At 69.1% G+C, this 57,013-nt stretch carries 55 protein-coding genes (1 of these 55 cut by a window edge); 28 read left to right on the top strand and 27 right to left on the bottom strand.

All coding sequences use genetic code 11. From position 1 onward, the window contains the following. The 3 genes from PLE19_14125 to PLE19_14115 all read right to left on the bottom strand — a co-directional run. Positions 1-80: the 5' portion of a GyrI-like domain-containing protein gene (locus tag PLE19_14125; GenBank protein HPD16087.1), read on the bottom strand. The gene continues 511 nt to the left of window position 1, outside the view; 80 of the gene's 591 nt are visible here — the first part of the coding sequence; the start codon lies at positions 78-80; its stop codon lies beyond the left edge, outside the window. A gap of 66 nt (positions 81-146) precedes the next feature. Then, positions 147-2,276, bottom strand: a complete 2,130-nt coding sequence (locus tag PLE19_14120; protein HPD16086.1) for a GH32 C-terminal domain-containing protein — start codon at positions 2,274-2,276, stop codon at positions 147-149. A 134-nt stretch (positions 2,277-2,410) separates the two neighbouring features. After that, entirely contained in the window at positions 2,411-2,602 is a 192-nt protein-coding gene (locus tag PLE19_14115; GenBank protein ID HPD16085.1) for a hypothetical protein, read from the bottom strand. Between the two features lie 642 nt (positions 2,603-3,244). Between PLE19_14115 and PLE19_14110 the strand changes: the two genes are divergently transcribed. The 3 genes from PLE19_14110 to PLE19_14100 all read left to right on the top strand — a co-directional run bounded on the left by PLE19_14110 (position 3,245) and on the right by PLE19_14100 (position 8,362). Further along, complete coding sequence (locus PLE19_14110) at positions 3,245-4,531, top strand: Gfo/Idh/MocA family oxidoreductase (GenBank protein HPD16084.1); 1,287 nt, start codon at positions 3,245-3,247, stop codon at positions 4,529-4,531. Positions 4,532-4,558: 27 nt separating this feature from the next. Beyond that, positions 4,559-6,493 carry a HEAT repeat domain-containing protein gene (locus tag PLE19_14105; GenBank protein ID HPD16083.1) on the top strand — a complete coding sequence of 645 codons (1,935 nt, stop codon included), beginning with the start codon at positions 4,559-4,561 and terminating at the stop codon, positions 6,491-6,493. Between the two features lie 618 nt (positions 6,494-7,111). Next, on the top strand, positions 7,112-8,362 hold the full coding sequence (locus PLE19_14100; GenBank protein ID HPD16082.1) for an ATP-binding protein: 1,251 nt from the start codon (positions 7,112-7,114) through the stop codon (positions 8,360-8,362). 245 nt (positions 8,363-8,607) lie between these two features. On the opposite strand, the gene PLE19_14095 is transcribed toward PLE19_14100, so the two are convergent. After that, positions 8,608-10,131, bottom strand: a complete 1,524-nt coding sequence (locus PLE19_14095) for a sulfatase-like hydrolase/transferase (GenBank protein HPD16081.1) — start codon at positions 10,129-10,131, stop codon at positions 8,608-8,610. Positions 10,132-10,320: 189 nt separating this feature from the next. Here PLE19_14095 and PLE19_14090 point away from each other — a divergent pair, with 189 nt between their 5' ends. Both PLE19_14090 and PLE19_14085 read left to right on the top strand, forming a co-directional pair. Continuing rightward, positions 10,321-10,695, top strand: coding sequence for a PilZ domain-containing protein (locus tag PLE19_14090; protein HPD16080.1), 375 nt, complete (start codon positions 10,321-10,323; stop codon positions 10,693-10,695). A 57-nt stretch (positions 10,696-10,752) separates the two neighbouring features. Continuing rightward, on the top strand, positions 10,753-11,397 hold the full coding sequence (locus PLE19_14085) for a sugar transferase (GenBank protein HPD16079.1): 645 nt from the start codon (positions 10,753-10,755) through the stop codon (positions 11,395-11,397). Positions 11,398-11,415: 18 nt separating this feature from the next. Here PLE19_14085 and PLE19_14080 read toward each other — a convergent pair whose 3' ends face one another. Beyond that, positions 11,416-11,949: a hypothetical protein gene (locus PLE19_14080; protein HPD16078.1), complete on the bottom strand. Its 534-nt coding sequence runs from the start codon at positions 11,947-11,949 to the stop codon at positions 11,416-11,418. Between the two features lie 181 nt (positions 11,950-12,130). On the opposite strand from PLE19_14080, the gene PLE19_14075 reads away from it, so the two are divergent. The 5 genes from PLE19_14075 (at position 12,131) to PLE19_14055 (ending at position 17,610) form a co-directional block, all read left to right on the top strand. Continuing rightward, positions 12,131-12,949 carry a HEAT repeat domain-containing protein gene (locus PLE19_14075; protein HPD16077.1) on the top strand — a complete coding sequence of 273 codons (819 nt, stop codon included), beginning with the start codon at positions 12,131-12,133 and terminating at the stop codon, positions 12,947-12,949. Positions 12,950-12,991: 42 nt separating this feature from the next. After that, a complete protein-coding gene (gene mraY, locus PLE19_14070; protein ID HPD16076.1) occupies positions 12,992-14,116 on the top strand; it encodes a phospho-N-acetylmuramoyl-pentapeptide-transferase in 1,125 nt (374 codons plus the stop codon). Between the two features lie 100 nt (positions 14,117-14,216). Further along, the gene (locus tag PLE19_14065) at positions 14,217-15,362 is read left to right on the top strand and encodes a trypsin-like peptidase domain-containing protein (protein HPD16075.1); all 1,146 of its coding nucleotides are present in this window, start codon (positions 14,217-14,219) and stop codon (positions 15,360-15,362) included. An 82-nt stretch (positions 15,363-15,444) separates the two neighbouring features. Further along, positions 15,445-17,193 (top strand): hypothetical protein, encoded by a 1,749-nt coding sequence (locus PLE19_14060; protein HPD16074.1) that lies wholly within the window; start codon positions 15,445-15,447, stop codon positions 17,191-17,193. Positions 17,194-17,205: 12 nt separating this feature from the next. After that, a complete protein-coding gene (locus tag PLE19_14055; protein HPD16073.1) occupies positions 17,206-17,610 on the top strand; it encodes a hypothetical protein in 405 nt (134 codons plus the stop codon). Positions 17,611-17,942: 332 nt separating this feature from the next. Here the strand turns inward: PLE19_14055 and PLE19_14050 are convergent, their stop codons facing one another. The 18 genes from PLE19_14050 to PLE19_13965 all read right to left on the bottom strand — a co-directional run bounded on the left by PLE19_14050 (position 17,943) and on the right by PLE19_13965 (position 33,215). Next, positions 17,943-19,034 carry a DUF362 domain-containing protein gene (locus PLE19_14050; protein HPD16072.1) on the bottom strand — a complete coding sequence of 364 codons (1,092 nt, stop codon included), beginning with the start codon at positions 19,032-19,034 and terminating at the stop codon, positions 17,943-17,945. Positions 19,035-19,252: 218 nt separating this feature from the next. Next, positions 19,253-20,050, bottom strand: coding sequence for a sugar phosphate isomerase/epimerase family protein (locus tag PLE19_14045; protein HPD16071.1), 798 nt, complete (start codon positions 20,048-20,050; stop codon positions 19,253-19,255). 88 nt (positions 20,051-20,138) lie between these two features. Further along, on the bottom strand, positions 20,139-20,462 hold the full coding sequence (locus PLE19_14040; GenBank protein ID HPD16070.1) for a type II toxin-antitoxin system RelE/ParE family toxin: 324 nt from the start codon (positions 20,460-20,462) through the stop codon (positions 20,139-20,141). Continuing rightward, positions 20,459-20,647 (bottom strand): hypothetical protein, encoded by a 189-nt coding sequence (locus PLE19_14035; GenBank protein HPD16069.1) that lies wholly within the window; start codon positions 20,645-20,647, stop codon positions 20,459-20,461. The genes PLE19_14040 and PLE19_14035 overlap by 4 nt, the downstream gene beginning before the upstream one ends. An 84-nt stretch (positions 20,648-20,731) precedes the next feature. Then, positions 20,732-22,696, bottom strand: coding sequence for a hypothetical protein (locus PLE19_14030; GenBank protein HPD16068.1), 1,965 nt, complete (start codon positions 22,694-22,696; stop codon positions 20,732-20,734). Positions 22,697-22,768: 72 nt separating this feature from the next. After that, positions 22,769-23,173, bottom strand: a complete 405-nt coding sequence (locus PLE19_14025; protein HPD16067.1) for a putative toxin-antitoxin system toxin component, PIN family — start codon at positions 23,171-23,173, stop codon at positions 22,769-22,771. A gap of 5 nt (positions 23,174-23,178) precedes the next feature. Further along, a complete protein-coding gene (locus tag PLE19_14020) occupies positions 23,179-23,421 on the bottom strand; it encodes a hypothetical protein (protein HPD16066.1) in 243 nt (80 codons plus the stop codon). 76 nt (positions 23,422-23,497) lie between these two features. After that, positions 23,498-24,535 carry a Gfo/Idh/MocA family oxidoreductase gene (locus tag PLE19_14015; protein ID HPD16065.1) on the bottom strand — a complete coding sequence of 346 codons (1,038 nt, stop codon included), beginning with the start codon at positions 24,533-24,535 and terminating at the stop codon, positions 23,498-23,500. 53 nt (positions 24,536-24,588) lie between these two features. After that, positions 24,589-25,764, bottom strand: a complete 1,176-nt coding sequence (locus PLE19_14010; protein HPD16064.1) for a Gfo/Idh/MocA family oxidoreductase — start codon at positions 25,762-25,764, stop codon at positions 24,589-24,591. 222 nt (positions 25,765-25,986) lie between these two features. Beyond that, positions 25,987-26,859 (bottom strand): aldo/keto reductase, encoded by an 873-nt coding sequence (locus PLE19_14005; protein ID HPD16063.1) that lies wholly within the window; start codon positions 26,857-26,859, stop codon positions 25,987-25,989. Positions 26,860-26,871: 12 nt separating this feature from the next. Beyond that, positions 26,872-27,570, bottom strand: a complete 699-nt coding sequence (gene phoU, locus PLE19_14000; GenBank protein HPD16062.1) for a phosphate signaling complex protein PhoU — start codon at positions 27,568-27,570, stop codon at positions 26,872-26,874. Positions 27,571-27,703: 133 nt separating this feature from the next. Continuing rightward, positions 27,704-28,459, bottom strand: coding sequence for a phosphate ABC transporter ATP-binding protein PstB (gene pstB / locus PLE19_13995; protein ID HPD16061.1), 756 nt, complete (start codon positions 28,457-28,459; stop codon positions 27,704-27,706). A gap of 150 nt (positions 28,460-28,609) precedes the next feature. Next, positions 28,610-28,999: a four helix bundle protein gene (locus tag PLE19_13990; GenBank protein ID HPD16060.1), complete on the bottom strand. Its 390-nt coding sequence runs from the start codon at positions 28,997-28,999 to the stop codon at positions 28,610-28,612. A gap of 86 nt (positions 29,000-29,085) precedes the next feature. Then, positions 29,086-29,934, bottom strand: coding sequence for a phosphate ABC transporter ATP-binding protein (locus tag PLE19_13985; GenBank protein ID HPD16059.1), 849 nt, complete (start codon positions 29,932-29,934; stop codon positions 29,086-29,088). Positions 29,935-29,937: 3 nt separating this feature from the next. Further along, positions 29,938-30,774, bottom strand: coding sequence for a phosphate ABC transporter permease PstA (pstA, locus tag PLE19_13980; GenBank protein HPD16058.1), 837 nt, complete (start codon positions 30,772-30,774; stop codon positions 29,938-29,940). Then, positions 30,771-31,628 carry a phosphate ABC transporter permease subunit PstC gene (gene pstC, locus PLE19_13975; GenBank protein ID HPD16057.1) on the bottom strand — a complete coding sequence of 286 codons (858 nt, stop codon included), beginning with the start codon at positions 31,626-31,628 and terminating at the stop codon, positions 30,771-30,773. The genes pstA and pstC overlap by 4 nt, the downstream gene beginning before the upstream one ends. Beyond that, on the bottom strand, positions 31,625-32,338 hold the full coding sequence (locus PLE19_13970) for a phosphate ABC transporter substrate-binding protein (GenBank protein ID HPD16056.1): 714 nt from the start codon (positions 32,336-32,338) through the stop codon (positions 31,625-31,627). The genes pstC and PLE19_13970 overlap by 4 nt, the downstream gene beginning before the upstream one ends. Then, positions 32,277-33,215 carry a phosphate ABC transporter substrate-binding protein gene (locus PLE19_13965; GenBank protein ID HPD16055.1) on the bottom strand — a complete coding sequence of 313 codons (939 nt, stop codon included), beginning with the start codon at positions 33,213-33,215 and terminating at the stop codon, positions 32,277-32,279. The genes PLE19_13970 and PLE19_13965 overlap by 62 nt, the downstream gene beginning before the upstream one ends. A gap of 728 nt (positions 33,216-33,943) precedes the next feature. On the opposite strand from PLE19_13965, the gene PLE19_13960 reads away from it, so the two are divergent. The 13 genes from PLE19_13960 to PLE19_13900 all read left to right on the top strand — a co-directional run bounded on the left by PLE19_13960 (position 33,944) and on the right by PLE19_13900 (position 48,305). Beyond that, entirely contained in the window at positions 33,944-34,780 is an 837-nt protein-coding gene (locus PLE19_13960; GenBank protein ID HPD16054.1) for a TatD family hydrolase, read from the top strand. Positions 34,781-34,924: 144 nt separating this feature from the next. Next, positions 34,925-36,070 carry an ImmA/IrrE family metallo-endopeptidase gene (locus PLE19_13955; protein HPD16053.1) on the top strand — a complete coding sequence of 382 codons (1,146 nt, stop codon included), beginning with the start codon at positions 34,925-34,927 and terminating at the stop codon, positions 36,068-36,070. After that, positions 36,070-36,567 (top strand): DUF4411 family protein, encoded by a 498-nt coding sequence (locus tag PLE19_13950; protein HPD16052.1) that lies wholly within the window; start codon positions 36,070-36,072, stop codon positions 36,565-36,567. Before PLE19_13955 ends, PLE19_13950 begins: the two co-directional genes overlap by 1 nt. An 82-nt stretch (positions 36,568-36,649) precedes the next feature. Then, positions 36,650-37,975, top strand: coding sequence for a gfo/Idh/MocA family oxidoreductase (locus PLE19_13945; protein HPD16051.1), 1,326 nt, complete (start codon positions 36,650-36,652; stop codon positions 37,973-37,975). A gap of 168 nt (positions 37,976-38,143) precedes the next feature. After that, positions 38,144-39,208 carry a UbiA family prenyltransferase gene (locus PLE19_13940; protein HPD16050.1) on the top strand — a complete coding sequence of 355 codons (1,065 nt, stop codon included), beginning with the start codon at positions 38,144-38,146 and terminating at the stop codon, positions 39,206-39,208. Positions 39,209-39,302: 94 nt separating this feature from the next. Beyond that, positions 39,303-40,625: an aldo/keto reductase gene (locus PLE19_13935; GenBank protein HPD16049.1), complete on the top strand. Its 1,323-nt coding sequence runs from the start codon at positions 39,303-39,305 to the stop codon at positions 40,623-40,625. Between the two features lie 73 nt (positions 40,626-40,698). Further along, positions 40,699-42,078 carry an alkaline phosphatase family protein gene (locus tag PLE19_13930; GenBank protein ID HPD16048.1) on the top strand — a complete coding sequence of 460 codons (1,380 nt, stop codon included), beginning with the start codon at positions 40,699-40,701 and terminating at the stop codon, positions 42,076-42,078. Between the two features lie 13 nt (positions 42,079-42,091). Then, positions 42,092-43,345 carry a 3-dehydroquinate synthase gene (locus tag PLE19_13925; protein ID HPD16047.1) on the top strand — a complete coding sequence of 418 codons (1,254 nt, stop codon included), beginning with the start codon at positions 42,092-42,094 and terminating at the stop codon, positions 43,343-43,345. Continuing rightward, positions 43,342-44,535 carry a metabolite traffic protein EboE gene (eboE, locus tag PLE19_13920; GenBank protein ID HPD16046.1) on the top strand — a complete coding sequence of 398 codons (1,194 nt, stop codon included), beginning with the start codon at positions 43,342-43,344 and terminating at the stop codon, positions 44,533-44,535. The genes PLE19_13925 and eboE overlap by 4 nt, the downstream gene beginning before the upstream one ends. A 182-nt stretch (positions 44,536-44,717) precedes the next feature. After that, entirely contained in the window at positions 44,718-45,536 is an 819-nt protein-coding gene (locus tag PLE19_13915) for a prepilin-type N-terminal cleavage/methylation domain-containing protein (protein HPD16045.1), read from the top strand. Positions 45,537-45,702: 166 nt separating this feature from the next. Next, the gene (locus PLE19_13910; GenBank protein HPD16044.1) at positions 45,703-46,626 is read left to right on the top strand and encodes a sugar phosphate isomerase/epimerase; all 924 of its coding nucleotides are present in this window, start codon (positions 45,703-45,705) and stop codon (positions 46,624-46,626) included. A gap of 147 nt (positions 46,627-46,773) precedes the next feature. Next, complete coding sequence (gene deoC, locus PLE19_13905; protein ID HPD16043.1) at positions 46,774-47,442, top strand: deoxyribose-phosphate aldolase; 669 nt, start codon at positions 46,774-46,776, stop codon at positions 47,440-47,442. Between the two features lie 185 nt (positions 47,443-47,627). Then, positions 47,628-48,305 carry a DUF1080 domain-containing protein gene (locus PLE19_13900; GenBank protein ID HPD16042.1) on the top strand — a complete coding sequence of 226 codons (678 nt, stop codon included), beginning with the start codon at positions 47,628-47,630 and terminating at the stop codon, positions 48,303-48,305. A gap of 130 nt (positions 48,306-48,435) precedes the next feature. Here the strand turns inward: PLE19_13900 and PLE19_13895 are convergent, their stop codons facing one another. The 4 genes from PLE19_13895 to PLE19_13880 all read right to left on the bottom strand — a co-directional run bounded on the left by PLE19_13895 (position 48,436) and on the right by PLE19_13880 (position 50,965). Further along, the gene (locus tag PLE19_13895; protein HPD16041.1) at positions 48,436-49,293 is read right to left on the bottom strand and encodes a hypothetical protein; all 858 of its coding nucleotides are present in this window, start codon (positions 49,291-49,293) and stop codon (positions 48,436-48,438) included. A gap of 29 nt (positions 49,294-49,322) precedes the next feature. After that, complete coding sequence (locus PLE19_13890; GenBank protein ID HPD16040.1) at positions 49,323-49,730, bottom strand: HEPN domain-containing protein; 408 nt, start codon at positions 49,728-49,730, stop codon at positions 49,323-49,325. Beyond that, positions 49,727-50,047, bottom strand: coding sequence for a nucleotidyltransferase domain-containing protein (locus PLE19_13885; protein HPD16039.1), 321 nt, complete (start codon positions 50,045-50,047; stop codon positions 49,727-49,729). The genes PLE19_13890 and PLE19_13885 overlap by 4 nt, the downstream gene beginning before the upstream one ends. A gap of 105 nt (positions 50,048-50,152) precedes the next feature. Continuing rightward, positions 50,153-50,965, bottom strand: a complete 813-nt coding sequence (locus PLE19_13880; protein HPD16038.1) for a sugar phosphate isomerase/epimerase — start codon at positions 50,963-50,965, stop codon at positions 50,153-50,155. Positions 50,966-51,173: 208 nt separating this feature from the next. On the opposite strand from PLE19_13880, the gene PLE19_13875 reads away from it, so the two are divergent. The 5 genes from PLE19_13875 to PLE19_13855 all read left to right on the top strand — a co-directional run bounded on the left by PLE19_13875 (position 51,174) and on the right by PLE19_13855 (position 56,591). Further along, on the top strand, positions 51,174-51,557 hold the full coding sequence (locus PLE19_13875) for a PA2779 family protein (GenBank protein ID HPD16037.1): 384 nt from the start codon (positions 51,174-51,176) through the stop codon (positions 51,555-51,557). A 23-nt stretch (positions 51,558-51,580) separates the two neighbouring features. Further along, entirely contained in the window at positions 51,581-52,729 is a 1,149-nt protein-coding gene (locus tag PLE19_13870) for a PA2778 family cysteine peptidase (protein ID HPD16036.1), read from the top strand. 7 nt (positions 52,730-52,736) lie between these two features. Then, on the top strand, positions 52,737-54,095 hold the full coding sequence (locus PLE19_13865; GenBank protein HPD16035.1) for an ATP-binding protein: 1,359 nt from the start codon (positions 52,737-52,739) through the stop codon (positions 54,093-54,095). 88 nt (positions 54,096-54,183) lie between these two features. Then, complete coding sequence (locus PLE19_13860) at positions 54,184-55,572, top strand: sigma-54 dependent transcriptional regulator (GenBank protein HPD16034.1); 1,389 nt, start codon at positions 54,184-54,186, stop codon at positions 55,570-55,572. Positions 55,573-55,751: 179 nt separating this feature from the next. Next, positions 55,752-56,591: a hypothetical protein gene (locus PLE19_13855; protein ID HPD16033.1), complete on the top strand. Its 840-nt coding sequence runs from the start codon at positions 55,752-55,754 to the stop codon at positions 56,589-56,591. Positions 56,592-57,013 lie beyond the last annotated feature (422 nt).

The raw sequence follows: 57,013 nt of genomic DNA, 5'->3' as shown, positions 1-57,013 counted from the left end.
GGTTTCTTCGGCTCCTCGGCGGCGAGGCACGCCGCCAATGCCAGGCCGGCCCACAGGGCGCACAACAGGCTTCTCGGCATCGGCGTCTCCTTTCTTGAGCGGGCCCTCGCCGGCGGCCAGCGTGCCGCGGCGGGGCCTGCGCGGGCTCATCTTCTCGGCGCGTCCTTCCAGATGGACTCCAGCTCATACGCCTCGATGGCCGCGATCCGGACGCTTCCCCTGAGGCACTTGAGGGCGAGCGTCTCATCGGTCGGGAGGAAGCAGGCCGCCACCGACGCCTCGCCCTCGTTGGCGAAGGCTTCGATGGACGTGCGGTCCACGAGCAGTTCCAGGGTCAGCTTCGCGCCCTGAGGGGTCACGGGGGCCGTGTAACCCTGGATCGTCAGCCTGTCTGTCGCAAAGGCCAACGTCTCGCCCCGAATGCGGAAGGCGGCCTCGGCCCCTTCGGCCATCTCCAGCGTGGCGAGGATGTGGAACAGGTCGCCCTTCGCGGCGAGGTTCAACTCCGCGCCCGCTGCCAGCGCCTGGTTCTTCGTCTCGGTCTTGCCTTTGTGGAGGGTGGCGATCTCGGCGATGGGCTTCCGGAACAGGCGGGGCGTGCCGCCGCGCGTTCGCAGGGTGAGTTCGCAGGGGAACGTGTGTTGCTGGTTGAAGGGCATGTTGGGGTACCTGCCGCCCCGCATCCAGGCGATCTGGATGCGGCGCCCGTCCCTCTCGGGGACGTGGTTCCAGGTCTGGGTGGCATAGAAGTGCGGGCCGGCGGTGCGCCGCTTCTCCGTGGCCGGCTTGAACGTGGCGCCATCGAAGTCTCCGACCGCGTAGCTGCCGTCGCCGTCAATCACCACCCACAGGAGGCGGCTCCGGTCGCCGTCCAGGGGCAGCGGGAACATGTCGGGGCACTCGAAGAAGCCCTTCAGGGTGTCCAGCTTGCGCCAGCTCGTGAGGTTCGTGGACTCGAAGAGCACGTAGGTGCCGCCGGGGCCGGACAGGATCATGACCCACTTCTTGCCCGGCTCGTACCAGAACACGCGCGGGTCGCGTTCGGGGTGGACGAGGACGGGGTTCTTGTCCCACTTCGTCCAGGTGCGCCCGCGGTCGTTGCTGTAAGAGATGCACTGGTTCAGGTTATCGGTGCTGCTCCAGAAGGCGACGATGACGGGCGTGTTCTGGCCCGTGGCGAGGCCCGAGGTGTTGGCCGAGTCCACCACGGCGCTGCCCGACTGGGTGCCGCCGAACTTGCCGCCCTTGCCGAAGGCGGGCGGCAGTTCCTCCCAGTGGATCAGGTCCCTGCTGACGGCGTGCAGCCAGCAGCTCCACCACCGCTGGGCGAACAGGTGGTACTCGCCGTCGAGGTAGAAGAGGCCGTTGACGTCGTTGACCCAGCCCTCCTCGTGGGGGCCGGGGTTGAGCTTGTAGCGGGTCCATTGCCGGGCCGTGAAGTGGAACTGCGGACGCAGGCTCTCGTGGTAGAGCGTCGTGAGGTCGGGGGGCACGAGCGTCTCGGCGATCAGATAGCTCGAGGGCCCGGGCAGGTGCAGCTTGCCGTCGGAGATCGTCGCGCCGTCCACCAGCCGGCCCTCGGGGAAGCGGCCCATCGCGTCCACGGCCTTGCCGTCCCGGAAGGGCCACCAGGCGAAGGGCTTGGGGTCGGAGGGCTCCTTCGGCTTCAGCGACGCGAGCGTTTGGGCGTCGAGGGCCGTGTCGTAGATGCGGGCGTCCTCGATCGTGCCCGTGAAGAAGCAGTGTGGCCTGCCGGCGTCCACGTGGCGCAGGCCCATGAGCACGGTGCTCTGCTCGTCGAAGGCGATCGGCTCGGTGGCCATCGTGTAGCGGGCATAGGGCTGGGCGTTTCGGTAGAGCGACACCTCGCGGCCACGAAAGACGATGGCGACCTGCACCACGGTATCGGGGCCGGCAGTCTCGGCGGGCCAGGCGTCCTGGTCGCGGTGGCAGCGTCGGCCGAAGTCGCTGCCGAGCATCCACTTGGCCGGCTGGTATTCGGCGAAGCAGAGGGCGTCGAACACCCCGCCGGGGTTCTCCAGTGTGAGCACGCTGCCGCCCTTCTGCGTGAGGTTGGCGGGCGAGACCCAGGCGACGAACGTCTTGTCCTTCACGGTGGCCCTCTTTGCTGGTGCTTGGGAGGCAGGTGGAGCCTGGGCGGCGGAGGCGGCCCAGGATGTGGCAACGGCCCAGAGAAGGCCGCTGCGGAACCGCGCCACCGCCCGATTGATCAGGGAAGCCCAGGTGCCCGTGGTAGCTCCGGAGGCGCTCTGCATGATTCCTACACCCCCGCGGTCGGGCTCTGCCGCGCCCGGCGGTCGGCTCCGCGGCGGCCGTTCTTGACGCGACGGACCACTTCGACGGCAAGGTCCGGGCGCTGGCGCCTGTGGTAGATGTGCGTGATCTCCTGTCAGACTTCGGAGCTGATTGCCGCAGGGAGGTCGCCTCGCACGACGTCCGCGAGGGCCTGTGTACGCGGCGCTCTCAACTCGCTCTCGCGGCCGGCGGCATAGATGAAGACGTTCGTGATGTGCGCCGCCTCACGCAACTGGTCGGGCAGCTTCAGGCGGCCACGGGCGTCAATCTCCAGCATCTGTGCCACGGCCAATCCCCCATGCCCAGTCAGTTGCTCGCCCGTCACAAGTCGCATTGTAGCGGGCGGCGCGCGGGGTATCAAGGTGCCTGACCTCCGCGGGTGTGGGCCGGAATTGTGGGCAGGGTGGTTCTCTCTGGAGCCTGAAGGGCTCGCATGGGATAGCCCAGGGCAACGCCCTGGGTTGAGTGGGATTCACGGGTTCAGCCCTGAAGGGGCGAGATAGAAGCTCTCTATTCCGCCCTTTCAGGGCTGCCACGGGGCGGTCTTGTTCCCAGGGCGTTGCCCTGGGCTATCCCATTTCGCTCCTTCGGAGCTCCCGCAGCCACCTACAACTCCGGCCCACACCCGACCTCCGCCCTCCGCCCTCGTCGTTCGGTGAGAACGGAGGGCGTGAGGCCGCCTGGAGCGGGACCCGACGCCTCACGCCCCGCCACGGCCGGCGGGCCCATCCCACGAGCCGCCTGCACGAGCGCCGCCAGGCCCGCCTGGCCCGCCAGCCCCCCTTCGCATTCCTCGAAGCCTGAGGCCCAACACCCTCGGAGGTCCTCCGGCGAATGATCCGGGCCGCGCGCGCTTGCAATGCCGGACGCGATGGCTAGAATGCTTAGGGACAGCGAGTACCGGTGTGGAGACAGAAAGGAGTCCCTGATGTCGGACAAGTGGGTTGTGGGCCGCAGGCAGTTCCTCCGGCGCGGCCTGGCGGCCATGGGCGCGGCGCTGGCCGCTCCCCACGTGCTGCCGTCGGCCGTGCTGGGCCGCGAGGGCGCCCGGCCCCCGAGCGACCAGATTCTCCTGGGCGCGATGGGCATCGGCGGCCGCGGCAGCTACGTCTTCGGCTGCATGTTGCGCGAGCCCGATGTGCGCTGCGTGGCCATCTGCGACGTGCGCCGCGACCGCCGCGAGCGCGCGAAGAAGATGGCCGACGGCCGCAACGGCGACGACCGCTGCGCCGCCTACATTGACTACCGCGAGCTCTTCGCCCGCCCCGACATTGACGCCCTGCTCATCGCCACCGGCCCCAACTGGCACGCCACCGCCTCGATCAACGCGGCCAAGGCCGGCAAGGACGTCTACTGCGAGAAGCCGTGCACGAAGAACATCGCCCAGAGCCTCGAGCTCGCCGCCACCTACGAGCGCACCGCCCGCGTCTTCCAGGGCGGCATGCAGCGGCGCAACGTGGCGCACTTCATCTACGCCATGGACATCGTGCACAGCGGCAAGATCGGCAAGATCCACACGCTCCACGCCCACCCCGCCGGCATGGGCACCGGCATGAGCGGCTGGCGGCCCGCCGAGCCCGAGCCCTCGAAAGAAGACGTGGACTGGGACCTCTACCTCGGCCCCGCGGCCTGGCGGCCCTTCAACAAGGGCCTGCTCGACGGCTTCAACTTCGAGAAAGGCGGCGGCCTGCTCGGCGGCGGCATCCTCGAGTGGGGCTCGCACTGCGTGGACCTCTGCCAGTGGGCCAACCGCAGCGACGACACGGTGCCCGTGGAATACGACCCGCCCCAGGGCGACCAGGCCACCGCCCGCTACGCCGACGGCGTCAAGCTCGTCGTCCGCAACGGCGGCTGGCTGCCCAACGTCGGCTCCTGCCCCGTGCGCATCGAGGGCGACAAGGGCTGGGTCGAGGTCGGCGACAGCGGCGAAATCTTCGTCAGCAACCCCGAGTGGCTCGCCGCCCGCGGCAAGAAGACCGGCGGCTACCCCGCCGACAGCCACGTGCGCGACTTCTTCGACTGCGTCAAGAGCCGCGGGCTGCCGAAGGCCAACCACTTCGTCACCTGCAACAGCCACATCGCCTGCCACGCCGTCAACACCGCCGTGTTCCTGCGGCGCAAACTCACCTACGACCCCAAGAGACACGAGTTCGTCAACGACCCCGAGGCCAACCGCTTGCGCTCCGAGGCCATCCGCGAGCCCTGGCGTCTGTGATACCGAACCCCAGAGAGGAGAAAGACGATGTTCCGAACGTGGCTTTCCGCCATCGTGGCCGCCCTGCTCGCCGTGGTGGCCTGCGCCGGCGAAGCGCCCGACGAGGCGAAGCTCATCGCCATCATCCAGTCCGACGCGCCCCCGCAGGACAAGGCGATCCCCTGCAAGCAACTGGCCGTCTACGGCACCAAGGCCGCCGTGCCCGCGCTGGCCGCGCTGCTGCCGAACCCCGAGCTCTCGTCGTGGGCGCGCATCGCCCTCGAAGCGATCCCCGACCCCGCGGCCGACGAGGCCCTCCGCGCGGCGGCAGGCAAGCTCGAAGGCCGCCTGCTCATCGGCGTCCTCAACTCGATCGGCGTGCGGCGCGATGCCCAGGCGATTGACCTCCTCGCCGCGAAGCTGAAGGCGGCCGACCCCGAGGTGGCCGCCGCCGCCGCCGAGGCCCTGGGCCGCATCGGCGGCGAACCCGCCGCCAAGGCCCTCGAGCCGATGCTCGCCACCGCGCCCCCCGTGGCGCGCTCGTCCGCCGCCTACGGACTGATCCTGTGCGCCGAAAAACTCCTCGACGCCGGCAAGGCCGACGACGCGGCCAAGGTCTACGACGCCGTCCGCAAGGCCGACGTGCCCAGGCAGCGCGCCCTCGAAGGCACCCGCGGCGCCATCCTCGCCCGCAAGGCCGGCGGCGTGCCCCTCCTCGTCGAACAGCTCAAGTCGGCCGACAAGGCCAGCTTCCACCTGGCCCTGCGCGTCGCGCGCGAGCTGCCCGGCCCCGAGGCCACCGACGCCATCGCCGCCGAACTCGCCAAGGCCCCGGCCGAGCGCCAGCCCCTGCTGATCCTCGTCCTGGCCGACCGCCGCGACCCCAAGGCCATCGCCGCCGTGCTCGAGGCGGCCAAGAGCGGCTCGCCCAGCGCCCGCCTCGCCGCCGTGGCCGCCCTCGAACGGCTCGGCAACGCCACGTGCGTGCCCGTCCTCCTCGAGGCGGCCGCGGGCGATGACGAGGCTCTCGCCAGGACGGCCAAAGTCTCCCTCGCCCGCCTGCCGGGCAACGACGTGGACGCCGACATCGCGGCCCGCCTGCCGAAGGCGACGGGCAAGGTGCAGCAGGTGCTCCTCGAGCTCATCGGCCTGCGCCGCATCGAGGCCGGCCTGCCCGACCTGCTGAAATGCGCCGCTGCCCCCGACCCGGCCACCCGCGCCGCCGCGGTGGCCTCGCTGACCCTCCTGGGCGGCGAGAAGCAGGTGCCCGACCTCGTGACCCTGATCCAGAAGGCGCAGGACGGCAACGAACAGGCCGCCATCGAGAAGGCCCTCGTGGCCGTGTGCGGCCGCGCGGGCGCGGCCTGCGCACCACAACTGATGCCCCTGGCGAAAAGCGACGCCGCGCCCCTCCGCACCGTCGGCCTCCGCGCCCTGGCCGTCGCCGGCGGCCCCGAGGCCCTGGCCGCCGTCAAGGCCGCGCTCGACGACAAGGAAGCCGCCGTCCAGGACGAAGCCGTGCGCACCCTCTCCAACTGGCCCAGCAAGTGGCCCGAGGACCTCGCCGTCCTGGAGCCGCTCCTCGCCCTCGCCAAGAGCGGCAAGAAGGCCGCCCATCAGATTCTCGGCCTGCGGGGCTACCTGCAAGCCGTCCAAGGCGCCGCCAAGCTCGCGCCCGCCGACCGCCTGGCCAAGGTCAACGAGGTGCTGCCCCTCATCACCAAGGACGAGGAGAAGCGCCTCGCCATCGCCGCCCTGGGCACCATCGGCGTCGCCGGCGCCCTCGACGCCCTGAGCGCCTTTGCGGCAGACGCCGGGGTTGCCGAAGAGGCGTGCGCGGCCCTGATTGACCTCGCCGCGCGCAACGACCTCCAGGGCGTGACGAAGGAGCAGCGCCAGAAGGCCCTGCAAACCGCGGCCGAGAAAACGAAAGCCGCCCGCACGCGCAAGAAGGCCGAAGACACCCTCAAGGCCCTCAAGTAGCCGCCGGCCGAAGGCGGGGACCGTTCCCCGCGCCTCCTCTCGCCGTGCGGCGCTCCGCATCGGGGCTGGGGGCAGTGCGACCCACGCACTGCCCCCGCCTCGCGCCAGGCCGCCGCGCCTCACTCCTCCTGGGCGGCCTTGGGAGGCGGCGAGGTCGTAGAGCTCCCGCTCATCCACGTCGTGGTATTCCGTGCGATTCCGGAGGGGCCGTTTGGGGCGGCTTTTCCTCGTCCCTAGGCTCTGCCCCCCTTTCCTCGTCCCCACGCTGTGCGCCTTTCTCTCGTCCCGACGCTCTGCGTGGGGACGGGTTTCTTGGCCGCTCCGCGGCCCCTTCGTCAGGGAAAAGAACCTCCCGCGGGTTGCGAACCCGCGGGAGGTTGGGGTTGGACGCGGGAGCGTCCGGATGTCCGCCCCCACGCGGAGCGTAGGGGCGAGAAGGAGAAGGTGACGGAGCGTAGGGGCGAGAAAGAAAACCTCCCCAGCGTGCCGACCATCTCGCGGCGGGTGAGCGATCTTCCGGTCATTCCTGGTTGACTTCCGACGTCGCCTGGACTATACTGCACTATAATATCATATTGTTGTGCAGTATAATGCATATGTGTGACAAGGAGGCCAGCAATGCTCCGCGACGTGCTTCTGCTCCAGAAGCGGGAGATCGAGCAACGTCTCCAGGAGCGATACGTGGAGCGCGAGTTCGGTCCCCGCAAGCTAGCCCACGACTTGATCAAGGTCGTCATCGGCCCCAGGAGGGCGGGCAAGTCGTTCTTCGCCATGCACCTGGTTCAGGGCCTTGGGCCGTTCGGCTACGTGAACTTCGACGACGAGCGCCTGGAGGCACTGGGCGACTACGACGAGCTGGTCGCGGCCCTGGACGCTCTGTACGGCAAGCCGAAGCATCTCCTGCTGGATGAGGTCCAGAACCTGCCGAAGTGGGAGCTGTTCGTCAATCGCCTCCAGCGGCAGGGCTACCGCCTCACGATCACGGGGAGTAACGCGCACCTGTTGAGCTCCGAACTGGCCACGCACTTGACCGGGCGGCACATCCAGATTGTGCTCTTCCCCTTCTCGTTCCCTGAGTATCTCCGCTCGCAGGAGCCCGACCTCACAGGTGCGGAGACGGTGGAGGCTCTGCGCCGCTACGCGGAGCTGGGTGGCTACCCCGAGCCGCTGCTCAAAGGGATCAACCACCGAGAGTATCTGGCCACGCTGCTGCGGGCGACCCTCTACAAGGACATCGTCGTCCGCCATCGAGTACGCTCCCCGCAGGGGTTGGAGGACCTGGTGGTCTACCTGATGTCCAACATCGCCCAGGAGTACTCCTACAACACGCTGGCCCAGGTGACGCGCCTGCGGAGCGTCCACACGGCCGAGAAGTACCTCCGGCATCTGGAGGAGGCGTTCGTGTTTTTCTCGGTGCGGCGCTTCTCGTTCAAGGTTCGGGAGCAGGCGCGGACGAATCGCAAGCTCTACTGCACAGACAATGGGTTGGTTACCGCGACCTCGTTCCGCTTCAGCTCCGGCCTCGGCAGGCTCTATGAGAACCTCGTGGCCGTCGCGCTCCGCAAGCAGGAGCTCGAGGGGCGACTGGAGTTCTACTTCTGGCGGGGGCCGCAGCACGAGGAGGTGGACTTCGTGGTGAAGCAGGGCCTGCGCGTGACCCAGCTCCTCCAGGTCTGCGCGGATGTCGGGGACGTCAGGACGCGCGACCGAGAGGTCCGAGCGCTCCTGAAGGCCTCAGAGGCCATGAAGTGCAAAGAACTGCTCGTGCTGACGGAGACGGCAGAGCGTGAGGAAGACGCGTCGTGGTTTGGGCTGCGGGGCCGAATCAGGTTCGTTCCGCTGTGGAAATGGCTGGCCGGAGCCCGGTGACGCCCGCACGAGGTGGCGCGGGTGTAAGCCCGTGGAACGCGGCTGCCCGCCACGCCCTCCCCAGGAAACCGGGAAGACATGGCACTCCGCGGGGTGCGGTGTGCGCGGAATGAGCCACTACCAGTGGGGGGCATGCGAGACCTCCCCCATGAACCGGGAACTCTGGGAGACTCTGGGAGGCTTAGAACATATTGTGGTCTACGCCGAAGCCACCCACAACAGATAGTGGTGCTCGTTGCCCGCCCTCACGGCGGCGTGGGGGCGGTGCCGGTCTTGTCCACGGTGTGGCCCCACTTGGCAATGTAGTCCCAGCCCGAGAGGAACTGGTCGTTCCGCTGGGCGAGGAGCTTCTTGAGTTCGGCGGCGAGGTGGGCCCGGACCTCGGCGGCGTCGGGGCGACCGACGAGGTTGGTGAGCTGGTGGGGGTCGCGCTCGTTGTCGTAGAGGAGCCAGGGGCCTTCGCGGGTCTCGACGTAGGTGTGGCGGGCGGTGCGGACGCCGCGGTATTCGCGGCCGCCGCCTCCGCGGGTCCACTCGCCGAAGGGGGCGTAGCAGGCGATGAGGGCGCCTTCGGGGAGATCGCGGGATGCGGAGGCCCCGCCCACAGGGTTGTCACGGGACGGGGACGTTCCGCCCACAATCAGGGAGGAGAGGTCGAGGCCCTCGACGGTCTTGGGCACGTCCAGGCCGCAGAGGCGTAGGAGGGTGGGCATGAGGTCGGCCTCGGCGATGGGCTGGGCTATCTCGCGGCCCTGGTTGCCGTGCAGGGCGGGACAGCGGAGGAGGAAGGGGACGCGGACCGATTCGTCCCAGGGGCGCTGCTTGCGCTGTTGGCCCTGGGAGCCGAGCATGTCGCCGTGGTCGGAGGTGAAGACGAAGAGCGTGTCGTGGGCGAGGCCGGCCTCGTCGAGGGTCTTGAGGAGGTCGCCGACGTAGGTGTCGAGGGCGGTGCAGTGGGCGTAGTAGCCGGCCAGGTCGCGGCGGGCGGCGGGTTGGGCGGGGGGCGGGACGTTGGGGCGGAGGACGAGCCTCGCGGGGTCGTAGAGGTCGCGGAACTGCTTGGGGGCGGTCTCATACGGGTTATGGGGCGGCCCCCAGGAGAGCATGAGGAGGAAGGGTTTGGCCTTGTCGCGTCCCTGGCCGCGAATGTAGGCTTGGGCGCAGCGGGTCTGGGCCTCGGCGTCGTAGCCGGGCCACGTGAGGCGCTCGGGGCCGTCGCCGTAGTAGACCGATTGGTTGTAGGCGTGGGTGCATTCGCAGACGCGCCAGAAGCCGAAGCCCTGGCGGTCTTCGGGCGGGATGAAGGAGAGGCGGCCGCGCCCCTGGAGGTGCCACTTGCCGATGTAGCCGGTGTCGTAGCCGCCGGCCTGGAATGCCTCGGCGATGCTCACGGCCTCGTGGCGCAGGTGCACGTCGTTGATGAAGACGCCGTGAGTGAGGGGATACTGACCGGTGATGAGCGAGGCACGGTAGGGCGAGCAGACGGGGCACGAGGCGATGGCGCGGGTGAAGTGGATGCTGCGCTTCGCCAGGACGTCGAGGTTGGGGGTGTGGACGTTGGGGTCGCCGGCATAGCCGGTGGCCTGGGCGCGCCACTGGTCGGCGAAGACGAAGACCACGTTGAGCGGCGTGCGCGGGGGGGGCTGCTTCACGTCGTCGGCTCCCAGCAGGGGTTGGACCGCCAGGCCGGCGGCGGCGAGGGTGGAGGCCCTCAGGAAGTCCCGCCGCGGCGGGCACATGTGCGGCGCGGGCGTGCGTGGGGTTTCCATGTTGAGCCCTCGGGGTTGGGGGCGGTGCGCCGTTGATTATAGCGCGACGCTCGACGCATGGCGAGCGGCGCGTCGGGCGAGTCGTGCATTCCAACTTGACCCCGGGCGCCGGCCGGGATAGACTCTAGCGAGCCGGGCGACCAGGCGCCCGGGCATGGCGCTCCATCGGGTTGTTCGAGGAGAGGCGGGATGCTGACGCGGCGCAAGTTTCCCCGGGTCAAGGCCGGATGGGCGGTGGAGTACCGGGTGGTGACCGATGCGGAATTGCAGCAGAGCCCGGTGTCGAGTCTCGCGGTGGACATTTCGGGCGGGGGCATTTGCCTGGAGGCCAAGGAGGAAATAGCGCCCGGCACGATGGTGGCGATTGACCTGCACTCCCCCGAGTTCGGCACCCCGATCCTGGCGCTCGCCAAGGTGGTCTGGTGCAAGAAGCGCCTCTTTGCCGAGGTGTACGACGTGGGCGCCGAGTTCCTCTGGTCGGGCTGGGGCGACTCGAACGCGCAGGCGCAGATCGCCGAGTACGTCAAGCGGCGCCTGCCGCAGGACGCCGACGCGAAGCCGTAGCTTCGCCGCCCGGCCCGGCCGCGGCCGGCGGAGCCGCCGGCGCCGGGACGCTGCCACATGAGTTCCATCCCCGCACCGCACTCGCAGGCAGGGCGCCGGCGGGCCTACCGCGCCGCCAAGCGCGCGCTGGACCTCGCCTTGGCCGCGCTGGGGCTCCTCGCCTTCTCGTGGCTCTTCGTGCTGCTGGCCGTGCTGGTCAAACTCACGTCGCGCGGCCCCGTGTTCTTCCACCAGCAGCGGGTGGGCCGGGGCGGGCGGCCGTTCCTGATGCTGAAGTTCCGCTCGATGCGGGTGGACGCCGAGCTGGCGCGCCGCGAGCTGGCGCACCGCAACGAGATGGACGGCCCGGTGTTCAAGATGCGGCGCGACCCGCGCATCACGCGGGTCGGGCGCTTCCTGCGGCGCTCGAGCCTCGACGAGCTGCCGCAGCTCCTCAACGTGCTCGCCGGCCACATGAGCCTGGTGGGGCCGCGCCCGCTGCCGCTCGACGAGGCGCAACACCTGCCGCCCGAGCACCAGCGCCGCCACGCTGTGCGGCCCGGCCTCACCGGCCTCTGGCAGGTGCGCGGGCGCAACGACCTGCCCTATGCCGAAATGATGCGGCTGGACCTGGAGTACGTCGAACGCTGCTCGCTGGGACTGGACCTGCGGATCCTCGCGGCGACGCTGCCCGCCGTGCTGTCGGGCCGCGGCGCCTTCTGAGGCGCGCCGGCCCCACGGCTACTTGCCCGTCACCGCGATGGGGGGCCAGCGCAGCGACAGCCCGGGCCACTCGGCCTTGGGGCACACGAGCACGAGCACGCGGTCGCCCCGCAGTTCGCTGAACTCGGGCACCGCACGACGGGCCACGGCGCGATAGATGCCCGCCGTGCGCGCCCCCTCGGCCGACGAGGGCTGGAACCCGCCCTCGAGCAGCCCCGCGAAGGCGTCCGCCGACATCCCCTGGTCGAGGTCGTAGGTCTTCTCGGCCCCGTCCACCATCGCGCAGACCCAGCGCGCGGCCCCCACCGGCCACAGGGCGGCCTGGGCGCGGCCCTGGCCCACCACCAACTCGAGGGCCGCGACGACCCGCCCCGCGACGCCCCGCACGCTGAACGCCATCGGCTCGCGCACGCCGGGCGGCGAAGGAGGCGAGGGGGGCCCGGACCCCGCCTGCCCGCGCCCGCGCGTGAGCAGCACGGCGAGCCCGATGGCCACGGCGCCCGCGCCCAACACGGCCACCACGATCAGCTTGCGGCGAGTGGACCTTCGCACGGCCGACTCCACAACCGGCGGCCCCCTGCCGGCCTCCCAGGGCGACAGCGCCAATCTATCCGCCGCGGAGCGCGGAGTCAAGGAGTTTTGGGCTTGCATTCGGCATGGCGCTCTGCTACAATCGCGCGCGTTCCCCCCGTGTTCCCCCCTCAGGGCATTTCCCCGCCGGATCGAGTAGCCATTGCGCGCGCTGGTCGCCCTGCTGTCGCCTCACCGCTGGAAGGGCCCGCTGGCCGAGGCCGGGCATCTCCTGGACTCGCACGACCCGCCGCCGGAGGGCTCCGGGCGCAAGCTGGATGCGTGGCTGGCGTCGCCCGCCTGGGAGCTGCGCAACGCGGCGGTGAAACTGATCGCGCACTGGCGCGACGAGGCGCGCTACGCGCGCCTGCTGGGCGTGCTGGGCGATCGGGCCGAGGCGGGCATCGTGCGGCGCAACGCGGCCGAGGCCCTGGCCCGGCTGGGCCTGGCCACGCCGCCGGCGCGGGCGGCGCTGGTGCGCGCGCTGGCCGACCCCTACTGGGAGGTGCGCAGCGAGGCGGCCCTGGCCCTGGCCGCGCTCTTCCACCCGGCCGAGGACCTCGAGCAGGCGCTGCTCGATGCCCTCCTGGGCGCCAGGCCGCGGCCGCCGCGGCGCATCCGCGAGGACAACTTCGAGGTCCGCATGGCCCACGCGCGGGCGCTCGGGCACCTGGGCCTGTCGCGGGCCGCCTTCGACGCGTTGCTGGCGCTCGCGGGCGACGACTCGTGGCTGGTCCGCAGCCAGGCGGTGGTGGGCATCGCGCACCTGGTGGCGCGCCAGACGGAGTTCTTCGGCGAGGCCCACGATCGGCTGCACGGGGTGGACCGCCTGTCGGAGGGCTGCGTGTCGTTCTTCGTGCTTCGCGACGTGCTGGGGCGCGTGCTGCGCGCCGTCACCGAGGGGCCGCAGGCCCTGTCGGCGGAGCGCCTGCGCGCGCTGTACCTGGACCCGAGGACGGGCTGGAACCGTGTGAGGCCCTAGGAATCTTCCGAGGGCCCGGTCCCCCGCGCGGGGAGCCGGGCCGTGGGGGCGAGGCCCCGCGAGGGAGCGATGCTGTACCTGTTGCGGCATTATGAGGCGTGGTTCGGGCCGCTGCGGCTCTTCGGCTTCCCGAGCTTCCGCTCGATGGGCGCCGTGGTGACGGCGCTGGCCGTGAGCCTCGTGTTCGGGCCGTGGGTGATCCGCCTGCTGCGGCGCCACGGGGCGCGCGACCAGGGGCGCACGTTCGGCGGCCTCAACGTGGCGAGCAAGGAGGGCACGCCCACCATGGGCGGGCTGCTGATGCTCGGCAGCCTCTTCGCCGCGGCGCTGCTGTGGTGCGACCTGTCGAACCAGCAGGTGCGCATCGTGCTGGCCGCCGCCCTGTACTTCGGCGGCATCGGCGCGTTCGACGATCTCCTGAAGATCCGCCACCGCTCCAACGAGCGCGGCCTGGCCCGCCATTGGAAGTACGCCGCGCAGATCGCCTTCGGCGCCCTCGTGGGCGTGCTCTACCTCACCGAACCCTCGTCGCCCTACGACCTGCGCGTCGCCCGCACCCTCGTGCTGCCGCTCTCCAGCAAGGGCATCTACCTCGGCTGGGGCTACATGCTCTTCGTTATCGTCTTCATGGTCCTCGCGTCGAACTCCGTGAACCTCACGGACGGGCTGGACGGCCTGGCGATCGTGCCGGCCATGCTGGTGGCGGGGGTGCTGGGGGTGTTCGCCTTCGTGGTGGGCAGCGACGCGGCGACGGCGCGCGATCTGCTCTTCCGCTACCTGCCCGGCTGCGGCGAGCTGGTGGTCTTCTGCGCCGCGCTGCTGGGCGCGGGGGCCGGCTTCCTGTGGTTCAACTGCCACCCCGCCAGCGTGTTCATGGGCGACACCGGGTCGCTCGCCCTCGGCGGCATCCTGGGCACGCTGGCGCTGCTGGTCAAGCAGGAGGTCGTGTTCTTCATCGCCGGCGGCGTGTTCGTGGTCGAGGCGGGGTCGAGCTTTCTTCAGGACTACGTCGGCCTGAAGCTGCTGGGCCGCCGCATCTTCTTCCGCGCGCCGTACCACCACAGCCTGATGCACCAGGGCTACGGCGAGACGAAGGTGGTGACGCGCTTCTGGATTCTGGCGGCGATCTTCGCGGTGATGGCCCTGGCCACCCTGAAGCTGCGCTGAGCGCCCCTATCCGGCGCGGCGGGAGTTGGCTATAATAGAAGGTGAAACGCCCGGCGTGGCGCACGCCAGGCCCGTCCCCCGACCTCCCGAGAGCGCCTCCATGAGACCGTCTCTCCGCCACTCGAAGCGTGCAGCGGCTCCCGCCCTGCTCCTGGTTCTGTTGGCCCTCGGCGGCCCGGCGCGGGGCGCCGGCGCGCCGGAACCCGTCACCCTGCCCGACGTGCGGACGCTGGCCCGCGAGCGCCAGCACGCGGTCGTGCGCGTCGAGACCTTCGAGTACTACCTGCCCGGCCTCCTGCGCCGCGGCGAGCGCCTGCTCAACCCGCTGCCGCTGACCTCCAACATCAGCGATGCCTTCTCGTTCGCCTTCTTTCTGCCCTCGGGCATCTTCTACGGCCTGCGCAAGCACCTGGGGGCCGGCGTGCTCTTCGACCCCGAGGGCTATCTGCTCACCAACTACCACGTGGTCCGCGGGGCCGACCGCGTGACGGTGCGCCTCACCGATGCGAAGGGCGTACGCCGGGCCCTCGCGGGCCGGATCGTCGGCACCGACCCGCACACCGACACGGCGCTGCTCCAGATCACCCCCGGCAGCGTGCCGCTGGTCACCGTGCCGCTGGGCGACTCCGACACCGTGCAGCTCGGCGACTGGGTGGTCGCCATCGGCAACCCGATGTACCTCACCGGCACTGTCACCTGCGGCGTCGTCAGCGGCCTCCACCGCCAGGTGCGCCAGAACCTCATCGAGGACTTCATCCAGGTGGATGCGGCCGTGAACCCCGGGAACAGCGGCGGCCCCATCCTCAACACGCGCGGCGAGGTGGTGGGGATCGTGGACCTGGGCATGTTCCCCGCCAACAACATCGGCTTCGCCATCCCCATCAACCTGATCGCCCCGTTCATCGAGGACATGAAGAAGCACGGGCGCCCGCGCCGCGGCTACCTCGGCGTGAGCCTCCGCGACCTCACGCCCGATCTCGCCAAGGAGTGGAAGCTGGGCGTCGAGGCCGGGGTGCTCGTCACCGACGTCGGCCTCTTCTCGCCCGCGGGCGAGGCGGGCCTGCGCGAGGGCGACCTCGTGGAGGCCCTGGGCGGCAAGCCCGTGGCCACGGCCCGCGATGCCCAGATGGCCATCCTGCGCACCCCGCCCGGCGACGTGTTGCCCGTCACCGTGCGGCGCGGCGGCCAGACCCTCGAGCTCCAGGCCACGGTCGCCCTGCGTCGCACCCCGCTGCGGATCTTCTAGGGTCTGTGCGGAAATCCACGCCGGCAACACAGCCCACGGGGATTCTTGGACAGGCTCCTAGCTTCTGAGCCGGGGACCGCCCGTGACCGCACGCTGGCTCCACCCCTCGCGCCTCGGCCTGTGCGGCTCGCTCACCCTCTATCTCCTCCTCGCCCTCCTCGTGCAGACCAGGTGCGCCGAGCTGCTGACGTCGGACGGCGAATGCTATCTGCGCATGGTGGCGGCGTATGCGCGGGGCGACATCGGCCGCGCCGTCTTCGGCCACTGGTCGCCCCTGGGCGCGTGGCTGGCGGCGCCGCTGGCCATCGCGGGCCTTTCGCCGCGGGTCGCCTTCCGCGTGATGATCGGGCTGTGGGGCGCGCTGTGCGTCATCGGCACGTGGCGGGTCGCGGGGAGGCTGTTGGGTGTCAGGGGTCGGGGGTTGGGGGCTCAGAACCCTGGCACCGAACACCCGACGCCTGACACCGCCTCGTCCTCCTGGCTCTTGGCAGCGGCCACGGCCTGCGCGGCGCTGCTCGCCGCCGAGTTCTCCTTCGACCACCGGGTGGACCTGCTGCTCGCCGCGGCGCTGCTGTTCTATCTCGATGCGGCAATGGATGAGCGGCTGCTCCGCTCGCGGAAGCGGGCGCTGGGGGTGGGCGCCCTCGGCGGCATCGCCTATCTCGCCAAGCTCTACGCCCTCCCGTTCTTTGCCGCCCACTTCACTCTTACCGTTCTTCTCCGCGCCTGGTTCGAGTCGCGGTCCGGCGGCGAGTGCGGAGTGCGGCGTGCGAAGGGCGGACCGCAATCGGAGATGGGCGATGGAGAGTGGAGAACGCCGCTTCGGCGCGCCGCCCTGGCCTGGGGCCTCGGCCTGGCAGGCTTCGCCCTCGTCGCCGCGCCGTGGGTCGCCGTGTTGTCGGCCAAGTACGGGCGGCTGACCTTCGGCACCGCGGCCGCCACCTCGTATGCGCTCGTGGGGCCGGGCAGCGGCGACGCCCGCCAGCAGGCGATCACGGGCCTCCGTCGCCCGCCCGCCGACGCGCCCAACGTGTGGCAGGACGCCACGCGCGAGCCGCCCGTGCCCGCCGCCGCGGCGCGGCGGGTGGCCCTCGGCGAGACGCTGCGCCTGGCGGGCGCGAACGCCCTCCGCATCGCCCGCCACGTGGCGCGCCTGGACGAGTTCCGCCTCGGCCTGGCGGCGCTCGTGCTGCTGCCGGCCGCGCTGGTTGCCACGTGGCGCGACCGCGGGCGGGCCTTCCGCTACGCGGCGCTGCTGCTGGCCGTGAGCATCTTCTGCGGCGGCTACGCCTTCATCCAGGCCGACAACGCGCGCTACTTCTGGTTCGTGTTCCTCGCGCTCACCGCGGCGGCGTTCCACTTCGTGGGCCTGGTGCCCCGCGCCCTGGAACGGTTGGGAGCCGGGCGCCGCGAGCGCCGGGCCGTGGGGGTCGCCGCCGTGGCGCTGGCCGCCGTGTCGTTCGGCTACCACCCCGTGCGGGCGGTGTGGGACCTCCTGCGCCAGCCGCCGCCGGGCCGCGAGCATCGCCTGATGGCCGAGCGCCTGCGGGCGCTCGGCATCCAGGGGCCGCTCGCCTCGAGCAACTGGTGGGACGGCCTCCACACGGCGTACTACCTGGACGCGAAGTACGCCGGCACGCCCGCGGCGAGGGCGCCGGCCGCTCTGGCGGCCGAGATGCGGGCCGCGGAGGCGCGCGTGTTGCTCGTCTGGCGCGATGCCGCGCTCGCCGCCGCGGTGCAGGGGGAGCCGGCGCTGGAGTTCGTCGAGTTCGCCGGCCCGGCCGCCCTGCAATCGGCGCGCGGCGGGGCGTGGGTGTTTCGGCTCAATTGAGGGAGGTGCCCCGTGCCCCAGGACCCGGCTGCCCGGGAACGCGCCGCCGCCCGCGCCGCCCAGCGGCGGAGGCGGCAGTGGTTCAGCGTCGCGTCGTGGGCGACCACGGCGGCCATTGTGGCGGCTGTGGGCGCGCTGGTTCACTGGCGCGTCACGAGCGTGCTGCGGGAGGCTCGCCGCCAGCGGCAGGCCGAGGCCGAGCTCGACCAGGCGGCGCGGCTCTGGCGGCTGAGCCCGGGCGACCTGGACGCGGCGGCGGCGCGGTTCCGCGCCGTCATGGCCCATCACCCCGACACCGAGGCCGCGCGCAAGGCCCAGGAGGCGCTGGCCCGCATCGAGCGGCTCAAGGCCCGGCAGCCACAAACGCCCCGCCCCGCGGCGGACGACGGACCCGGTCTGCCGCCGGACACGAGGTGACTGGGCAGGCAGCTCGGCGGGGCCTCGAGCGCCCACAAACAACCTCTCGATCTGCCGCGCGAAAAACCTTGCGTCGAGCCCGCCCGTCCGAAGTGTCCTCAAGACAACAGCATGCACACGGCACGGTCGCCATAGGCTCCGGAGCTACTGGCGAACCACTGGCGGCTATGCGTACCTATGGATGGGAGGAGAGTAGGACGGATGGGACGGATAGGCCGATACCAGCATCGAACCTCCCGCGGGTTGGGAACCCGCGGGAGGTTGGGGGCCAGTTCGGTCTACCCTCCCGAAGGTGTTGGAACCTTCGGGAGGGGGGGCCGGCTTGTCGGGGCTCAGGCGCTGGCCTGCTGGATGTCCACCTTCGTGAGGTCGGCCTCGCCGACGCCGAGGTCGGCGCAGACCTTGAGGTAGTTGGTCTTGGTCTTGTTGAAGGCGATGAAGTCGCTGTCGCCCTTCGCCCAGTCGCCGAGCGGCTCGGGGTAGAGGCCGGGGGTTTGCTTGTTGAGGCACTCGCCGAGGAGCTTGCAGCCGTAGACGTCGAGGGCCAGGGCGTCGGTGCCGACGAGGACGAGGCCGGTGGGGAAGGTGCCGATGCGTTGCTTGCCGGGGCCGCGCCAGCCGTAGTTGGCCTCGTTGGCGTCCACGATGTTCAGGGCGATGCGGGGGCCGACGCCGAGCTTGAAGGCGTTGGCGAGCTTCTGGGGGAAGACGTGCCAGCCGTCGCTGTCGGCGGGGTCGAAGCGCTTGGCCACCTCGGTGGTTTCGTCCACCTTGTGGAAGCCGTACATGCGGCGGGTGAGGCCGATGATGTTCTTGATGCACGCCGTGAAGACGCAGTGGGGGTGGGTCTTGAGGCGTGGGAGGTTGAGGAGCACGGCGTCGGGCTCGAAGATGTCTTTGGCCACCATGAGTTCTTTCCAGGGCTCGGGCGCGGGCTCGATGAGCTTGTAGTGGGCTTCGGAGCCGGCGACCCAGTAGCGTTCGAGGTTCTTGACGGGCACCTCGAGGCTCTGGAGGAGCGCGGCGAGGGTGGGCAGGCCCTCGCGTTTGGCGCCCCAGCCGCCCCACTCCTGGCCGAGCACGGTGATGGAGGCGGGCGAGCAGTCCTTGACGAGCTTGATGAGGGCGCCGGTGGCCTGGGTGGAGGTGTTGGCGTCGCGGAAACCGCCGTCGGTGGCGTTGATCTTGATGAGGACTTTCTTGCCCTTGACGAGCTCGGGGAAGCCGCCCCACTTGTCGAGCGCGGCCTTGAGGCGCTTGAGGGCGCCCTCATCGGAGTCGGGCGCGCCGCCGCCCGAGGCCACCACGATGCGGGGCTTGGCGGCGGCCTCGGCGGCGAGGCCCGAGCGCAGCGCGGCGGCGGCCCCCACCACGCCGGCCCCGGTGCGCACGAGGAAGTCCCGACGATTCAGCCCGTTGTCCACAGCGTTCTCCTTTGTCGCCCGCGGCCCGAGGGATGGGTGCCCATTCATGCCTCCTATGCAACCACGCGGGCGGGCGATTGTCAAGGACGGGTGCGGGTCCCTCGCGCGGCGGGGGCGGGCCCGCCCTGCGCCGGCTGGGGCGAGTGCCCTCCCGCAGGCGTTGGGGCCTGCGGGAGGGCCTGGTGCGCGGGGGGTGGAGAAGCGGGGCGCCGGGGCGCTCAGACGATGAACTGGCGGATGTAGCGCTGGGTGAGGAGGAGCATCTTGCGGCGGAGCGGCGGCCGGCTCCACGCCGGGCCGTGCGGCTCGATCGAGAGATAGCCCGCGTAGTGGTGCTCGTGGAGGAAGGCGAAGACCTTGCCCCACTGGATGTCGCCCATGCCGGCCGCGGGCTGCGAGACGAGCTTGCCGTCCATGTAGAGGTGTTCTTTGATGTGCATGTGGGCGATGCGGTGGCCGTAGTCGCGCAGGATGGGCAGGTAATCGTCGCCGTGGTGCCGGATGTTGGCGGGGTCGAGCTTGATGCCGACGTCGGGCACGAGCTTCCAGACGCGCTCGTAGTCGGCGATGGTGTTGAAGAAGCTGTTGCCGTGGACGGGATAGAGGGCGATCTTGAGGCCGGCGACGCGGGCCTTCTCGACGTAGGGCGGGAACACGCGGGCGAACTCAGCGGCGCACTCCTCGGGCGAGGCGTCCTTGGGCTGCCCGCCGCCGGTGATGAGGATGCTGGCCTCGAGGTGCTGGGCGAAGCCGATGGCGCGGTCAAGCATCTTCAGGCTTGTCTCGCGCTCGGCCGCGTCGCGCGACGTGTGGTTCCAGCCCCAGAGGCCGAGGGCCGAGGCCTTGACGCCGTGCTCGACCAGGATGGCGCGCATCTTGCTCACCGTGTCGAACGTCAGGTCCTTGAAGTCGCCCCAGTAGTTGAACTCGAGGCCCTCGAAGCCGTGCTCGGCGGCGAAGCGGGCGTCCTCCTGGACGCCGCCGAGGTCGTTGTTGGCGATGAATCCGATCTTCATTCGTCTCTCCTCGACCGTGGGGAAGGGTCACACATCCCAGAGGGTGGGCACAGTGCAGAATCCAGGAGGGCCCCCTGCTGGAAGGCGCTCACGTGGGTCGCTGCTGCGGAGACCAGCCGGCGTGCTCCATCGCCGCGCGAAGGTCTCTGGCTCCGTGGATGACCGCGATGACGTCAACTCGATCGTCCCTGATGAGATAGATGAGGCGGTACGGCCCCTCGATGACCTCGCGGAGGTCGTCCCTCTCGTACTCGGGCACCGTGCGCCCGGAGAGGGGAAAGCCGGCGATCACCTGGGAACGCCGCGTGAGGCGATCCACCATGCGAAGCGCATACTCGACGGAGTCCTGAGCGATGTACCGCCGGATCGCGTCGAGGTGGGCCTGAGCGGTGTCGGTCCAGTGGACCTTCATTCGGGGAGGCCGTATCTCGCCCTGACGTCGCGGACGTCCTTGGTCCGGCCTTCGCGGCTGTCGGCGAGGCCCTTCTCGATGACCTCGCGGACGTAGATCTCGTGCATGAGGTCATCCCACGTCGCGTCGTCGGGCATCTTGTCCACCAGCGTGTGGGCTTCCTCCTTGTTCAGCGTGGCCGCCATAGGGGGGCTCCAGCAGTTCTCCCAGGACTGGGCTCGCCATGATGATAGGGCAGGGAAAGAGGGAAGTCAAGTCGAAGAACAGTGTCACGGCTCGGCCACGGGCAGTCCGGGCGGCAGGTGGTCAATCACGAGGCCGACCCCGTCGAGGCGGTAGGGCTCGCCGTCGCGGTAGCGGGGCATGTAGTGGCGGTCGGTGGGCAGGCCGTAGGCCGTGCCCTCGGCGAAGAGCCGGCCATCGGGCAGGAAGGCGAAGTGGTTGAGGTCCTTGGCGCGGCGGCCTGCCTCGTCCACGATGACGCCGTGGTAGAGCGCCTTGCCGGTCGCCAGGTCGAGCGAGTAGAGGCCGGAGGTGCGGCTGCCTGGGCCTTTGGGCTGCACCCACCGAATGGTGTAGAGCGTGTTGCCGCGCAGCAGCGTCATCCCGTGGCCCGCCTGGAAGGCCTTCGGGCAAGCGGCGATCTTCTCGATGGCGCCCGTGGCGAGGTCGAGGCGCACCACGTCGCGCTCGGTGACGCCGATGGCCGCGGGCTGGCCGTCCTGCCACGGGGCGAAGGCGATCTCCCAGCCGCCCTCCAGGGTGGCGACCCGCTCGGCCTTCGAGAGGTCGGGCGCGATGCGCCAGAGGTCGGTCTGCGGCACGATGTCGTCGGTCTTCGCCTTGCGTTCGCGGCGGGCGAGGAGTTCCTTGTGCGCTTTCGGCTCGGGCACGGAGCCGTAGAGCGTGCCGTCGGCCGCGACGAGGAGGTCGTGCGGGTGGTCGTCGAGGGGGAGCTTCTTCGGCTCGCCGGCGAAATGGCCCTGAGCGTCGAGGGCGAGGGCGAACCAGGTGATCGGCCAGACGTGGCCGCGATGGTAGCCGCGGCGGAGATAGAGGACGCTCCGCTTCGGGTCGCCGCTGAGGCGGAAGATGCCGGGGTTGCCCGCGAAGGGCACGCCCAGGGAGCGGGCCTTCTGGGTTCTCAGGTCAAACTCGACGATGGGCGAGCCGGGATAGGTCGGCTTGTCCTCGGGCCGGGCCACGGGGAAATCCCACTCCCCATAGTGCGGGTCCTGACCCGTGAAGTAGACCTTGCCGTTCATCTCGAAGGCGTTGGCGTGGACCATCTGGGGGACGGCGTCGGGGCGGTGGACGCCGCCGAGGCGGCCGATGTCGCCGAGGAGGAGGAGCTTATTCTCTCTGGGGTCGAAGGCGAAGAGCGGGCCGCTCTCGCTGGCGTGGTGGGGCATGGTGCCGAAGTAGGCCCGGCCGTCGGCCGCCACGGGAATGGCGTCGAAGGCCCTATCCGCATAGGGCGACAGGTCGTAGAGGCTGCCCACGCAGCGGGCCTTCACCACCGGCTCGGCCTTGAATGCGTCGTTCAGCAGGGCGTTCCACTGGGCCGACAGCGTGTCGAGCAGGGGGTTCTCGTAGACCTGGAGCACCGTGGTCTTGGCGTTGCCCGCGAGCACGGCCACGTCGCCCGACGGCATCAGGCGGAGCCAGTAGACGATGTGGAGCGTCTGCCCCTCGAAGGGTTCGAGGGAGCACAGCTTCACCCCCTCGCCGCTTGGGGGCCGGTGCAGGAGAATCTGGGCGGGGTCGTTGGCCGAGGCGCCGTCGCGAGCGGAGCAGCCGAAGCCCTCTTGGAGATTGGCGGCGGCGAGCACGTCTTCCAGCTTCGCCTGTTTGAACGCGCGGGTCCAGTGGCCGGCCGAGCGCCAGTGGTCGAAGTGGGTGGGCTTCACGCCCGCGGGCGGGGGCGGCTCTTCCCTGGGCGGCCTGGCCTTGGGCTTCTCGGGTTCGCGCGGGTCGGTGCGGAGCGGCACGATCTTCTGCTGCGCCGTGTCGTAGACGACCCAGCGCGTGGCGCGGGGCGTGCTGCCGGAAGCGACGGTGAACCATATCGCCTCGAAGCCGCGCTGAATAAGCCGCGTGAAAGGTCTGCCCCCCACGTCGCCCTGCTCGGGAATCGAGACGACGAGGCACTGGTGCTTCAGCCGTGCCGCGGGCGGGTAGTTCACTCGCTCGGCGCTGTGGACCGAACAGGCGACCAGTGACAAGCCAGCCAAGCCACGTGCCAGACTGCGCCGCAGGTGCATGGGTCCACCCTTCACGCCATGAAGCCTCGTCCCGCTGTCCTGCTACCAAACGAGATGGGCAAGGAACTCCGCAGGCGAGATGATGTGGATTCCCCCGTACTCGCAAAGGCTGAGGATGTGGGCGTCCCCCGACACGATTCTGGAGCAACCCGCCACCACAGCGCATTCCACAAACTTGTCGTCGTCGGGGTCGTCCGGCACGACGTGCAGCGTACCAGGTATCTCGACGAGTTCGCCCTTCGACCTCAGGTCGTGGGTGGCCGCCTGAAGGTGGGTGAGGGGGAAGCGGAACTTCGTTCGGAGCTTGTCCGCAAGTTCCGCAAGCATCTGCGGGCAGTAGACCGGCCGGACTACCCCGGCACGCACCAACACCAGGCACTGGTAGGGCTTGCCACGCCAGAGCAGACCCGAAACCCACACGTTCGTGTCGAAGACGACTCGCTCCACCCGGCTCACTCCTCGTGGAGCAGGTCGTCAATCAGGCGTTGCCGCTCTTCTTCAGTCAGGTGGTCCCAGTCAACACCTCGTTCCGCGCAGAGCTCGCGGATGCGTGCACTGCCGTACTCCACCAGGCCATCGAGCGCATCGAGGTCAGGTATGAGTTCCCGGATCACGGCTGCCCGTGTCGTGGCCGGCAGCCGACGCACCAAGTCGAGCACTTGGGCGTCGGATAGCTCCAGTGTGACACTTGCCATCAGCCTTGCCTCCTTTGCCGCTTTGCCAATGGTGATTGTAGGGCGCCGGGAGGTGGTTGTCAACGCCGCGCAGGCATCAGCGGAGCACTGCCTCGCGCCCCGTCTCCGCGCTGCGGAGCATGGCCTCCATCATCTCCTGCACGATGAGGCCGTGGCGGAGGGGGGCGTCGCAGGGCTTGCCGTCGAGGATGCAGTCAATGAAGTGTCCCGCAATCAGGTCCCACGGGTCGGCGCCTTTGGGCAGGTTCACCGTGGTGTCGTGGGGCGCGCCGTCCACGGTGCGGTAGAGGGTGAGCGGGCTATAGCGGGCGCCGGCCTGGGTGCCGAAGAGCTCGATCTGGTGCTCGGGCGCCTGGTGCGAGGCCCAGAAGCTCTCGCACTGGAGGCCCGCGCCATTCTCGAAGCGGATGAAGCCGCCCGCATAGTCGTCCGAGCCATACTTGCCCCAGAAGCTCTTCGGCGGCTGACGAAAGTCCCAGTAGCCGCGACCGAAGGGGCCGAACCTGGCGCCCGCGACGCCTGTGACGCTGACGGGCTTCGGCATGCCGAGTATCCACCAGGCGGAGTCGAGGACGTGGACGCCCATATCGCGGAACGCGCCGCCGCCGCGCTCGATGAAGCCGAGATTCCAGTCGGGGATGCCGCTGCGGCGGATGCTGCGGGCGCGGGCGTAGTACAGCTCCCCGAAGTCGCCCCGCCGCGCCATCTGGCCCAGGTAGAGCGTGGGGCCGCTGAAGCGCATCGAGAGCGACATCATGCCGACCACGCCCGCCTTCTCCTGCGCCGCGACGAGTCGGCGGGCGGGGGCGAGCGAGTCGGCGAGCGGCTTTGTGATGAGCACGTGCTTGCCGCGCCGCACAGCTTCCAGGGCGATGGGCACGTGCCACTGATTGGGCGTGCCCACCATCACCGCGTCAATCTCCTTGTCGCGGCACATCGCCTTGAAGTCGGTGTAGAGCTTCGGCGGCTCGGGCAGCTCCTTGGCGAAGTCCTTCATTCGATCTTCCACGAGGTCGCAGAGCGCGACCACGCGCCCTCGCGGGTTCTTCGCGATGGCCTTGCCGTTCGGCCTACCGATGCCCATGCCCACGATGGCGGTGCGGACCTCTTTCATGGCTGTCGCTCTCTCAAGAGATAGGACGGATGGGACCGATAGGCCTGACGGCCTCAGCCTCCCACCTGCCGCACGGCGACGGCGCGGCCGGTCTCGGCCGACTCCTTGGCGGCGAGGCAGGAGTAGACGCTGCGCAGGCCGGCCCAGATGGGCGTGCGGCTCTCGCCCTTGCCCTTGACCAGGTTGATGAAGTCCACGGCCAGCTCGTAGTCGCCGCCGAAGTGGCTCTGGCCCTCGCCCGCCTTCGTCACGTCGGTGAATGGCGCGTGGTGGCGGACCCGCTTGAGCTGGTTGGTATACCAGTCGAAGCTCACGGTGCCCAGGTAGCCGCTGACCGTGGCGCCGCGGGTGGCGGAGTCGCGCCGCGAGTAGAAGACCTGGGTGTAGGCGCCGTGGGCGCCGCTGGCGAACTCGAGGAGGGCGCTGGACGAATCCTCGTTCATCCCCGACTCGGGCGTGCCGATGTCGCGTCCGAAGACGCACGGGTGGTCGCCGCCGACGCCGCCCGAGAGGTTCCGCTTGCGGTTCTGGGGGCTTTCGAGGCAGGCGTCGGCCTCGTCGCACTTCGAGCAGACGAGTCCCGCCCGCTTCTTGCCGCCGAAGACGCGGCCCTTCGTGGCCATGGCCATCACGCGGACGATGGGCGAGCCCATCAAGTACATCATGTAGTCGAAGTCGTGCGTGGCCTTCTGGAGGAAGAGGCCCTGGGTGATCGAGTAGTCGCGGTACCAGCCGTCGAAGTAGCAGGTGCCGTAGGGCACGTAGTTGACGCCGAGGACGTGCTCGGGGCTGCCGACGGCGCCCTCTTCGATCATCTCGCGGGCCAGGACGCATAGGGGCGAGACGCGGAGCGGAAAGCTCACGACGGCCTGACACTTGGACCTGGCGAAGGCGCGTTCGAGGGCGGTGGCCTGCTTCATGGAGGTGGCGATGGGCTTCTCGAGGTAGAGCGGCAAGTCGTAGGCCGCGGCCTGCGCCGCATAGACCGCGTGGAGGTTGCAGCGGGTGCCCACGGCGAGGGCGTCGAGCCGCGCCTTGCGGGCCATCTCCTTGAGGTTCCTGTAGAACACCACATCGGCCTTGTCGCGGTCGTCGAGGCGGGCGCGGGCGCCGGCCTCGTCGGGGTCCACGATGCCGACCACGCGCACGTCGGGCTCGACGGCCCGCAGGCAATGCTTGATCACGCCGCTGATGCGGCCGCCGTGGCCGAGAACGCCGAGGCGAATCATAGGGCTCTCCACGAGGTGAGGGCGCGGGACAGCTCTAAGCACGAGGCCGATATTATGGCACGGGCGGCGCGCGATGCAAGCGGGGAGGCAAGACTGGGGGAAACTTCTGGGGAGAAGTTTCCCCCAGAACCCCCTTCAAGACCTTCCACACTGGGCTTGGGCATCCGAGTCTTGCTCGCATGCCCAAGCCCAGCGGGAGAGTTCTTGCGAGGGAGGGGCCGCTTAGAAAATCGGGTCGAGTGTGTCGGCCAGGGCGCGGAGTTGCTGAAGCTCGGCGTCGGTGAGGGGCTTGGGGTCGCGGGGCGCGGAGGCCCCGCCCACGTCGAGAGCGAGGCGGAGCAGGACCTCCTCGCCCGGCGTGACGGCGGCGGCGATGGGCTGGCCGAGGGTGAAACGAAGGGCGAGCTCCGCCTCGGCGCGATCGGTGACCGGCTGGTACCAGCACTTGGGGAAGCTCTGGCGCTTCGGGTCGTCCTTCGGCCACTTCTGGCGGGCGAGGGCCTTGAGGGCGAGGATGGCCATGCGGCGCTGCCGCGCCTCGGCGAGCACGGCGGCGCCGAAGCCGTGCCGCAGGAACGTGCAGAAGTTGATGGGGAAGAGCACGGAGGCAAAGTCGAAGCGCCGCATTGCGGCGAGGGCAGCGGCCTCGGTGTGGGCGGAGAAGCCGATGTGGCGAATGCGGCCGGCCTTCTGTTCCTCGAGGAGCAACTCCATCACGCCGCCTTTGGCGAAGGCTGCATCCACATCCTTCGCCACATCGGCGAGGCAGTGGAGCTGGTAGAGGTCGAAGTGGTCGGTGCGCAGGCGCTCGAGCGAGCGGCGGAACTCTTCGGCGGCGGGGCCGCGCTGGCGCTGGGTGGTCTTGCAGGCGAGGAAGCACTTTCTGCGGTAGGGTTCGAGGGCGGGGCCGAGCATGACCTCGGCGTTGCCGTAGGTGGGCGCCACGTCGAAGTAGTTGACGCCGCGCTCGACGGCCTCGGCGACGAGGCGTGCGGCCTGGGCGGGTTCGGCGTTCATCACGGCGATGCCGCCGAAGCCGATGATCGAGAGTTGGTCGCCGGCCGTACCGTAGGGCCGTCGGGGCAGGTTGGGCATGGGCGCCTCCGTTCAGGGCTGGGAGCCTTCGGGCGGCGTGGCTCGGGGGGTCTTGGGGTGGCGCACGTCGCGGCCCTGGATGAGGTAGATGACGTCCTCGGCGATGTTGGTGGCGTGGTCGCCGATGCGCTCGAGGTGCCGGGCGACCAGGATGAGGGCCAGGGCACGCTCGATGGTGTGCGGGTCGGACATCATGTAGGTGAGGAGCTCGCGGAGGACCTGGTCCTTCAGGGCGTCCATCTGGTCGTCGGTCATGATGACGGCCTGGGCGAGGAGGACGTCGCCCTTGACGAAGGCGTCTATGCTCTTGCGGACCATCTGGCGGGCGAGGTCGGCCATGCGGGGGATGTCAATGAGCGGCTTGAGCGGGGGCTGCTGGGCGAGGACATGGACGTTTTCGGTGATGTTGACGACGAGGTCGCCGATGCGCTCGAGGTCGCTGTTGATCTTGGTGGCGGCGACGATGAAGCGCAGGTCGCTGGCCACGGGCTGGCGGGTGGCGAGGAGGCGGAGGGCCTCTTCGTCAATCTCGATCTGGAGGCGGTTCACCTCGTCCTCGGCCCGGGCGACCGCTTCGGTGAGCTTCTCGTCGCGCTCGATCAGCTCGGTGACCGCGCGGTCAATCATCTCCTCGGCGAGGGTGGCCATGCGGAGGAGCCTCTTCTTGAGGTCGTGAAGCTCGCGGTCGAACTGGCGCTGGTGGCTGTCCAAGGGCGTTCTCCTGTCCTGAAGGGGATGATTGAAGGGTTGGATGCATGAATGAGTGCAGGAACCATCGTCGGTCCTTCTTTTCAATCATCCAAACATCCACCCATCCATCCATTCATCCGATCATCCGCGTGGCTCATCCGTAGCGGCCTGTGACGTAGGCCTCGGTGCGCTCGTCGGCGGGCGCGGTGAAGATTCCTTCGGTGAGGCCGAACTCGATCAGCTCGCCGAGGAGCATGAAACCTGTCTCGTAGGAGACGCGTGCGGCCTGCTGCATGTTGTGGGTGACGATGATGATGGTGTAGCGGGCGGCCAGCTCGCGCATCAGCTCCTCGATGTGCTCGGTGGCCAGGGGGTCGAGGGCCGAGCACGGCTCGTCCATCAGCACCACCTCGGGCTCGACGGCGATGACGCGCGAGATGCACAGGCGCTGCTGCTGCTCGGGCGAGAGCTCGAGGGCCGGGGCGTCGAGGCGGTCTTTCAGGGTGTCCCACAAGGCCGTGCCGCGGAGGCTCCGCTCCACGATGGCCTCGAGGTCGCTCTTGCGGGCGACGCCGTGCACGCGCGGGCCGTAGGTGAGGTTGTCGCGGATCGAGAGGGGGAAGGGGTTGGGCCGCTGGAAGACCATGCCCACGCGCTGGCGCAGGTCGGTGAGGCGGGTGTCGGGCGCGTGGATGTCGCGCCCGTCGAGCAGGATGCGGCCCCTGGTGCGCACGCCGGGGATCAGCTCGTTCATGCGGTTGAAGCAGCGGAGCAGGGTGGACTTGCCGCAGCCCGACGGCCCGATGATGGCGGTGATCGCGCGGGGCCGGATGGCGATGTTCACCCTCTTGAGCGCCTGGAACGCGCCGTAGAAGAGGTCGAGGTCAAGGGATTGAAGCTTGCAGTCCAAAGTCGAAAGTCCAAAGTCGAAAGTCAAGAGTTAAGAGTCAATGGCCAACGGTCGAACGTCGAGCGTCTGGAGTTGACGGCCAGGGCGCGACAGGCGGCAAGCCAACACGCCGCTCGATCTGACGAGGAACTCGGCCCTTGTCTCAGCCGGTCAGCGATAGCTCCTGCGACGGGAAGGGGATTGTCGAAGGTACTTCATGAAACCGAAGAGCATGCGGCTCGCCTCCGTTGCCATGCCAGCGGCTGCAGCGAAGTCCGTCTGCGTGAGGCAGCCCTGATCGAGCGCCGCGTACAGTTGCGACCGCAGTTCCCCGCAGGAGCCCTTGGCTACGGCGAGGAACTGGAGGAACTCTCTGTCGCCGCCGCGCTCGAATCCCTCAGCAATGTTCGACATGACCGATACGGCGGCGCGGCGAATCTGGTCGCGCAACCCGAAGTCGCGGCCGAACCCGCCGACCGACGTGAGTTGGCAGATCATGCTGGCCAGCTCCCGTGCTTTCTTCCAGGCCTCCAGGTCCTCGAACCGTTCGATCTTGCCCATCATCCGCTCCTGCCAGTCACGCGCCTCAGTTGAGTGCCTCCCGTGCTCGTGACTCTCGACTTTCGACTTTGGACTTTCGACTTCCCCTACCCGAATCGCCCCGTGATGTAGCCCGCGGTGCGGTGGTGCGCGGGGTTGGTGAAGATCTGCTCGGTGGGGCCGATCTCGATGAGCTCGCCCATGAGGAGGAAGGCGGTGCGGTCGGAAGCGCGGGCCGCCTGCTTGGTGTTGTTGGTGACGAGGATGATCGAGTACTTCGCCCGAAGGGCGGCCAGGGCGTCCTCGATCTTGGCGGTGGAGATGGGGTCGAGGCCCGAGCAGGGCTCGTCGAGCAGCAGCACCTCGGGCTCGAGGGTCAGGGCGCGGGCGAGGCACAGACGCTGCTGCTGCCCGCCCGAGAGGTTCATCGCCGAGGTGCCGAGGCGGTCCTTCACCTCGTCCCACAGGAAGGCGTTCTTCAGGCTCTCCTCGACGAGCTGGTCGAGGCGCGCGCGGTCGCGGGTGCCGGCGAGGCGCGGGCCGTAGGTGAGGTTGTCGCGGATGGACCAGGGGAGCGGCACGGGGACGGCGTAGACCATGCCCACGCGGCGGCGGAGGGCGACCACGTCGGCGCCGGGGGCATAGATGTCCTGCCCGTCGAGCAGGATGCGGCCGGTCTTGGAGAAGCCGGCCTCGAGGTCGTTGAGGCGGTTGAGGCTGCGCAGGAACGTGGTCTTGCCGCTGCCGGCGGGGCCGATGATGGCCAGACGCTCGCGGGGGAAGAGCTGGAGCGAGAGGTTCCTGAGCACGGCGCAGCCCTGGAAGAGGGCCGTGAAACCCTCGACCACCACCTTGGGGGTGGTGCCGGCGACGACGGCCGGGCCGGCGGGCGCGGGGGCCGCGCGCATCAGCCAGTCGGCGCCCTGGGGTTCCTCGGCGTGTGGGCCGGTGGCCATGGCTCAGCGTACCTTTGCGACGAAGCGGCGCATCAGCCAGTAGGCGAACAGGTTGATGGCCAGGATGACGACGATGAGGATCGAGGCCGTGGCGTAGGCCTTGGCCATCGAGATGCCTTCGCGCGACAGGATGTAGAAGTGGAGCGAGAGCGTGCGCGAGGAGTCGAAGAGGCCGCGCGGCAGGCCCAGGGCCGAGCCGGCCGTGAGCATCACGGCGGCCGTCTCGCTCACGCAGCGGCCCACGGCCAGCACGATGCCCGTGGTGATGCCGGGCAGGGCCGAGCGGAGGACCACGCGGGTGACCATTTGCCAGCGGGTGCTGCCGAGGCCGAAGCTCACCTCGCGGAACGCGCGGGGCACGGCGCGGATGGCCTCCTCGCTCGTGCGGATGACGGTGGGCAGGACCATGAGGGCCAGCGTGAGCGCGCCCGAGAGCACGGAGAGGCCCATGCCCAGCGTGATGACGAAGAACACGAAGCCGAAGAGCCCGAAGATGATGGAGGGGATGCCGGCCAGGCAGTCGGCCCCGAAGCGGATGGCGGCGGTGAGGCGCCCCTCGCGCGTGTACTCGGTGAGGTAGATGGCTGTGGCCAGACCCACAGGGGCCGCGATGAGCACGCCGAGGCCCATGACGTAGGCGGTGGCCACGATCATCGGGAAGATGCCGCCCTCGCGGCCCATCGAGCGCGGCGACTGGCTGAGGAACTCCCACGAGACGTGCGGCAGGCCCTTCCAGAGCACGAAGGCGATGATGAACAGCAGCACGCCGAGGGTCAGGCCGGCCAGCGTCCACATCAGGCCGACGGCCGCCCGCTGGGTGACGGCGGGGGGGACTCTCATCGGCTCGCCCCCCGCGCCCGGCGGCGCGACAGCGTGAGCGCCACGGTGTTGAGGACCATGATGACGACGAAGAGTACCACGCCCGTGGCGAAGAGGGCCTGGCGGTGGTCGCCCGCGGCGTAGCCCATCTCGAGGGCGATGTTGCTGGTGAGCGTGCGCACGGGCGACAGCAGGCTGGTCGGCAGCGCGATGGTGTTGCCGGCCACCATGATGACGGCCATGGTTTCGCCGATGGCGCGGCCCATGCCCAGGATGATGGCGGCCACGATGCCCGAGCGGGCCGCGCGCAGCATGACCATGTGCGCGGTCTGCCACTCGGTGGCGCCCAGGGCGATCGAGCCCTCGTAGTAGGGGCGCGGCACCGCCTGGAGCGCGTCCACGGAGATGCTGATGACCGTGGGCAGCACCATGATGCCGAGCACGATCGAGGCGGCCAGCACCGAGAGGCCCGAGCCGCCCAGGTTCTCGCGGATCAGCGGCACGAGGATCACCACGCCCATGAAGCCGTAGACCACCGAGGGGATGCCGGCAAGCAGCTCGATGGCCGGCTTGAGGAGGCCCACGAGGCGCGGGGGGCAGAACTGGGTGAGCAGCACGGCCACGCCCACGCCGAAGACGACGCCGATGACCATCGCGCCCGCGGTGACGGCCAGCGAGCCGGCGATCATCGGCAGGATGCCGAAGTGCCCCTCGCGCGGATACCAGTCGCTCGATGTGATGAAGTCGGTGAGGCCCACCTTCATCATCAGGGGGAAGCCCTCCTTGAAGATGAAGGCGGTGATGAGCGCCAGGCCCGAGAGGGCCGTGAAGGCCAGCGCCGCGAGCCCCAGGCTGATGAGCTTGTCGGTTCTCACTTGGCCCGGACCAGCCCTTCCTTCTCCAGCATCGCCTGCGCGGGGGGCGAGAGCACGAAGTCAATGAACCGCTGCGCCGCCGCGCCCGGCGCGCCCTTCACCACGAAGAGGAACGGCCGCACCAGCGGGTACGAGCCGTTGATCACGTCCTCGGCGTTCGCCTTCACGCCGCCGACGGTCAGGGCCTTGAGGTCGCCGTGCACGAGGCCGAGCGACATGTAGCCGATGGCGCCCGGGTCGTTCTTCACCAGTTCCTTCACCGCGCCGTTGGACTCCTGGGTGAGGGCCGAGGCGGCGATGCGGGCGTCGCCCATCACCAGGTGGGCGAACGCCTCGCGGGTGCCCGAGCCCTCTTCGCGGGTGATCAGGCGGATCGGCCTGTCGTCGCCGCCCACGTCCTTCCAGTTGGCGATCTTGCCCTCGTAGATGCCGCGGATCTGCTCGCGGGTGAGATCGCTGACCTTGTTGGCCAGGTTCACCACGACGGCGATGCCGTCGCGCGCCACGGTGATGGGGGTGAAGCCCGTCTCCTCGGGCTTCAGCGCGCGCGAGCACATGCCGATCGCGGCGATGCCGGTGGCCACGGCCTGGATGCCGGCCGTGGAGCCGCCGCCCTGCACCTCCACCCGCACGTCGGCATTGTTGCGGTTAAACTCCTCCGCGAGCATCTCGGCAAACGGCTGCACCGAGGTCGAGCCCACCACGCTCACGGCCGTGCCCTGGCTGCCCCCACAGCCCAGGCACAGCGAAATCAGGCCGAATGCCGCCATTGCGAGCCACGCTTGCCGCATTGCGCATCTTCTCCTGCTCAATCAACTGTTGAGCCTCGGGCGACCGGGCGAACTCGAGGAACCGCCGGGCCGCCCCACTCGGCGTGCCCTTGACCACGAACAGGAAGGGCCGCACCAGGGGATACCCGCCGCGCTCCGCGCCCGACGCCGAGGGCACGGCGCCGTCCAGCGCCAGGGCCTTCAGCCCGCGGCCCACCAGGCCCATGGACATGAAGCCGATGGCGCACGGGTCCTGCTTGACGAGCTCTTTCATCGCGCCGTTCGATTCCTGCACGAGGGCGCGCGGCGTGACGCGCACGCCGCCCATCACCTCGGCCAGGAAGGCGTCGAGCGTGCCCGAGCCCTCCTCGCGCGTGATCACGCGGATCGGGGCATCGGCCCCGCCCACGTCGCGCCAGTTGGCCGCCTGGCCCGAGAAAACGGCCCGGAGCTGCGCCCGCGACAGGCCCGACAGCGGGTTCGAGGGGTGCACGACCAGCGCGATCGCGTCCCGCGCGATCGGCACCGGCGTGAACTGGGCCTCGGCGGGGTCCCCGCGGTGCAGGCTGCGCGAGCAGGCGCCGATCTCGGCGATGCCGCTCGCCACGGCCAGCAGCCCGTGCGTCGAGCCGCCGCCCTGCACCTCCACGTGGATGCCCGGCTCGCGCCGCGCAAACTCTTCGGCCAGCAGTTCGGCGAACGGCAGGATCGAGGTCGAGCCTACCACGTGCACGGCCGGCTCGCGGCTCGTCCCGCACCCCATCGCCGCCAGCGCCACCATCGGCGCACACCGCAGAATCCGGGCGAACGGACCCATGGCAGCCTCTCCTGAGCTTGTGGGGACCCGCGGATTCTACACGATCGCAGGGGTCCACGCAAGCCGCTGCCACAGAGGCCGGGACGCGTCCGCTCGCGCCTGGGCCTCTGCTCCGTCGGGGCGTCGCTTCTGGCCGAGACAGACCTCCTCATTAGCCTACCGGGGGCATGTTAGGCGGAGGTTAGCGTTCGGCAAGTTCCGCGCGAAGTGCAGACGGCCCGACCACAGGATGCCCGTCTCCTATCGCCGGCGGCGCTCCTGGAAGTGGTGCCGTGCCGCCCAGCCGGCGCGCACACCGGGCGTCCCCGAAGTGGACAAGACTTGTCCACCCCCCTCTGGCAGCCCACCCAATGGCCCCATACTTGCTCAAACTGAAGAGGGAGAAAAATGAGCAAGTATGGGTGGAATGGCCCCGGAAGCCGCCGGATCGCCAAAGCGCCATACTTGCTCATCTGGCGGAGAGCTGGGGAGTGAGCGAGTATGGGGGAGGGGGTCTGCTTCATCAGGCAGCGGCGGCTTAAGCGTATACGCAGCAATATGTTATGGCTGGCCAACGTCCGCCCGGCCAGCCTGCCCCTTCAAGGATGCTGCCGGAGATGCCGCCCGGAATGGCAACTCCCCCCTGCTCAGCGAGGGTTCTCGCCTGGCGCCCTTGCCCTCGGCTCGTCGGCACACCGTTTGCCATGAAGGAGGAGGGGAAGGCCTCTACTTGCGCCCAGGAGAGCCCTATGACCATCATCGAGCCGCACATTCACATGTACTCGCGCACGACGGACGACTATCAGCGGATGTACGCCACCGGCATCCGCGCCTGCGTCGAGCCCAGCTTCTGGCTCGGCACCAACCGCCGCTACGCCGGCACCTTCTTCGACTACTTCCAGCTCATCCTCGAGTTCGAGACCGTGCGCGCCCGCCGCTTCGGCATAGACCACTACGCCGCCGTGAGCGTGAACCCCAAGGAGGCCGAGAACGTGGCCCTCGCCCGCGAGGTGCTCGCCGGCATGGGCGACTACCTCGACCACCCGCGCTGCGTGGCCCTGGGCGAGATCGGCCTCAACAACATCACGCCTAACGAGGAGACCATCCTCGCCGAGCAGCTCGCGATGGCCCGCGCTCGGAACATGCTCGTCATCATCCACCTGCCCCACTTCCGCAAGCCCGAGGGCGTTGCGCGCATCGTGCCCCTTCTCCGCGAGATGGCGATGCCCGAGGAGCGGGTCCTCATTGACCACAACACCGAGGACACGATGCCGCTGCTGCGCGAGACGGGCTACTACCTCGGCCTCACCGTCTACCCCATCTCCAAGCTCACGCCGCCGCGCGTCTCGGCCATCATCCGCCAGCACGGCGCCCAGCGGGTGCTCGTCAACGGCTCGGCCGACTGGGGCGTGAGCGACCCGCTCAGCCTCGTGAAGGTGGTGGACTTCCTGCGCCTGGACGGGCACCCCGAGGCCACGATCCAGTCGCTCGTCTTCGACACGGCCCACGCCTTCTACTCCGGCTCGCCCCGCTGGAAGCCCGAGCTGAACCTGACGCCAGTTGACCCCCGCGAGTTCCAGCGCTAAGCTCTCGTGGGTGTCCGTTCGCAGAGGGTGCAAGCCTGCCGTGGCACTTGGCCGCAGACCAGCTTGACACTCCGAGTGCGGGTCCCTATCATGCAAACTACCAAGGCGAGGCCCCTCGCCTTGGGGCCGAAGCGGGGCGTTGCGATGCTCAGGGTGGATGTCAAGCCGGATCTGCTGAGATGGGCGCGCGAGCGCTGCGGCCGCGGCATGGATGCGCTCAAGAGGCGCTTCCCAAGTCTTGAGGCCTGGGAGCGGGGAGAGGCACGACCCACCCTCAAGCAGATCGAACGCTTCGCCAAGGCCACGTACGCGCCTGTTGGCTTCCTGTTCCTCATGGAACCCCCGGAGGAGGCCATCCCGATCCCCGACTTCCGCGCCGGAACGAACCGGTATGCGGGCCACCCGAGTCCGAACCTGCTCGACACCATCTACGTGTGCCAGCAGCGGCAGGAGTGGTACCGAGACTACGCTCTATCCCTGGGACAGGAGGCGTTGGACTTCGTCGGCTCGGCACAGACACAGGGCGCGGTCGAGGCGACTGCTTCCGCGATCCGGCGCCGGCTCGGGTTCGATGTTCAGCAACGGGCGGAGATGCGCACCTGGGAGGACGCGCTTCGCCACTTCGTCGAACAGGCTGACGCGCTCGGGATCCTGGTCATGCGCAACAGCATCGTGCTGAACAACAACCATCGTCACCTCGACCCCGCCGAGTTCCGCGGCTTCGCCATGGCGGACCCTCTGGCCCCGCTCGTGTTCCTCAACGCCGCGGATACGAAGGCGGCCCAGATGTTCACGTTGGCGCACGAGCTGGCCCACATTTGGCTAGGGCAGTCCGCCCTCTCCGATGCGCAAGCATCGTCCGAGCCGGACCATCAAATCGAACGCTGGTGCAACCGCGTGGCGGCGGAATTGCTCGTGCCACTCGACGTCCTGCGTCGCGAGTACCGTAACTCGGCCGAGCTCCAGCCCGAGATGGCCCGCCTTGCGCGCCGCTTCAAGGTCAGCACCCTTGTCATCTTGCGCCGCATCCGTGATGTCGGCGGGCTCACGGACAGGGAGCTGCGGGAGGTGTATGATGCAGAACTGGAGCGTCTGTGCGCAATCCCGAGGCGAGGTGGTGGCGACTTCTATCTGACTCAGAGGGCGCGGGTAGGCACGCGCTTCGCCCGAGCGCTCGTCACCAGCACGCTTGAGGGTCGGACCCTGTATCGCGACGCCTTCCGCATGCTCGGCTTCTCGAAGGACTCGGTCTTCCGGGAACTCGGCAGAGAGTTGGGGGTCTGGCGCTGATGGCGTATCTCCTAGACGCTAATACCTTCATTCAGGCCAAGAACCTCCACTACGGCCTCGACTTCTGCCCGGCGTTCTGGGATTGGCTGATCGTGAACAACGCGAAGGGTCGGGTGGCCAGCATCGAGAAGGTCAGCGACGAACTCGCGGCCGGGGCGGATCAGCTTTCCAAATGGGCGGGGCAACGCGGCCCATCGTTTTTCCTCAAGCCCGACGCGGCGATCCCGCCCGCGCTCCGCTCGGTCGGTGGCTGGGTCACCGGGCAGCACTACGACCCTGCCGCCGTGAGCACCTTCCTTCAGGCCGCCGACTACTATCTCGTGGCCCACGCGCTTGCCCACCGGCACACGGTCGTCACCCACGAGGGGAGCCACCCGAACTCCAAGAAGAGGATCATGATCCCCGACGTTTGCATTGGCCTGTGTGTCACATGGATGACGCCCTTCGAGATGCTCCGCCGCGAACAGGCAAAGTTCATCCTGGGGCCGCAGTCGTGAACCAGATCGCCGAATGACGGCCCTCGTGATAGTGCGTCGCTGTGTTTGCAGCGCGTCTGAGCCCTAGCGAAAGGAGAAGGCGGTGACGAAGCACTCTCGGCGGGATTTTCTGGCGCGCTCGGGCGGGGCGATGGCGGCGATGAGCGCCCTCCAGGCCCTCGCCCCCGGCGCCTACGCCCAGGAGAACAACACGATCAAGGTCGCCCTCGTCGGCTGCGGCGGCCGCGGCGGCGGCGCCGCCGTCAACGCCCTGAGCACCAAAGGCCCCACCCAGCTCGTCGCCCTCGCCGACGTCTTCGAGAACCGCCTCAAGGGCACCCTCGGCCACCTGAGCAAGAACCACAAGGACAAGGTGGATGTACCCCCCGAGCGCTGCTTCGTGGGCTTCGACGCCTACCGGAAGGCCATTGACGCCGTGGCGCCCGGCGGCGTCGTGATCCTCGCCACCCCGCCCGGCTTCCGCCCCTTCCACTTCGAATACGCCGTCGAGAAGGGCGTGAACGTCTTCATGGAAAAGTCGTTCGGCGTGGACGCCCCCGGCATCCGCCGCGTGCTCAAGGCCGGCCAGGAGGCGGCGAAGAAGAACCTCAAGGTCGTGGGGGGCCTCAACCAGCGCTACTCCTTCTCGAACCAGGAGGCCATCAAGCAGCTTCAGGGCGGCATCATCGGCGAGCTGGTCACGGGCTATGCCTACCGCATGCACGGCCCCGTGGGCTTCGCGCCCAAGGGCAAGGACGAGAGCGACCTCTCGCACCAGATCCGCAACTACTCGAACTTCACGTGGCTCAACGGCAGCTTCATCCTGGACTGGCTGATCCACAACCTTGACGTCATCTGCTGGGCCAAGAACGCCTGGCCCGCCTCGGCCCAGGGCCACGGCGGCCGCCAGCAGCGCACCGAGCCCGACATGCTCTTCGACCACTACATCGTCGAGTACACCTTCCCCGACGGCACGCGCATGATCGCCCAGGGCCGCCACCAGAACGGCACCTGGGGCTTCTTCGCCGACGTCATCCACGGCGCCACCGGCTGCGCCACGCTCGGCGAGGGCGTGGGCCAGGCCCGCATCTGCAAGGGCCACCACCTCAAGCGCGAGAACGCCGTCTGGGAGTACAAGGGCGGCAACAACTCGTACCAGACCGAGCACGACGTGCTCTTCGAGGCCATCCGCGAGAACAAGCCGCAGAACGACACCGAGCGCTGCGCCTACGCGGCCATGACCGGCATCCTCGGCCGCATGGCCGCCGAGAGCGGGCAGGTGGTCACCTGGGAGCAGGCCCTTGCGTCCGAGCTGGTGCAGGGCCCGGGCGTCGAGAACCTCAAGAGCCTCGACGACCCGCCGCCCGTCAAGCCCAACGCCGAGGGCCGCTACCCGATCGCCATGCCCGGCGTCACCAAGGCGCTGTGACACGGCGCGAGCCGGCGTCCAGGCTTGTCATTGCGAGCTTGTCGAGCAACCTTTCGAGGGGATGAGCCGGCGAGCAGGTGCTCAGCGCGCATGTCGCGTCAAGCCCCTGAAAGGTCGTTCGACAGGCTCACGATGACAGCTTCCGCGGTCAACTGAGGTTCCCGGCAGATGGTCCCCCGCCCCAGCCGCCTCACCACCTGGTGCCGCCTGTTGCGCCTGCCCAACCTCTTCACGGTGCCGGGCGACCCCCTGGCGGGCTTCCTGCTCGCCACGGGCGGCGTGCTCGACTGGCGGGTCGCAGGGGCCATGGCCGCCTCGCTCCTCCTTTACTGCGCCGGCCTCCTCCTCAATGACTACTTCGACCGCGAAACTGACGCCCGCGAGCGGCCCGAGCGGCCGATCCCCTCCGGCGCCGTGTCGGCCCCCGCAGTGCTCATGGCCGGCGCCATGCTCCTCCTCGCGGGGGTTCTGACGGCGCGAGTCGTTGGGGGCGAGTCAGCGGGCTGGGCCGCCGCGTTGGTGGCCGCGTGCGTGCTGGGCTACAACGGGGCACTCAAGCAGAGGAGGGTAGCAGGCCCTCTCGTGATGGGGGCGTGCCGGGCCGGTAGCGTTCTCATCGGGACCGCTTGTGCCGCCGGCCTGGACAACCTTGCGAAGCTTCTGGCCGGGTGGATGCCGTGGCGCTCGCTTTCGCCGCTCGACGAGGGGCTGCCCGGCGCAACGGCGGCGCTCATCGCCGCGGCGACGGCGTGGGTCTACACGGCCGCCGTAACAGCGCTGGCTCGCAGCGAGGCGGGCGGCAGGCGGCCCGGCCGAGCGGCCTATCTGCCGGGGCTGGCCCTTCTGGCGGGCGGCATGGCCATGCTCCGGTGCTCACGATGGCGACGCCCATACCTTCTGTGCACGACCATGTGCTGGGACTCGTCAACCGGTGGAGGCCAGGTCACAACGATTGACCGTGCAGGCGTGCTGGCCGTGGGGCTGGTCGCCATCGCGGTGATCGAGGCAGGGGTATCCGCCATTCGCGTACGGCGAGGCACCATCGCGGCGCCCGCCTTCATTGGCCGGCTCATTCGAGTGATGATCACCACGCAAGCGGCCTGGGTGACGTGGACCTTCGGTCCGTGTCTGGGCCACAAGGCCGTGTTTGCCGTGCTTCCTGCGGTCTTGGCGGCATGGCTCGCGCTGCGCGTGGTCGCGGCACTGAGCGCGCGGCGGTTCTACGGGAGCTGAGGGCCCCACCCCTGAGAGGGAGAGGGGTGAAACCCGAGTCCCTCCCGAAGGTATTGGAACCTTCGGGAGGGAAGCAGGTGAAGAAGAGGAGAGAATGGAATACCGCCCGTTCGGCCAGCTCGATTTCCGCGTCTCGGCCCTCGGCTTCGGGTGCATGCGGCTGCCCACGCTCGGCCGCTACGATGCGATTGACGAGCCGCTCGCCATCGAGATGATCCGCACCGCGATTGACCACGGGGTGAACTACCTCGATTCCGCCCACGGCTATCACGGAGGCAACTCCGAACGCCTCATCGCCAAGGCCCTGGCCGGAACCCCACCACCCCCTGTCATTGCGAGCGAAGTCGAGCAACCTTTCAAGGGGGCAGACCGACGCAATGAAGCTGGCTCCTTGGCCGGCGCCAGCTCCCCTGAAAGGTGCTTCGACAAGCTCAGCATGACAGAGGATGGCCGCCCGCCGTGCCCAAACGCCTGCCCCGGGGAGAAGCAGGCCACTCAGAGCACCTACCGAGATCGTGTGCGCATCGCGACCAAGATGCCCACCTGGGCAGTCAAGTCCCCCGCTGATTTCGACCGCTTCTTCGAGGAATCATGCGAACGCCTCCAGACGGCCCGCATTGACTTCTATCTGCTCCACAACCTCCAGGCCGGCTTCTGGGCCAACGTGCGCGACCACGGGGTCCTCGCCCGGCTCGACCAGAAGCTGGCCGAGGGCCGCATCGGCGCCACGGGCTTCTCGTTCCACGACTCGTTCGATGTGCTCAAGGAAGTCCTCGGCGCCTACCCGCACTGGACCGTGTGCCAGGTGCAGTACAACTTCGCCTGCGAGGACGTGCAGGCGGGCACGGCGGGCGTGATGCTCGCCGCCAGCAAGGGCCTGGCCGTGGTGGTGATGGAGCCGCTCTTCGGCGGCACGCTCGCCAACCCGCCCCCCACCGTCCGCGCCCTGTGGGACGCCGCGGGCCGCGACCCCGCCGACGTGGCGCTCCGCTGGCTGTGGGACATGCCCGAGGTGGCCACGGTGCTCAGCGGCATGAGCACGCTCGAGCAGGTGCAGCGCAACGTCGCCAGCGCCGCCGCGGCGGGCGTGGGCAAGCTCAGCCCCGATGAGCACGACCTCGTCGCCCGCGTGCGCGAGGCGTATCAGTCGCTGAGCGCCGTGCCCTGCACGGCCTGCGGCTATTGCGTGCCGTGCCCCAACGGCGTGGCGATTCCCGAGAACTTCATGCTCCTCAACCAGGTGCGGATGCACGGCGGCGGCGTGGCGAACCTGAACCGAAACCTCTACGCCCAGATGCGCAAGGAGAAACGCGCCGACGCCTGCTCGGGCTGCCACCGGTGCGAGGAGCGCTGCCCGCAACACATCAAGATCGCCGACTGGCTGGCCCGCGTGCATCTGGCGATGACCGAGAAGTGAGGAGAAGCCGCGAGCTGCGAGCTTCGGGAGACTGCTTCTCTGGCTCGTGGCTCGCAACTCGTGGCGGCAACCAATGCCTAGACGCCTGCTCATCATCCAGGTCGCCGGCCTCGGCTACGATTTCCTCGTGCGCCACCACGGCGGCGAGGCGTGGGAGGGGCTGCGCTTCCGCCCCGCCGCCAGCGTGTTCCCCGCGCTCACGTGCCCGGTACAGGCGAGCTTCCGCACCGCGGCGCCGCCAGGCCAGCACGGCATGGTGTTCAACGGCGCCTGGTCGCGCGAGCTGCGAAGGCCCCTCTTCTGGGAGCAATCGTCGGCGCTCGTCCAAGGCCCCCGCATCTGGGAGGGAACGAGCCCGTTTGCAGTCCTGCCTTCAGGCGGCCTCCAGGCATCTTCCGCCGAGACCGAAGACCGCCTGAAGGCGGGTCTCCAAGCGAAGAAGAAGAGCGTCGGCCTCCTCTTCTGGCAGCAGAGCCTGGGCGAGGGTGTTGACGTGCTTCTTTCGCCCGCCCCGATTCACAAACACCACGGGGGGATGATCGAGGACGTGTATTCGCGCCCGCCCGGCCTCTATGCGGAACTCATCCGCCGCGTGGGCAGGGCCTTCAAGCTGATGAGCTATTGGGGGCCGCTGGCCTCGGGCCGGTCGAGCCAGTGGATCGCCGCAGCCACGGGCGCCGTGATGGGCCTCGCCGACGTTGCGCCCGACCTGCTGCTGACCTATCTGCCGCACCTCGACTACGCGCTCCTGCGGCATGGGCCGTCGAGCGGGCAGGCGGCGCGCGCCTTCGCCGAAACGATGGCGCTGCTGAGCTTCCTGCGCCAACGGGCCGAGCAGGAGGGCTACGAGTTCCTCGTCTTCGGCGACTACGCGTTCGCCGACGTATCGCGGCCCGTCTTCCCCAACCGCCTGCTGCGCGAGCGCGGCCTGATGGCCGCTCGCAACGTGCGCGGACGGCTCTACCCCGACCTCCATGCCTCGCGCGCCTTCGCCGTCGTGGACCACGAGGTCGCACACGTGTACGTGCGAGACCAGGCAGAAGTGCCCCACGTGGCGCGGGTGTTTGAGGAAATGAACGGCGTGGACCAGGTATGGACTGGGCAAGCCATCGCCGAGGCGGGCATCGCGCACCCAAACAGCGGCGAGGTGGTGCTCGTGGCCGAGGAGGGCGCTTGGTTCGCCTATCCGTGGTGGACCGCCCGCCGCGAGCAGCCCGACTACGCGACGCACGTGGACATTCACAGCAAGCCGGGCTTCGACCCCTGCGAGCTGTTCTTCGGCTGGCCGCCGCCCTTCGCCGTCAGCACCGACGCGGCCCGGGTCCGAGGCTCCCACGGCCGCGTGGGCCGAGGGCGCGAGGTCGCCTGGGCGGCCTCCTTCGACCTCGGCCCCGCCCCGTCTGACTTGATTGGCTTGGCCAAGGCAGTACAATACGCAATTCGTGAAACGTGATACGTGAGAAGAGATGAAGAACACCTCCCAAGAGCCCGTGACCCGCGTCTACATCGAGAGCATCTCCGTCCCCTTCTCCTATCCCGTCTACTTCACCCGTAATGCCTTCAGCGCCAGCAACCCCATCCTGGCAGAGACGATCGGGCGGCCCGTTGTGGGCGGCGTGTCCCCACGCTGCGGCAATTCGCGGGGCGGGGACGTCCCGCCCACAAGGGACCATCCGGACGCGCGCGCGACGAAGGCCCTCGTCTACTTCGATGCTGGCCTCGTGGCCGCGCAGCCGCATCTGCCCAGAGCAGCCGTTGAATACGCGAAGAAGCACTGCGAGGCGATGGAGTTCCTCGCCCCGCCCCGCGTGCTGCCCGGCGGCGAGGGGGCCAAGGACGGCTGGGCCGTGGCCCAGCCGGTGCTCGACGAGATCATCGCCCACCGCCTCGACCGCCACAGCTACGTCCTCGCTGTCGGCGGCGGGGCCTTTCTCGATGCCGTCGGCTTCGCCGCCAGCCTCGTCCACCGCGGCGTGCGCCTCGTGCGCCTGCCCTCGACCACCCTGTCGCAGGACGACGGCGGAGTGGGCGTGAAGACGGGCGTGAATCTGGGCGGGGTGAAAAACCTCCTTGGCACCTTCGCGCCGCCCTTCGCGGTGATCAACGACCTGGAGTTCCTGCGCACCCTGCCCCGCGACGTGATGCTCGACGGCATTGCCGAGGCGTTCAAGGTGGCGATCATCAAGGACGCCGCGTTCTTTGGCTTCCTGTGCGACGCGGGGGACCGCTTGGCCGCGGGCGAGCAGGAGGCGGTCGAGCAAGCCGTCCGCCGCGCCGCCGTGCTGCACCTGGAGCACATTCGCGACGGGGCCGACCCCTTCGAGATGGGCGACGCGCGGCCGCTCGACTTCGGCCACTGGGCCGCCCACCGCCTCGAGGGGCTCTCGGGCTACGCCGTGCGCCACGGGCAGGGCGTGGCCGTCGGCATCGCCCTCGACTCCGTCTATGCCTCGCTGAACAGCCTTCTCTCGCGTGAGGAGCTGGACCGCATTCTCGCGGCCCTCCGCCGCTGCGGCCTGCCCGCGTGGCATCCGCTGCTGGGTGAGCGCGACGCGGCCGGCCGCCTCGCCATCCTCGAAGGCATCGAGCAATTCCGCGAGCACCTGGGCGGCCGGCTCTCCATCACCCTGCCCAGCGGCATCGGCCGGCGGGTCGAGGTGCACGAGATGGACAGCGCCCTGATCGGCGAAGCCATCGCCTTTCTGCGGGAGGCCCAATGAGAATCCCAGGCGCGAACGCGCACCTGACCTACTGCCTCAACGTTCACCCCGGCGGCACGCTCGCCGAGGCCGAGGCGGCCATCTTCGACCACGCGCCGCGGGTGTTCGCCGAGTTCGCCCGCCTCACGGGCGCCCGGGGGCCGTACGGCGTGGGCATCTGGTTCTCCCACGCGGCGGCAGAAGAGCTCGGCGGGCTGAGAGAGGCCAGGGGACTCCGCGAGCGGCTGGCGCGCGCGGGCCTCTATGCCCTGACGTTCAACGGCTTCCCCTACGGCCGCTTCCACGGCACCCGCGTCAAAGAAAAGGTCTACCAGCCCGATTGGGCCGACCCGCGGCGCACCCAGTACACCGGCGCGCTCATCCGGATCGCCTCCGAGGCCGTCCGCCGCGGCGACCGTGCCACCATCAGCACCCTGCCCGTGACGTTCAGGCCCTGGGCCGACGAGCCGCGCCTCGAGGAGGCGACCTGCAACCTCGTGTCCGCGGCGGGCCTTGCCCACTACTTCCGCGAGCTGATGGGCGTGGAGATCGCGCTCGCCCTCGAGCCCGAGCCGGGCTGCTACCTCGAGCGCACCGACGACACGGTCGCCTACCTCGCCGAGCACGTGTTCCGACGCGGGCGCGGCATGCTCGCCGACGAGGCCGGCCTCACCGAGGCAGAAGCCGAGGCGTCCCTCCGCCGCCACATCGGCGTGTGCCTCGACACCGTCCACACCGGCGTCATGGGCGAGGACCCGAAGGAGGCGGTGCGCAAGTACGCCGCCGCCGGCATTCGCGTGGCCAAGGTGCAACTGGGCGCGGCGCTGCGCGTGCAGGTCGGCCCCGGAGGCCCGCCCCCAGCCCTCCTGGCCTTCCAGGACCAAGTCTATCTGCACCAGACAGTTGTGGCGACGCCTGACGGGCGCGAACTCTACTTCAACGACCTGCCCGAGCCGTTGGGGATGGACCCGCCGCCGCAGGGCGAATGGCGCGTCCACTTCCACGTCCCCCTGGCCTGGCCGGGCGAGGGTGCCATCGACACCACGGCGGACCAGGTGGACGCGGCCTTCCTTGCCGCCGCGCTGGCCGCCGGCTGCGAGCACTTCGAGACCGAGATCTACACCCTCGACGTCTTCCCCGCCGCCACGGCCTCCCGCGAGGCCATCCTGGCTCAGGACATGGCGTGGCTCTGGGAGCGGTTCCCGCGATAGGGCACGATCGCATCGGGGAGTGGACAAGAGGTGTCCACCCCCCGTCATGCTGGATAGGCGCTTCGTGTTCTAACGTGCTCTCCGACAACATCTTACGCGATTCGGCGGCGCGCCGAGGTTTGGCACGGCACTTGCTTTCCACCTCGCGTTCCACGAGTCGCCACAGTTGTTGGAGAGGTGCCATGCATTGCACGAGAGGCCCCCGGTCCACCCTGGGCTTCACGCTCATCGAGATCCTCGTCGTCATCGGCATCATCGGCATCCTCGGCGCCATGCTGCTGCCGGCCGCGCACAAGGCCCGGGCGCTGGCCAAGGACGCCTCGTGTCGCAACAACCTCAGCCAGCTCGGGCGCGCCTGGGCCTGCTACAGCCAGGACTGGGATTTCTTCCCGCCCCACCAGTGGAAGGTGAGCGCCGAGATCCGCATCCGCTGGTTCAACCTGCTGGAGGCGTACCTGAAGGACTACCGTGTGCAGAACTGCCCCGCCGTGCCCGAATGGATCGCGGGGCGCAACGCCTCGTACGGCTACAACTACAAGTACCTCGGCTCGGCCCGCGAGAGCGCCGAGGGCCCCCTCGCCCCCTTCGAGCGCTTCCCCGTGCGCCAGGTGAGCAACCCGTCCCTGACCATCGCCTTCGGCTGCTCGGATGGCACGGGCACGGAGGAGCCGTACGAAGCCATCCCCACTTTCCAAGCCAGCTCGGCCCTCTCGGGCGGCGTGCGCCGCACGCGGATCGGCAACCACGGCTACACGCTCGACCCCACTTACATCCCCCCGTGGAGCGCCAAGCTCTCCGAGCCGTACTCCGACGGCAACGCCTTCAGCTACCTCTCCACCCGCCACGCGGGCCGCGCCAACGTGTGCTTCGTGGACGTGCACATCTCGCCTCTGCTCCCCTCCGAGGCCTACCGCGACAATGCGCTCTGGAACGGCCTCGGCTTCGAGGACCCCTGCCGCGACCCGCACGTGCCCAACAAGGCGCCAGGGTTCCGCTATTGACAGATCTGATAGGACCGATGGGACAGATAGGACCAGCGCCCGTGCCGCGTCCCATCTGTCCTATGGGGTCCTATCCGTCCCATGTCTTGCCTGTTTGACTCCCCTCCGCCCGCCCCCTATCATGGCCTGCCGTGTCGAGGCGTGTTTGCCAGAGAGGAGGACCGCCATGAAACTCGGCTTCGTCTCCGCCATCGTGCCCGACCTGACCCTCGAGGAGATCGTGGCGCTCGCCGCGGCCGAGGGCTACGACTGCATCGAGGTCTGCTGCTGGCCCCGCGGCAAGGCCGAACGCCGCTACGCCGGCGTCACCCACATTGATGTCACCGCAGGCTTCACGAAATCCGACGCCGCGCGCGTGAACGACCTCTTCGCCGCGGCCGGCGTGAGCATCAGCGGCCTGGGCTACTACCCGAACCCCCTGTCGCCCGATGAAGCCGAGGCCAAGGCCGCCGTCGCCCATATCAGGAAGGTCATCCGCGCCGCCGCACTCCTCGGAGTGGGGCAGATGAACACCTTCGTCGGCCGCGACTGGACGCAGACCGTTGACGCCAACTGGCCGCGCTTCCTGAAGACCTGGCGGCCCCTCGTCAAGTTCGCGGAAGACCAGGGCGTGCGGATCGGCATCGAGAACTGCCCGATGCTCTTCTCCAACGACGAATGGCCGGGCGGCAAGAACCTCGCTCACACCCCTGCCATCTGGCGGCGCATGTTCGGCGACATCCCCAGCAAGTGCTTCGGTCTCAACTACGACCCGTCCCACCTCGTGTGGCAGCAGATAGACTACGTGGCCCCCATCCGCGAATTCGCCGACCGCCTCTTCCACGTCCATGCAAAGGACGCCCGCGTGGACTACGATGGCCTCGACGCCCACGGCATCCTCGCCCTGCCGCCGAAATACCACACGCCCAAGCTGCCCGGCCTCGGCGACGTTGACTGGGGCAAGTTCTTCTCCGCCCTCACCGACGCGAAGTACACAGGGCCCGTGTGCGTGGAAGTGGAGGACCGCGCCTACGAGGGCAGCCTGGCCCTCCGCAAAGCCTCCCTCCGCCAGAGCGCCACCTATCTCAGGCAGTTCGTTCCTGAGCCGTGATTCGTGATACGTGATGCGTGATGCGTGAGAGGCCAGAAGAGCGCGGCAAGCTCAGCGTTCTCTCTTCTCACGCATCACGCATCACGTATCAGGCACTGCAACCAGCAAGGAGACCCTGTGGACTACTCATACGCTGACATCGCCAAGATGATTGACCATTCGCTGCTGAACCCCACGCTAACCGACGCGGAGCTGGAGGCGGGCTGCAAGCTGGCCCTTGCCTACGACGTGGCCAGCGTGTGCATCCTGCCCTACTACCTGGGGCGCTGCGCCGAACTCCTCAAGGGCAGCACGGTGAAGGCCAGCACCACCATCGGCTTCCCCCACGGCGGCCACGCCTCGGCCATCAAGCTCGCCGAGGCGAAGCAGGCCCTCGACGACGGCGGCGAAGAACTCGACGTGGTGGTGAACATCTCCAAGGTGCGCAGCGGCGACTGGGGCTACGCCCTCGCCGACCTCCAGCCCATCGTCCTCCTCGCCCACGCGCACGAGCGCAAGGTGAAAGTCATCTTCGAGAACTGCTATCTCAACGACGAGCAGAAGATCCGGCTCTGCGAGATCTGCGGCGAAATCGGCGCCGACTGGGTGAAGACCTCCACCGGCTACGGCACGGGCGGCGCGACGGACGACGACCTGCGCCTCATGCGCAAGCACTCGCCGCCACACGTCCAGGTGAAGGCCGCGGGCGGCGTGCGCACCCTCGACCGCCTCCTCGAGGTCCGCGCCCTCGGCGTCACCCGCGCGGGCGCCACCCGCACCGCCGAGATGCTCGACGAGGGCCGCCGCCGGCTCGGCCTGCCGCCGATCACACCATGATGGACAGCAATGGACAGAATGGACGCCATAGACACAGCCGGGTGGGCGCCGACAGGCACACGCCCCCTCACGCCAGTCCATCTTGTCCATCCTCCCCAGGCCAGTCCCACTTGACAAGGTGTGCCTCCGCGCGCATATTGAGGCCTGAGAACAGGGCAACCCGTCTCTTTTCAGGAGAGTGCAAGATGCATCGGCTGAAGTGGCTGGGCGTGGCGATGCTGGGCGTGGCGGCGATGGCCCTGGCGGCAGACAACACGCCGCCCGAGGGCTTCACCGCGCTCTTCAACGGCAAGGACCTCACGGGCTGGAAGGGCCTGGTCGGCAACCCCAAGAGCCGGGCCGCCATGAAGCCCGAGGCCCTCGCCGAGGCCGAAAAGAAGGCCACCGAAGCCGCCCTCCAGCACTGGAAGGTGGCGGACGGCGTGATCGAGTACGACGGCAAGAACAACAGCCTGTGCACCGAGAAGAAGTATGCCAACTTCGAGCTCTACGTGGACTGGAAGATCCACAAGGGCGGCGACAGCGGCATCTACCTCCGCGGCACGCCCCAGGTGCAGATTTGGGACAATCCGGTTGGCTCCGGCGGCCTCTTCAACAACCAGAAGAACCCCAGCAAGCCGCTCGTCTTCGCCGACAACCCGCCCGGCGAGTGGAACACCTTCTACATCAAGATGGTCGGCGACAAGGTCACCGTGAAGCTCAACGGCAAGCTCGTGGTGGACAACGTGACGATGGAGAACTACTGGGAGCGCGACAAGCCGATCTACCCCTGCGAGCAGATCGAGCTTCAGCACCACGGCTCGAACCTCTGGTTCAAGAACATCTACATCAAGGAGCTGCCGGCCGAAGAAGAGAAGAAGTGACGCGCCACGCGCAATGCGTGATGCGTGAGAAGACAAGCGGGCGGCCCGGGTTTGCTCCGGGTCGCCCGCTGCTTCGGGGTCTTGGGTGTTCAGCCTCTCGTTGGGTCAGCGGAGTCATGCGGTATCAATATCACCCCAGCCGCACCACGCAGATCACGTCTATCACTACAGCGGCCGCGGGGTCACCCGTCGCCAGTAGCCTGAATTCCACGTCCGGTTCTTCACGGTAGGTGAACAGCAGCGGCAGGGAGGCATAGTCACCCGGCGCAAGAGTGACACGGACAGGCCAGTGCCCAGGGTACAACGTGCCTTTGTGATGGGTAACATCGGCTTCGACCTCGCAGCTCGTCACAGGCTGCCCGCCGACTCCATCGCGGCAGCGAATTCTGAAAGACACCAGGTAGACGCCCGATCTGGGAAGCTTGACATAGGGTCCGATGATGCGGCATGTTCGGCTGCCATCGCCTTCCACTGCCGATGCACCCAATACAGCAAGACCATCATCGTTCGTTGGTCGGAGGTTCGTGAGCCGCTTCCACTTAGGCGAGTCCTGCCGGAGGTTCGCGGGGCAGTAGAAGAAAGACTCATATGGCAGCCCGCACTTGCCGTCGTGCGCGTCGTACTTCTTGGGATCGATTTCCTTGAGCAGTGGACTATACCCGCATGCAAGCACTTCTCGCAGGATGCGGGCAATCCGACGACGTGTTCGCCAGTTGTACCACCGGTCATCCCAGGCGCTCCAGAGATGCGCCAACTGGACGCTTCGCTTGATCGCGCATGCGATGAGGACTATCACCACCGACCCGAGAGCCCAGTACCACCTGACCAACAAGCTTAAGGCCAGGCAAGCTATGGCACCGAGTGCTACCAGGCCAACAGCAACCCATCTCCGCACGACAGGCTGGTGCTTCTCTGGCAGAGAGAGGTACTGAAGCAGTAGCCCGACAACCCCCACGGCCAGCATGGCAATGCCTATGATATCACCCACCCCAATACTCCACGGCAGCTCTGCGGCGGTCAGCTGCCTGCTCCCCCGGCGATATGCTGCCGAATGGCCTCGACGAAGCGACCTGCACCGGTCAACACATCCTCGGCCTTGCCGCGCGTCAGCGGCTCGGTGATCCTGTAATCGGAGACTTGGCGCAGAGCAAACGCCTTGTGAAGGTCCCTCGATAGCTCCCTGGGGAGGATGCCGGAGACGACGAACTGCGTGTCGAAGAGGCCAATGACGCCTGTGTGCTTGGAGGGAATCTTGCCCGCCTTCTGGAGCAAGGCAAGGACCGCGTAGAACATGGCGTAGTAGGCGCGGTTCACGATGCTCTGCGGGCTGCGCTGACCGTCAAGGAGATACCTCGCATCGTCAAGCGCGACCTGGGCCTGCTCCAGGCGGTACGCCACAAGCGTCGCCGTGTCCTCGGGCTTCACACAGGCACCCCTTCGCGCTCGACGGCTTGCGCCAGGAGAGAGGAGCGTTCTGGGCCTTCCTCCCACTCATCGCGCGCAAAGATGACAGGGACCACCACGATCCCATCCCTGTACCCGGCCTCCCATGCGCAGTCGCTCACGTAATCGCGCACAGAATCGTCCGCTTCGCCATCGAGGACGACCAGGACATCCATATCAGAGTCCGGCTCAGCATCGCCCCTGGCCCTGGAGCCGAAAAGGATGAGGCGATGCAGGGACACGCGCTTCAGCAGGAGCTGCTTGAGACGACCCAGGATGCGCTTCTCGATGGCATTCATCTGACGTTCTCCGCCGGTTCACCCTCAGTGTAGTCCGAGGGAACGCGGGGGTCAAGCGCTCGACGTGTGTCTGAAATCGGCAATCGGCGATCGCAGATCGGCAATTCACAGATTGGCCTTGAGCCACCGGCAGCACTTGGCGTAGCCCACGCCGCCGGCGGTCTCGGGGCCCTCGTACTCCGCGCACCAGACGCCGTTATAGCCGACCCGCTTGAGGCAGGCGATGGCGTGCTGGAGGTGGATCTCGCCCTCGCCCAGCGCCGCGCCCCTGTAGTTCGCAAGCGACCCCATGCCGTCCTTCATGTGGGTGTGGAAGACGTAGGGGGCAATCAGCTCGTAGTAGCGGTCAATCGTCGCCAGGTCGTGGCCGGCCCAGCGGTAGTTCATCGTGTCGAGGTTGGCGCCGACGTTCTTCGAGCCGACGGCCTTGAAGATGCGCACCTGGAGGTCGGCGTCGTTGGTCACGTGGCCGTGATTGTCCACGGCCAGCTTGATGCCGGCCGGCTCGATGAAGGGCACGCAGCGGCGCAGGCAGCCCGCGATGGCCCCCTCGTACTTCTCGGGCGGCACGGCGTCCTTCTTCCAGCCGCCCTCGGTGCGGATGACGTCGGTGCCCACGATGGGCGCGAGGTCGAGGCAGATGCGCTTCATCCGCTCGACCTGAGCCTTGATCGCCGCCTCATCGAGTAGGACGAAGTCGTTGCCGGCGGAAAGACACCCCGCCTTGATGCCCCGGTCGTCCATCTGCCGGCGAACCTCCTTCGCCTTGGCCACGGGGTCGGGCGTGTCCTTGTCCCACACATCGCCGATGGCCACCTCGATGTACTCGAAGCCGGTCTTCGCGCAGTAGTCGAGGAACTGGACCCAGTCGAAGCCTGGGAAGTTGTAGTGGATGACGCCGATCTTCGGCCTGGCCATGGCGGACGCTCCTGCGGGCACGGCGCTCGGCCGCGCGGCGTCCCTGCCGTGGGACGGCCCGAAACACGCGGCCGCGTAGTGCCTGGGGGCATAGTAGCCGGACGAGCCGCGCGCGTCAAGCGGTTGACATCGGGTCGAGGTTGCGCTACATTCGACACGCGCAGGAAGTCCCCGTGGTGCTCCCCGTTCGTGAACCCAGGAGGTGCGCATGTTTGCTCGGTGTCTGCGGGCGAAGTACGTGGGTTTGGCGTTGGGTCTCGCCGTGATGCTGGGGTGCTTCCCGGCCGGGGCCGAGGCGAAGATGGTGGGGTCGGCGGCCTCGGGCGAGCAGGGGCTGTCGCCGCGCCAGGCGCGCGAGGCGCAGGTGGTCCGTCTGCTGGCCGAGGAGAAGGTGGCGCAGGCGCTCCGCCAGGCCCACCTGACCCCCGACCAGGTGCGCGAGCGGCTCGACCGGCTGAACGACGCGCAGCTCTCGCAGCTCGCGGACCAGCTCGAGACCGTGAAGGCCGGCCAGGGCGCGGTGCTGGTGCTGGCCCTCGTGGCCGTGATCCTGACGGGCATGCTCCTCTACATGACGATCGAGGCGGCGTGAGCCCCTCGCCCTGAGGGCATCGCATGGTTCCCCCCGTTCCACTCCGGCGGGCGCTGGCGTGGAGCCTCGGCTGCGCGCTCGTGGCCGGATGCGGCCCCACGTTCAAGCAGCTCCGCCAGGAGCTGGAACAGGGGGCGCCAGGGGCCTACGTGCGCGGCGTGCCCTTCGTGCGCCAGGCCCACAACCGGTGCGGGCCGGCCGCCCTGGCCTCCGTCGCCGCCTTCTACCAGCTCCCGCTCACCGAAGAACAGATCGCCCGCGAAACCTTCCTGCCGTCCATCCGCGGCACGCTCACCATTGACCTGCAAGCGTTCGCCCACGCGCACGGCCTGTGGTGCCACTCGGGCAGCGGCTCGGCGCGCGACGTGCAGGCGTGGCTCGACCGCGGCCTGCCGGTGGTCGCCCTCCTCCGCCTCGGCGCGCTCCACGGCCACAAGCTGCACTACGTGGTCCTCACCGGCTATCACGCGGGGCGCGACTGCTTCATCGCCCACACGGGCTACCTGCCCAATCGGCCGCTGGCGGGCCGGGACTTCGAGCGCCAGTTTCGCGCCGCGGGCGGCTGGTTCCTGGTCGCCTGCCCGCCCGAGCGGGTGAGCTGGCCGCTGAACGCGGCGGGGCGCAACGACCTGGGCCTGCTCTTCGAGCGCGCGGGCCGGCTCGACCGCGCCCGGGCCGAGTACGAGCGCGCCGTGGCCGCCGAGCCCGAGACGCCGCTCTTCCATTTCAACCTGGGCAACGTCCTCGTGCAGCTCGGCGACCGGGCGGGGGCCGAGCGCGCCTACCGCGAGGCCATCCGCCTGCGGCCCGCCTATGCCGACGCGCACAACAACCTCGCGAACCTGCTCCTGGACCTCGGCCGCCGGCACGAGGCGCACAAGGTGGCGCTGCGCGCCATTGCGATTGACGGGCCGCGCATCGCCTACTACTACGACACGCTCGGGCGCGCGCTGCTCGCCCTCGAGAACCACGCGGCCGCGGCCGCGGCGTTCCGCCGGGCCGTCGAGCTGGCGGGCAAGGACGCCGCGGTGGCCTCCGAGGCCCGGCTCGGCCTCATCGAGGCGCTGGTGGCGGCCGGCGCGCGGGTCGAGGCCGCCGCCGAGAAGCAGCGCCTGCTCGCCACCACCGCCGACCCCGCCCTCCGCCGCAAGGCCGATGCACTGGTCAAGTAGGGCGCCGATGGGCATTCGCGCCAAGATCGTCCTCCCCTTCACCGCACTCTTCCTGGCCACGCTGCTCGTGGTGGCCTTCCTCGCCGCCCGCGTGGCGGCGCACCTGGTGGAGGAGCGGATCCAGGGGCAGATGGCCGACCTGGCCAGCGTGCTCTCGCATGCGGGGTTCGCCCGCAACCCCGACGTGCTCGCCCGCGTGAAGACCATCGTCGGCGGCGAGCTGGCCACGGTGGATGCGCGGGGCACCGTGCTGGCCAGCACCCTGGACGCCGCGCACGCCACGGCCCTCCGCGCGCACCTCCAGGCCGCGCCGGCCGAGCCGGTGCGGCGGCTCGCCCTCGGCGGGAGAGCCTACCGGGTCACGTTCGCCCCCGTCGAGCTGCGGATGGGCCAGGAGCAACCCGCCTTCGTGTGCCTGCTCACGCCGGAGGCCGAGATCGAGGCAGCCACGCGCCGCGCCACGCAGCCCATCCTCATCGCCGCCGCGTGCGGCGCGGTCGCCGTCATGGTCCTCGGCTACATCGTGGGCCACCGGCTCGCGCGGCCGGTCGAGTCGCTCGCCCTTCAGGCCAGGCGCCTGGCGGCCGGCCAGGCGCACGCCCCGCTCGCCGTGCGCACGCGCGACGAGGTGGGCAAGCTGGCCGAGGCCTTCAACGCGCTGCTCGAGTCGCTGCGCGCCGCCGAGGCGCGGCTGATCGCATCCGAACGCCTCGCCGCCGTGGGCCAGGTGGCCGCCGGCATCGCCCACGAGGTGCGCAACCCCCTGTCCGGCATCAAGATGTCGGCCCAGGTGCTCCGCCGGCGCCTCCGCGAGCTGGACCCCGCGGCGGAGGAGAACGTCACCGTGATGCTCAGCGAGGTCTCGCGCCTCGAAGTGATCATAGACGATCTGCTCACGTTCGCGCGCCCGACCACGCTGGCGGCCGAGCCGGGCGACCTGAATGCCGTGATCGCCGACGTGCTCGCCTTCATGGCCCGCCAGCTCGAACACGCCGGCATCGCCGTGCGTCGCGAGCTGGCCCCGGACCTGCCCGCCGTGCCGCTCGACGCGCCGCGCGTCCGCCAGGTGGTGCTCAACCTCGTGCTCAACGCCGCCGAGGCCATGCCCAACGGCGGCACCCTCGTCGCCCGCACCCGCGCCACCGAGCGCGAGGTGGTGGCCGAGTTCGACGACTCGGGCCACGGCATTCCGCCCGAGATCGCCGGCAAGGTGTTCGAGCCCTTCTTCACCACCAAGCGCGGCGGCAGCGGCCTCGGCCTCGGCGTCAGCCGCACCCTCATCGAGGCCCACGGCGGCTCGCTCGCCTTCGAGCCCCTGGCCGTGGGAACACGGTTCCGTTTCACCCTGCCCCGAAGGACCCCATAGGTCCCATTCGTCCTATCCGTCCTCTCGGTCCTATAGGACGGATGCGACAGATCGGACAGACAGGACAGACAAGACAGAGGAGCATCCCGTGGCGCGGATCGCCGTGATTGACGACGAGCAGAGCGTGTGCCACGCCTTCCAGGCCTTCCTCGGCGACGAGGGGCACGAGGTGGCCGTCGCCGCCACCGCCCAGCGCGGCCTGGCCCTCCTGGGCGACTTCGAGCCGGACCTCGTCATCCTGGACATCCGGCTGCCCGATGCCGACGGGCTGGACGTTCTTGCCCAGATCGCGCGCGCCCCCGATCCTCCTGCGGTGCTGATCATCACGGCGCACGGCACCATGGACACGGCGGTCGAGGCGATGCGCCGCGGCGCCTTCGAGTACCTCACCAAGCCCATTGACCTCGACGAGGCGAAGCTGGTCATCGAGCGCGCCCTCCAGAGCCGCCAGCTCAGCCACGAGGTGGCCCGCCTGCGACGCGAGTTGCGCGGCGGCGCGCCGCTCCTCGTCGGCAACTCGCCCGCGATGCAGAAGGTTTACAAGACCATCGGCGCCGTCGCCCCCACCAACGCCACCGTGCTCATCCGCGGCGAGAGCGGCACGGGCAAGGAACTCGCCGCCCGCGCCATCCACCAGGCCGGTCCCCGCAGCAAAGGCCCCTTCGTGACCGTGGACTGCACGGCCCTGCCCGAGCACCTGATCGAGAGCGAGCTGTACGGCTACGAGGCAGGCGCCTTCACCGGCGCCGCGGGCGCCAAGCCCGGCAAGATCGAGCAGGCCAACGGCGGCACGCTCTTCCTCGACGAGATCGGCGAGCTCTCGGCCGGAGCCCAGGCCAAGCTCCTCCGCTTCCTCGAGACCCGCCAGACCGAGCGCCTCGGCTCCACCCGCACCCTCTCGCTCGACGTCCGCATCCTCGCCGCCACCAACGAGGACCTCGAGGCCAAGCGCCGCCAGGGCGCCTTCCGCGAGGACCTCTTCTATCGCATCCACGTGGTCACGCTCGACCTGCCGCCGCTGCGCCAGCGCAAGGACGACATCCCCCTCCTCATCGCCCACTTCCTCGACCAGATTGCCGGGGGCCGCCGGCTCCAGATCAGCCAGGCCGCGCTCGACGTGCTCGTCGCCCACGACTGGCCGGGCAACGTCCGCGAGCTGCGCAACGCCCTCGAGCACGCCGTCATCGCCTGCCGCGGCGACGCCATCCTGCCCGAACACCTGCCCCGGATGTCCGCTCCCGGCCCCGGCGGCCCCGCGGCCGACCTGCACCGGGCCGCGGCCGCGCTCCTCGCCGCCAAGATGGCCGCACACCCCGAGGGCACGGCGCCCCTCTACGACCTGATGGTCGAGGAACTCGACCGCGCTGTCATCGCCGAGGCCCTGCGCATCACCGGCCGCAACCAGGCCCGCACCGCTGCCCTCCTCGGCCTCCACCGCACCACCCTCCGCAACAAGATCCGCCAATACGGCTTGTAGGGAAATGGAAACGGTGGGGCGGAGCCCTTTCCCGCAAGAAACGGCTCCTCCCCCGCACCCCACCTCCCAGAGAACTCCGCCCTCCCGCGGACTTGGGCGAATACTTGGGCCACATGGCCGTCTAACATGATAGACTGTAGATAGGGGGAGCAAGGCCCCGCGTCTTGGAGGAAACGACCATGTATCTCAACAAGACTCTTGGTTTCAGCCTTCTCGCCATCGCCTTGGTATTCGCCTGGAGTTCGGCGCTGGCCGCGCCGAGCGTGCTCTCCACCGATTACCGCTATGCCGCTCAGGCCGACAGAACGTTCACACGCGGCGGCGGCACGGTGGCCGAGAGCAAGCTGTTGCCCCGCGGCCTGCGCTTTGCCGCGCCGGAGGCGCAGGACGGCCAGGCCCGGCCCGTGGCCACAGCCATCTACCTCTTCAAAGTGCCGCTCGCGGCCACGGCGCTCACCATCGAGGTGGCCTACCGCGTGGACGCGGCCGCGCGAGACAAGGACGTAGCCGGCCTGCTCTTCGTGCGCAACGAGGCGATGGAGAAAGCGGCCGCCGAGGCAGACCAACTGCCCAAGTCGCTGGAAAGCGAGCCGGCCTTCTTCGGCAACCTCTACTTCTTGAGGGGCAGCGAGACGACCATGTCGTTCACTCTGCCGTTCGAGGACCACGTCGTGGACGGCGTGCTGGAGGTCCACCTCTCGGCGGGACCGGGGCAGGCCTACGACGCTCAGTACGTGCAGGTGACGGCTCAGCGGTCGGCCGGCGGCTACGCCCCCACGCAGGTTCAGGGCGGCCGGAGCAACGACCCGCTGAACTACACTCAGCAGCCCGAACGCGTCTTCTTCGGCAATGGCCTGCCGAACCTCTACCCGAACATCTACGGTGCCGGACACGCGACCTCGCTGGACCCGCTGTTCTGGCGCCAGATTTGGATGCGGCAGTACCCCCACTCCGCCTATCAGTACCCCTACATCTACTTCAACTTCCACGACCACAAGGAGCACAAGGACAAGAAATGAGGCTCATCAGGCTTTGGCGATCCTGACGTGGCCGCCATCGGGGAGCGTGGGATGGGTGCTGGGGCGCCGGCGAGGGCCACCACATAACCATCTATGCCCCAGCGCCTTACGCTCTCCGGCCATTCCCGCCCCGAATGGCGCCAAGACAGGGCAACGCCGCCTGAAGGCGGGACCACGAACGAGTCCATAACCCGTTGGGAGTCAAGCCTTTAGGCGGTCTTCTCCTTTGGTGCGCGAGTGGCCACTTGCCCTATCTTCACGCCATTCATTCCCGCCCCCATGCTTGCTCATCCCGCAGATGAGCGAGCATGGCCGGAGCCGCGAGAATCGCCCATTCTCGCCCATCTACCCATGCTGTATCACTTCCCCCCCTCACAGGGTTGATACAGCATGGGCAGGCGGCGCCCGCCAGCCGCGGGCGC

Source organism: Planctomycetota bacterium (assembly GCA_035384565.1).
Lineage (GTDB): Bacteria > Planctomycetota > PUPC01 > DSUN01 > DSUN01 > DAOOIT01.
Note: the sequence above shows the minus strand (reverse complement) of the source record. Positions and strands in the feature narration are given on the sequence as shown.

Coding starts and splice junctions, on each gene's coding strand:
- PLE19_14120 (HPD16086.1), bottom strand. CDS start 2,276: ATGCAGAGCGCCTCCGGAGCTACCACGGGCACCTGGGCTTCCCTGATC.
- PLE19_14110 (HPD16084.1), top strand. CDS start 3,245: ATGTCGGACAAGTGGGTTGTGGGCCGCAGGCAGTTCCTCCGGCGCGGC.
- PLE19_14105 (HPD16083.1), top strand. CDS start 4,559: ATGTTCCGAACGTGGCTTTCCGCCATCGTGGCCGCCCTGCTCGCCGTG.
- PLE19_14100 (HPD16082.1), top strand. CDS start 7,112: ATGCTCCGCGACGTGCTTCTGCTCCAGAAGCGGGAGATCGAGCAACGT.
- PLE19_14095 (HPD16081.1), bottom strand. CDS start 10,131: ATGGAAACCCCACGCACGCCCGCGCCGCACATGTGCCCGCCGCGGCGG.
- PLE19_14090 (HPD16080.1), top strand. CDS start 10,321: ATGCTGACGCGGCGCAAGTTTCCCCGGGTCAAGGCCGGATGGGCGGTG.
- PLE19_14085 (HPD16079.1), top strand. CDS start 10,753: ATGAGTTCCATCCCCGCACCGCACTCGCAGGCAGGGCGCCGGCGGGCC.
- PLE19_14065 (HPD16075.1), top strand. CDS start 14,217: ATGAGACCGTCTCTCCGCCACTCGAAGCGTGCAGCGGCTCCCGCCCTG.
- PLE19_14045 (HPD16071.1), bottom strand. CDS start 20,050: ATGAAGATCGGATTCATCGCCAACAACGACCTCGGCGGCGTCCAGGAG.
- PLE19_14040 (HPD16070.1), bottom strand. CDS start 20,462: ATGAAGGTCCACTGGACCGACACCGCTCAGGCCCACCTCGACGCGATC.
- PLE19_14035 (HPD16069.1), bottom strand. CDS start 20,647: ATGGCGGCCACGCTGAACAAGGAGGAAGCCCACACGCTGGTGGACAAG.
- PLE19_14020 (HPD16066.1), bottom strand. CDS start 23,421: ATGGCAAGTGTCACACTGGAGCTATCCGACGCCCAAGTGCTCGACTTG.
- PLE19_14015 (HPD16065.1), bottom strand. CDS start 24,535: ATGAAAGAGGTCCGCACCGCCATCGTGGGCATGGGCATCGGTAGGCCG.
- PLE19_14010 (HPD16064.1), bottom strand. CDS start 25,764: ATGATTCGCCTCGGCGTTCTCGGCCACGGCGGCCGCATCAGCGGCGTG.
- PLE19_14005 (HPD16063.1), bottom strand. CDS start 26,859: ATGCCCAACCTGCCCCGACGGCCCTACGGTACGGCCGGCGACCAACTC.
- PLE19_13990 (HPD16060.1), bottom strand. CDS start 28,999: ATGGGCAAGATCGAACGGTTCGAGGACCTGGAGGCCTGGAAGAAAGCA.
- PLE19_13985 (HPD16059.1), bottom strand. CDS start 29,934: ATGGCCACCGGCCCACACGCCGAGGAACCCCAGGGCGCCGACTGGCTG.
- pstA (HPD16058.1), bottom strand. CDS start 30,774: ATGAGAGTCCCCCCCGCCGTCACCCAGCGGGCGGCCGTCGGCCTGATG.
- PLE19_13965 (HPD16055.1), bottom strand. CDS start 33,215: ATGGGTCCGTTCGCCCGGATTCTGCGGTGTGCGCCGATGGTGGCGCTG.
- PLE19_13960 (HPD16054.1), top strand. CDS start 33,944: ATGACCATCATCGAGCCGCACATTCACATGTACTCGCGCACGACGGAC.
- PLE19_13955 (HPD16053.1), top strand. CDS start 34,925: ATGCTCAGGGTGGATGTCAAGCCGGATCTGCTGAGATGGGCGCGCGAG.
- PLE19_13950 (HPD16052.1), top strand. CDS start 36,070: ATGGCGTATCTCCTAGACGCTAATACCTTCATTCAGGCCAAGAACCTC.
- PLE19_13940 (HPD16050.1), top strand. CDS start 38,144: ATGGTCCCCCGCCCCAGCCGCCTCACCACCTGGTGCCGCCTGTTGCGC.
- PLE19_13935 (HPD16049.1), top strand. CDS start 39,303: ATGGAATACCGCCCGTTCGGCCAGCTCGATTTCCGCGTCTCGGCCCTC.
- PLE19_13930 (HPD16048.1), top strand. CDS start 40,699: ATGCCTAGACGCCTGCTCATCATCCAGGTCGCCGGCCTCGGCTACGAT.
- PLE19_13925 (HPD16047.1), top strand. CDS start 42,092: ATGAAGAACACCTCCCAAGAGCCCGTGACCCGCGTCTACATCGAGAGC.
- eboE (HPD16046.1), top strand. CDS start 43,342: ATGAGAATCCCAGGCGCGAACGCGCACCTGACCTACTGCCTCAACGTT.
- PLE19_13915 (HPD16045.1), top strand. CDS start 44,718: ATGCATTGCACGAGAGGCCCCCGGTCCACCCTGGGCTTCACGCTCATC.
- PLE19_13910 (HPD16044.1), top strand. CDS start 45,703: ATGAAACTCGGCTTCGTCTCCGCCATCGTGCCCGACCTGACCCTCGAG.
- deoC (HPD16043.1), top strand. CDS start 46,774: ATGATTGACCATTCGCTGCTGAACCCCACGCTAACCGACGCGGAGCTG.
- PLE19_13900 (HPD16042.1), top strand. CDS start 47,628: ATGCATCGGCTGAAGTGGCTGGGCGTGGCGATGCTGGGCGTGGCGGCG.
- PLE19_13885 (HPD16039.1), bottom strand. CDS start 50,047: ATGAATGCCATCGAGAAGCGCATCCTGGGTCGTCTCAAGCAGCTCCTG.
- PLE19_13880 (HPD16038.1), bottom strand. CDS start 50,965: ATGGCCAGGCCGAAGATCGGCGTCATCCACTACAACTTCCCAGGCTTC.
- PLE19_13875 (HPD16037.1), top strand. CDS start 51,174: ATGTTTGCTCGGTGTCTGCGGGCGAAGTACGTGGGTTTGGCGTTGGGT.
- PLE19_13870 (HPD16036.1), top strand. CDS start 51,581: ATGGTTCCCCCCGTTCCACTCCGGCGGGCGCTGGCGTGGAGCCTCGGC.
- PLE19_13865 (HPD16035.1), top strand. CDS start 52,737: ATGGGCATTCGCGCCAAGATCGTCCTCCCCTTCACCGCACTCTTCCTG.
- PLE19_13855 (HPD16033.1), top strand. CDS start 55,752: ATGTATCTCAACAAGACTCTTGGTTTCAGCCTTCTCGCCATCGCCTTG.